This is a genomic window from Microbacterium sp. LMI12-1-1.1, assembly GCF_040676455.1.
Lineage (GTDB): Bacteria > Actinomycetota > Actinomycetes > Actinomycetales > Microbacteriaceae > Microbacterium.
The window spans coordinates 673,714-729,519 of the sequence record NZ_JBEGIA010000015.1 but is presented as its reverse complement, the minus strand read 5'-3'; the positions used below and the strand labels follow the sequence as shown (position 1 = coordinate 729,519).

General features: G+C 70.4%; 57 protein-coding genes and 1 pseudogene (2 of these 58 cut by a window edge). 43 read left to right on the top strand and 15 right to left on the bottom strand.

Going from position 1 to position 55,806, the window contains the following annotated elements; genetic code table 11:
* Nucleotides 1–337, top strand: partial view of a transcriptional regulator NrdR gene (gene nrdR / locus MRBLMI12_RS17490; protein WP_349427728.1) — the 3' portion only. The gene continues 155 nt to the left of window position 1, outside the view; 337 of the gene's 492 nt are visible here — the last part of the coding sequence; the start codon falls outside the window, past its left edge; the stop codon is at nt 335–337.
* A gap of 18 nt (nt 338–355) precedes the next feature.
* Complete coding sequence (locus tag MRBLMI12_RS17485) at nt 356–1,381, top strand: quinone-dependent dihydroorotate dehydrogenase (RefSeq protein WP_363357533.1); 1,026 nt, start codon at nt 356–358, stop codon at nt 1,379–1,381.
* Nucleotides 1,382–1,512: 131 nt separating this feature from the next.
* Here MRBLMI12_RS17485 and MRBLMI12_RS17480 read toward each other — a convergent pair whose 3' ends face one another.
* Nucleotides 1,513–2,109: a DUF3043 domain-containing protein gene (locus MRBLMI12_RS17480; RefSeq protein WP_363357532.1), complete on the bottom strand. Its 597-nt coding sequence runs from the start codon at nt 2,107–2,109 to the stop codon at nt 1,513–1,515.
* A gap of 47 nt (nt 2,110–2,156) precedes the next feature.
* On the opposite strand from MRBLMI12_RS17480, the gene MRBLMI12_RS17475 reads away from it, so the two are divergent.
* The 6 genes from MRBLMI12_RS17475 to MRBLMI12_RS17450 all read left to right on the top strand — a co-directional run bounded on the left by MRBLMI12_RS17475 (nt 2,157) and on the right by MRBLMI12_RS17450 (nt 8,188).
* Nucleotides 2,157–3,557, top strand: a complete 1,401-nt coding sequence (locus MRBLMI12_RS17475) for a dipeptidase (protein WP_363357531.1) — start codon at nt 2,157–2,159, stop codon at nt 3,555–3,557.
* Nucleotides 3,558–3,686: 129 nt separating this feature from the next.
* Nucleotides 3,687–4,052, top strand: coding sequence for a HesB/IscA family protein (locus tag MRBLMI12_RS17470; RefSeq protein WP_349427724.1), 366 nt, complete (start codon nt 3,687–3,689; stop codon nt 4,050–4,052).
* A gap of 169 nt (nt 4,053–4,221) precedes the next feature.
* Nucleotides 4,222–5,121 (top strand): cytochrome c oxidase subunit II, encoded by a 900-nt coding sequence (coxB, locus tag MRBLMI12_RS17465; protein WP_363357530.1) that lies wholly within the window; start codon nt 4,222–4,224, stop codon nt 5,119–5,121.
* Between the two features lie 2 nt (nt 5,122–5,123).
* A complete protein-coding gene (gene ctaD, locus MRBLMI12_RS17460) occupies nt 5,124–6,887 on the top strand; it encodes a cytochrome c oxidase subunit I (protein ID WP_363357529.1) in 1,764 nt (587 codons plus the stop codon).
* 1 nt (nt 6,888) lies between these two features.
* On the top strand, nt 6,889–7,323 hold the full coding sequence (locus MRBLMI12_RS17455; RefSeq protein ID WP_349427721.1) for a cytochrome c oxidase subunit 4: 435 nt from the start codon (nt 6,889–6,891) through the stop codon (nt 7,321–7,323).
* A gap of 55 nt (nt 7,324–7,378) precedes the next feature.
* Nucleotides 7,379–8,188 carry a PP2C family protein-serine/threonine phosphatase gene (locus tag MRBLMI12_RS17450; RefSeq protein ID WP_363357528.1) on the top strand — a complete coding sequence of 270 codons (810 nt, stop codon included), beginning with the start codon at nt 7,379–7,381 and terminating at the stop codon, nt 8,186–8,188.
* A 9-nt stretch (nt 8,189–8,197) separates the two neighbouring features.
* Here the strand turns inward: MRBLMI12_RS17450 and MRBLMI12_RS17445 are convergent, their stop codons facing one another.
* The 5 genes from MRBLMI12_RS17445 to MRBLMI12_RS17425 form a co-directional block, all read right to left on the bottom strand.
* A complete protein-coding gene (locus MRBLMI12_RS17445) occupies nt 8,198–8,617 on the bottom strand; it encodes a rhodanese-like domain-containing protein (RefSeq protein WP_363357527.1) in 420 nt (139 codons plus the stop codon).
* A gap of 195 nt (nt 8,618–8,812) precedes the next feature.
* Complete coding sequence (locus MRBLMI12_RS17440) at nt 8,813–10,669, bottom strand: cytochrome b (protein ID WP_414686227.1); 1,857 nt, start codon at nt 10,667–10,669, stop codon at nt 8,813–8,815.
* On the bottom strand, nt 10,666–11,745 hold the full coding sequence (locus MRBLMI12_RS17435) for a ubiquinol-cytochrome c reductase iron-sulfur subunit (protein WP_363357526.1): 1,080 nt from the start codon (nt 11,743–11,745) through the stop codon (nt 10,666–10,668). Before MRBLMI12_RS17435 ends, MRBLMI12_RS17440 begins: the two co-directional genes overlap by 4 nt.
* Nucleotides 11,746–11,782: 37 nt before the next feature.
* Nucleotides 11,783–12,586, bottom strand: coding sequence for a cytochrome c (locus MRBLMI12_RS17430; RefSeq protein WP_363357525.1), 804 nt, complete (start codon nt 12,584–12,586; stop codon nt 11,783–11,785).
* A 20-nt stretch (nt 12,587–12,606) separates the two neighbouring features.
* The gene (locus MRBLMI12_RS17425; protein ID WP_349427716.1) at nt 12,607–13,248 is read right to left on the bottom strand and encodes a cytochrome c oxidase subunit 3; all 642 of its coding nucleotides are present in this window, start codon (nt 13,246–13,248) and stop codon (nt 12,607–12,609) included.
* Nucleotides 13,249–13,435: 187 nt separating this feature from the next.
* Here MRBLMI12_RS17425 and trpD point away from each other — a divergent pair, with 187 nt between their 5' ends.
* The 3 genes from trpD (at nt 13,436) to MRBLMI12_RS17410 (ending at nt 16,103) form a co-directional block, all read left to right on the top strand.
* Entirely contained in the window at nt 13,436–14,497 is a 1,062-nt protein-coding gene (gene trpD, locus MRBLMI12_RS17420) for an anthranilate phosphoribosyltransferase (RefSeq protein ID WP_363357524.1), read from the top strand.
* 96 nt (nt 14,498–14,593) lie between these two features.
* A complete protein-coding gene (locus tag MRBLMI12_RS17415; protein WP_363357523.1) occupies nt 14,594–15,082 on the top strand; it encodes an aromatic ring-opening dioxygenase LigA in 489 nt (162 codons plus the stop codon).
* A 19-nt stretch (nt 15,083–15,101) separates the two neighbouring features.
* Nucleotides 15,102–16,103: a PHP domain-containing protein gene (locus tag MRBLMI12_RS17410; RefSeq protein ID WP_363357522.1), complete on the top strand. Its 1,002-nt coding sequence runs from the start codon at nt 15,102–15,104 to the stop codon at nt 16,101–16,103.
* 9 nt (nt 16,104–16,112) lie between these two features.
* Here the strand turns inward: MRBLMI12_RS17410 and MRBLMI12_RS17405 are convergent, their stop codons facing one another.
* Nucleotides 16,113–17,036, bottom strand: a complete 924-nt coding sequence (locus MRBLMI12_RS17405; RefSeq protein WP_363357521.1) for a 5'-3' exonuclease — start codon at nt 17,034–17,036, stop codon at nt 16,113–16,115.
* 175 nt (nt 17,037–17,211) lie between these two features.
* Here MRBLMI12_RS17405 and MRBLMI12_RS17400 point away from each other — a divergent pair, with 175 nt between their 5' ends.
* The 4 genes from MRBLMI12_RS17400 to MRBLMI12_RS17385 are packed head-to-tail and all read left to right on the top strand — an operon-like array spanning nt 17,212 to nt 21,615.
* A complete protein-coding gene (locus MRBLMI12_RS17400) occupies nt 17,212–18,141 on the top strand; it encodes a hypothetical protein (RefSeq protein ID WP_363357520.1) in 930 nt (309 codons plus the stop codon).
* Complete coding sequence (locus tag MRBLMI12_RS17395) at nt 18,138–19,394, top strand: acylneuraminate cytidylyltransferase (RefSeq protein WP_363357519.1); 1,257 nt, start codon at nt 18,138–18,140, stop codon at nt 19,392–19,394. Before MRBLMI12_RS17400 ends, MRBLMI12_RS17395 begins: the two co-directional genes overlap by 4 nt.
* On the top strand, nt 19,391–20,263 hold the full coding sequence (locus tag MRBLMI12_RS17390) for an N-acetylneuraminate synthase family protein (protein ID WP_349427709.1): 873 nt from the start codon (nt 19,391–19,393) through the stop codon (nt 20,261–20,263). The genes MRBLMI12_RS17395 and MRBLMI12_RS17390 overlap by 4 nt, the downstream gene beginning before the upstream one ends.
* Nucleotides 20,260–21,615 carry a DUF6716 putative glycosyltransferase gene (locus MRBLMI12_RS17385; protein ID WP_363357518.1) on the top strand — a complete coding sequence of 452 codons (1,356 nt, stop codon included), beginning with the start codon at nt 20,260–20,262 and terminating at the stop codon, nt 21,613–21,615. Before MRBLMI12_RS17390 ends, MRBLMI12_RS17385 begins: the two co-directional genes overlap by 4 nt.
* Here the strand turns inward: MRBLMI12_RS17385 and MRBLMI12_RS17380 are convergent.
* Nucleotides 21,534–22,010, bottom strand: a complete 477-nt coding sequence (locus MRBLMI12_RS17380; protein ID WP_363357517.1) for a hypothetical protein — start codon at nt 22,008–22,010, stop codon at nt 21,534–21,536. The genes MRBLMI12_RS17385 and MRBLMI12_RS17380 overlap by 82 nt on opposite strands.
* Before the next feature lie 284 nt (nt 22,011–22,294).
* Nucleotides 22,295–22,834 (bottom strand): hypothetical protein, encoded by a 540-nt coding sequence (locus MRBLMI12_RS17375; RefSeq protein ID WP_363357516.1) that lies wholly within the window; start codon nt 22,832–22,834, stop codon nt 22,295–22,297.
* 319 nt (nt 22,835–23,153) lie between these two features.
* On the opposite strand from MRBLMI12_RS17375, the gene MRBLMI12_RS17370 reads away from it, so the two are divergent.
* The 6 genes from MRBLMI12_RS17370 to MRBLMI12_RS17345 all read left to right on the top strand — a co-directional run bounded on the left by MRBLMI12_RS17370 (nt 23,154) and on the right by MRBLMI12_RS17345 (nt 27,243).
* Complete coding sequence (locus MRBLMI12_RS17370; protein WP_349427705.1) at nt 23,154–23,519, top strand: hypothetical protein; 366 nt, start codon at nt 23,154–23,156, stop codon at nt 23,517–23,519.
* A gap of 84 nt (nt 23,520–23,603) precedes the next feature.
* Entirely contained in the window at nt 23,604–23,969 is a 366-nt protein-coding gene (locus tag MRBLMI12_RS17365; RefSeq protein WP_363357515.1) for a TraR/DksA family transcriptional regulator, read from the top strand.
* A 1-nt stretch (nt 23,970) separates the two neighbouring features.
* Nucleotides 23,971–24,411, top strand: coding sequence for a YchJ family protein (locus tag MRBLMI12_RS17360; RefSeq protein ID WP_363357514.1), 441 nt, complete (start codon nt 23,971–23,973; stop codon nt 24,409–24,411).
* Nucleotides 24,412–24,451: 40 nt separating this feature from the next.
* A complete protein-coding gene (locus MRBLMI12_RS17355) occupies nt 24,452–25,228 on the top strand; it encodes an isocitrate lyase/PEP mutase family protein (protein ID WP_349427702.1) in 777 nt (258 codons plus the stop codon).
* 68 nt (nt 25,229–25,296) lie between these two features.
* The gene (locus MRBLMI12_RS17350; RefSeq protein WP_363357513.1) at nt 25,297–26,391 is read left to right on the top strand and encodes an NAD(P)-binding domain-containing protein; all 1,095 of its coding nucleotides are present in this window, start codon (nt 25,297–25,299) and stop codon (nt 26,389–26,391) included.
* A 207-nt stretch (nt 26,392–26,598) separates the two neighbouring features.
* A complete protein-coding gene (locus MRBLMI12_RS17345; protein WP_363357512.1) occupies nt 26,599–27,243 on the top strand; it encodes an SDR family oxidoreductase in 645 nt (214 codons plus the stop codon).
* 5 nt (nt 27,244–27,248) lie between these two features.
* Here MRBLMI12_RS17345 and MRBLMI12_RS17340 read toward each other — a convergent pair whose 3' ends face one another.
* The gene (locus MRBLMI12_RS17340; protein WP_363357511.1) at nt 27,249–27,542 is read right to left on the bottom strand and encodes a DUF503 domain-containing protein; all 294 of its coding nucleotides are present in this window, start codon (nt 27,540–27,542) and stop codon (nt 27,249–27,251) included.
* 54 nt (nt 27,543–27,596) lie between these two features.
* Between MRBLMI12_RS17340 and MRBLMI12_RS17335 the strand changes: the two are divergent.
* From MRBLMI12_RS17335 to MRBLMI12_RS17300, 8 genes and pseudogenes are all read left to right on the top strand, one after another.
* Nucleotides 27,597–28,645, top strand: a pseudogene (locus tag MRBLMI12_RS17335) (zinc-dependent alcohol dehydrogenase family protein).
* Between the two features lie 118 nt (nt 28,646–28,763).
* Complete coding sequence (locus MRBLMI12_RS17330; protein ID WP_204260153.1) at nt 28,764–28,931, top strand: hypothetical protein; 168 nt, start codon at nt 28,764–28,766, stop codon at nt 28,929–28,931.
* A 2-nt stretch (nt 28,932–28,933) separates the two neighbouring features.
* Nucleotides 28,934–29,707: a PH domain-containing protein gene (locus tag MRBLMI12_RS17325; protein ID WP_349427697.1), complete on the top strand. Its 774-nt coding sequence runs from the start codon at nt 28,934–28,936 to the stop codon at nt 29,705–29,707.
* A 285-nt stretch (nt 29,708–29,992) separates the two neighbouring features.
* On the top strand, nt 29,993–31,441 hold the full coding sequence (gene rpsA, locus MRBLMI12_RS17320; protein ID WP_331909034.1) for a 30S ribosomal protein S1: 1,449 nt from the start codon (nt 29,993–29,995) through the stop codon (nt 31,439–31,441).
* 152 nt (nt 31,442–31,593) lie between these two features.
* Entirely contained in the window at nt 31,594–32,163 is a 570-nt protein-coding gene (locus MRBLMI12_RS17315) for a GIY-YIG nuclease family protein (protein WP_363357510.1), read from the top strand.
* A 135-nt stretch (nt 32,164–32,298) separates the two neighbouring features.
* Nucleotides 32,299–33,006 carry a hypothetical protein gene (locus MRBLMI12_RS17310; protein ID WP_363357509.1) on the top strand — a complete coding sequence of 236 codons (708 nt, stop codon included), beginning with the start codon at nt 32,299–32,301 and terminating at the stop codon, nt 33,004–33,006.
* Between the two features lie 95 nt (nt 33,007–33,101).
* Complete coding sequence (locus MRBLMI12_RS17305; protein WP_363357508.1) at nt 33,102–34,775, top strand: sensor histidine kinase; 1,674 nt, start codon at nt 33,102–33,104, stop codon at nt 34,773–34,775.
* Nucleotides 34,772–35,938, top strand: a complete 1,167-nt coding sequence (locus tag MRBLMI12_RS17300; RefSeq protein WP_349427693.1) for a hypothetical protein — start codon at nt 34,772–34,774, stop codon at nt 35,936–35,938. Before MRBLMI12_RS17305 ends, MRBLMI12_RS17300 begins: the two co-directional genes overlap by 4 nt.
* Before the next feature lie 105 nt (nt 35,939–36,043).
* Here MRBLMI12_RS17300 and MRBLMI12_RS17295 read toward each other — a convergent pair whose 3' ends face one another.
* Nucleotides 36,044–36,838: a response regulator transcription factor gene (locus MRBLMI12_RS17295; protein WP_363357507.1), complete on the bottom strand. Its 795-nt coding sequence runs from the start codon at nt 36,836–36,838 to the stop codon at nt 36,044–36,046.
* Between the two features lie 453 nt (nt 36,839–37,291).
* Here MRBLMI12_RS17295 and coaE point away from each other — a divergent pair, with 453 nt between their 5' ends.
* The 3 genes from coaE (at nt 37,292) to uvrB (ending at nt 40,834) form a co-directional block, all read left to right on the top strand.
* Nucleotides 37,292–37,915, top strand: a complete 624-nt coding sequence (gene coaE / locus MRBLMI12_RS17290) for a dephospho-CoA kinase (protein ID WP_363357506.1) — start codon at nt 37,292–37,294, stop codon at nt 37,913–37,915.
* Between the two features lie 93 nt (nt 37,916–38,008).
* Nucleotides 38,009–38,674: a hypothetical protein gene (locus tag MRBLMI12_RS17285; RefSeq protein WP_363357505.1), complete on the top strand. Its 666-nt coding sequence runs from the start codon at nt 38,009–38,011 to the stop codon at nt 38,672–38,674.
* A gap of 78 nt (nt 38,675–38,752) precedes the next feature.
* Nucleotides 38,753–40,834, top strand: a complete 2,082-nt coding sequence (gene uvrB / locus MRBLMI12_RS17280; RefSeq protein WP_308867447.1) for an excinuclease ABC subunit UvrB — start codon at nt 38,753–38,755, stop codon at nt 40,832–40,834.
* A 34-nt stretch (nt 40,835–40,868) separates the two neighbouring features.
* On the opposite strand, the gene MRBLMI12_RS17275 is transcribed toward uvrB, so the two are convergent.
* Complete coding sequence (locus MRBLMI12_RS17275) at nt 40,869–41,123, bottom strand: hypothetical protein (RefSeq protein ID WP_349427688.1); 255 nt, start codon at nt 41,121–41,123, stop codon at nt 40,869–40,871.
* Between the two features lie 44 nt (nt 41,124–41,167).
* Between MRBLMI12_RS17275 and MRBLMI12_RS17270 the strand changes: the two genes are divergently transcribed.
* The 11 genes from MRBLMI12_RS17270 (at nt 41,168) to MRBLMI12_RS17220 (ending at nt 53,211) form a co-directional block, all read left to right on the top strand.
* The gene (locus tag MRBLMI12_RS17270; RefSeq protein WP_363357504.1) at nt 41,168–41,611 is read left to right on the top strand and encodes a MarR family winged helix-turn-helix transcriptional regulator; all 444 of its coding nucleotides are present in this window, start codon (nt 41,168–41,170) and stop codon (nt 41,609–41,611) included.
* Between the two features lie 87 nt (nt 41,612–41,698).
* Nucleotides 41,699–44,638 (top strand): excinuclease ABC subunit UvrA, encoded by a 2,940-nt coding sequence (gene uvrA, locus MRBLMI12_RS17265; protein WP_414686226.1) that lies wholly within the window; start codon nt 41,699–41,701, stop codon nt 44,636–44,638.
* A gap of 5 nt (nt 44,639–44,643) precedes the next feature.
* Nucleotides 44,644–46,572 carry an excinuclease ABC subunit UvrC gene (gene uvrC, locus MRBLMI12_RS17260; protein ID WP_349427686.1) on the top strand — a complete coding sequence of 643 codons (1,929 nt, stop codon included), beginning with the start codon at nt 44,644–44,646 and terminating at the stop codon, nt 46,570–46,572.
* Nucleotides 46,573–46,594: 22 nt separating this feature from the next.
* Nucleotides 46,595–47,476, top strand: coding sequence for an RNase adapter RapZ (gene rapZ / locus MRBLMI12_RS17255; protein WP_349427685.1), 882 nt, complete (start codon nt 46,595–46,597; stop codon nt 47,474–47,476).
* A gap of 61 nt (nt 47,477–47,537) precedes the next feature.
* A complete protein-coding gene (whiA, locus tag MRBLMI12_RS17250; RefSeq protein WP_308867440.1) occupies nt 47,538–48,515 on the top strand; it encodes a DNA-binding protein WhiA in 978 nt (325 codons plus the stop codon).
* Between the two features lie 211 nt (nt 48,516–48,726).
* Nucleotides 48,727–49,353 carry a superoxide dismutase gene (locus MRBLMI12_RS17245; protein WP_308867439.1) on the top strand — a complete coding sequence of 209 codons (627 nt, stop codon included), beginning with the start codon at nt 48,727–48,729 and terminating at the stop codon, nt 49,351–49,353.
* Nucleotides 49,354–49,455: 102 nt separating this feature from the next.
* The gene (gene gap / locus MRBLMI12_RS17240; protein WP_363357503.1) at nt 49,456–50,466 is read left to right on the top strand and encodes a type I glyceraldehyde-3-phosphate dehydrogenase; all 1,011 of its coding nucleotides are present in this window, start codon (nt 49,456–49,458) and stop codon (nt 50,464–50,466) included.
* An 8-nt stretch (nt 50,467–50,474) separates the two neighbouring features.
* Nucleotides 50,475–51,689 (top strand): phosphoglycerate kinase, encoded by a 1,215-nt coding sequence (locus tag MRBLMI12_RS17235; protein ID WP_363357502.1) that lies wholly within the window; start codon nt 50,475–50,477, stop codon nt 51,687–51,689.
* Nucleotides 51,680–52,501 carry a triose-phosphate isomerase gene (gene tpiA / locus MRBLMI12_RS17230; RefSeq protein WP_363357501.1) on the top strand — a complete coding sequence of 274 codons (822 nt, stop codon included), beginning with the start codon at nt 51,680–51,682 and terminating at the stop codon, nt 52,499–52,501. The genes MRBLMI12_RS17235 and tpiA overlap by 10 nt, the downstream gene beginning before the upstream one ends.
* Nucleotides 52,502–52,606: 105 nt before the next feature.
* Nucleotides 52,607–52,855 carry a preprotein translocase subunit SecG gene (secG, locus tag MRBLMI12_RS17225; protein ID WP_308867435.1) on the top strand — a complete coding sequence of 83 codons (249 nt, stop codon included), beginning with the start codon at nt 52,607–52,609 and terminating at the stop codon, nt 52,853–52,855.
* Entirely contained in the window at nt 52,855–53,211 is a 357-nt protein-coding gene (locus tag MRBLMI12_RS17220) for an RNA polymerase-binding protein RbpA (protein WP_349427681.1), read from the top strand. The genes secG and MRBLMI12_RS17220 overlap by 1 nt, the downstream gene beginning before the upstream one ends.
* Nucleotides 53,212–53,291: 80 nt before the next feature.
* Here MRBLMI12_RS17220 and pgl read toward each other — a convergent pair whose 3' ends face one another.
* The 3 genes in view from pgl to zwf are tightly spaced (at most 36 nt apart) and all read right to left on the bottom strand, a layout consistent with a single transcriptional unit that may run on beyond the window.
* A complete protein-coding gene (gene pgl, locus MRBLMI12_RS17215; protein ID WP_363357500.1) occupies nt 53,292–54,071 on the bottom strand; it encodes a 6-phosphogluconolactonase in 780 nt (259 codons plus the stop codon).
* A 36-nt stretch (nt 54,072–54,107) separates the two neighbouring features.
* Entirely contained in the window at nt 54,108–55,064 is a 957-nt protein-coding gene (locus tag MRBLMI12_RS17210) for a glucose-6-phosphate dehydrogenase assembly protein OpcA (protein ID WP_363357499.1), read from the bottom strand.
* Nucleotides 55,061–55,806, bottom strand: partial view of a glucose-6-phosphate dehydrogenase gene (gene zwf, locus MRBLMI12_RS17205; protein ID WP_349427678.1) — the end only. 805 nt of this gene lie beyond the right edge of the window; 746 of the gene's 1,551 nt are visible here — the last part of the coding sequence; its start codon lies off the right edge, out of view — the gene reads right to left on this strand; its stop codon occupies nt 55,061–55,063. The genes MRBLMI12_RS17210 and zwf overlap by 4 nt, the downstream gene beginning before the upstream one ends.

The window sequence follows — 55,806 nt, the reverse complement described above, 5'->3', positions numbered from 1 at the left end:
CGGCGTGATCGAGCCGTTCAGCCGCGAGAAGGTCATGTCGGGCGTGCGCAAGGCCTGTCAGGGGAGACCCGTGACGGATGCCGATCTCGCGGTGCTCGCGCAGACGGTGGAGGAGAGCATCCGCCAGACCGGCGCCTCGCAGCTCGACGCCAACGAGATCGGGCTGGCGATCCTCGGGCCGCTGCGCGATCTGGACGAGGTCGCGTACCTGCGGTTCGCGAGCGTCTACCAGGCCTTCGACTCGCTCGAGGACTTCGAGGCGGCGATCGAGCAGCTGCGCGTCGACCACGGGCGCGCGCCCGCACACGAGGACAGCGCGGCGGCCGCGGGGGAGTGACCGGATAGCCTAGGAGGGATGTATCCCCTCCTCTTCCGCACCGTGCTGTCGCGCATGGATCCCGAGTCCGCCCACCACGCCGCGATGGTCGTGATCCGCGTCCTGGGTGTGCCGCCCTTCTCGTGGGTCGCACGCGCGATCACCCGGCCGGCGCCCGAGCTCGCGACCACGGCGCTGGGGCTCACGTTCGACTCGCCGTTCGGCGTCGCCGCGGGATTCGACAAGGATGTCACCGGCGCCGCGGGCCTGCACGCGCTGGGATTCGGTCACGTCGAGGTCGGGACGGTGACGGCGATCCCGCAGGACGGGAACCCGCGCCCGAGGCTCTTCCGGCTCATCCCCGATCGCGCCGTCGTGAACCGCATGGGGTTCAACAACCACGGCGCCCAGGCGGCGGCGGCACGTCTGCGGCGCCTGCGCAAGCGCTCACGTCGTACGGTGCTCGGCGTCAACATCGGCAAGAGCCGGGTGGTCGACGTCGCCGATGCGACGGCGGACTACGTCCGAAGTGCGACCCTGCTGGCGCCGCTGGCCGATTACCTCGTCGTCAACGTCTCGTCGCCGAACACGCCCGGTCTGCGCGGCCTGCAGGCGGTCGAGACGCTGCGCCCGCTGCTGGACGCCGTGCACGCGGCAGCAGGCGTGACGCCGCTGCTGGTGAAGATCGCGCCCGATCTCTCTGACGACGAGGTCGTCGCGATCGCGCAGCTCGCCGTCGATGCGGGGCTCGCGGGCATCATCGCGACCAACACGACGATCTCTCGCGAGGGCCTCGTCACCGACCCGCCCACGATCGCCGCGGCCGGCGACGGCGGCCTGTCGGGGGCGCCGCTGAAGACGCGCGCGCTCGAGGTGCTGCGCCTCCTGCGCGAGACGGTGCCGGCCGACTTCGCGGTGATCTCCGTCGGCGGGGTCGAGACCGCCGCCGACGTGCAGGAGCGGTTGGATGCCGGCGCCACGCTGGTGCAGGGCTACACGGCCTTCCTCTACCGCGGGCCGCTGTGGGCACGGCAGATCAACCGCGGTTTGGCCGCGCGCCGCTGAGGCAGTCCGGCCCAGGACGTCCTGTGATCAGGCGGGCGGCCTTCCTCTACCGCGGGCCGCTGTGGGCCCGGCAGATCAACCGCGGTTTGGCCGCGCGCCGCTGAGGCAGTCCGGCCCAGGACTTCCTGTGATCAGGCGGGCTTCTGGCCGCGCTTGACCTGCGGCTTCGGCAGGCGCAGGAACCGCATCTGCACGGTCCGCATGGCGGCGTACCAGCCGAGACCCTTCTCCGCCTTGCCCTCGCCGAACTTCTTCTTCACCGCGCGCTTGACAGTGATCGACGTGATCACCATGTCTCCGATCACGAAGAAGATGAAGATCCAGAGGCCCACGAACGCGTAGTACTGCAGCGCCGGAATGGGAAGGAACGTCGCGAGGATCACGAGCACCATCGCGGGCATGACCGCCTCGCCCAGGTGCCAGCCGGCGTCGACCCAGTCACGCACGAACTTGCGCTGGGGGCCCTGGTCGCGCGCGGGGAGGTAGCGCTGGTCGCCGTTGGCCATGCCGATGCGGGCCTTCTCGCGCTGCGTGGCGAGGTCGGCCTTCGCGCGGGCCTTCGCCTCCTTCGTGTCGGCGACGAGGGGGCGCTTGCGCGCGGCCTCCTGCTCGGCGCGGGAAGGAGTGGGGCGTCCCTTGGGCGAGGGACCGCCGAGGGGGACGCCGTTCAGCGCGGTGCCCTCCGACGGTGCGTCGTTGGACGAAGGTGCTGCAGGTGTCTTGGCCACGGATGATCCTCGATGTGCGGAGTAGGGGTGCACTTAAGATTACCCGCATGAGCTCTGACCTCTCCCGACAGGATGCTGTGCGCGACGCCGCGGCATCCGGCATCCCTTCCGCACTCGCCGATCTCGGGACGCTGGTGCGCATTCCGTCCGTCGCATTCCCCGGGTTCGACCCCGCAGAGGTGCAGCGCAGCGCCGAGGCGGTCGCCGGGCTGGTGCGCGACACCGGACTGTTCGAGACCGTCGAGATCCGTTCGGCTGTCATCCCGGCCACGGGGGAGCAGGGCAGCCCTGCCGTCGTGGCCACGCGCGCCGCCCGCAACGGCCGGCCGACGATCCTGCTGTACGCGCACCACGATGTGCAGCCCGTCGGCGACGAGTCGTTGTGGGAGTCGTCGCCCTTCGAGCCGACTATCCGCGGCGGCCGGCTGTACGGCCGTGGCGCCGCCGACGACAAAGCCGGCATCATGGCGCACCTCGCCGCGCTCCGCGCGCTCAAGGAGGCCCTCGGCGAGGACTTCGACCTCGGTGTCGCCCTGTTCTTCGAGGGTGAGGAGGAGGCGGGATCGCGCTCGTTCGCGCACTTCCTCTCCGACAACGCGGACGCCCTCCGCGCCGACGTGATCGTCGTCGCGGACTCGGGCAACTGGGACGCGAAGACGCCCGCGCTGACGGTGTCGCTGCGCGGCAACTCCCGCTTCACGCTGCGGGTGCGCACGCTCGAGCACGCGTCGCACTCCGGCATGTTCGGGGGAGCCGTGCCCGACGCCATGATGGCGACCGTCAAGCTGCTCGCCACGCTCTGGGACGACGACGGAGCGGTCGCCGTGGCGGGCCTGACGGAACGGGATGCCGACACCCCGCCGTACAGCGAGGAGACGCTGCGCGACGAGGCCGGGCTTCCGGCGGGCGTCTCGCCGGTCGGCCGGGGCACGATCCTCAGCCGCATCTGGAACAAGCCGTCGATCACGGTGACCGGCATCGACGCGCCCACCGTGGTCAACGCGTCGAACACGCTGAGCCCCGAGATCTCGGTCGTCATCAGCGCCCGCATCGCCCCCGGTCAGGCCGCACGCGACGCGTACGCCGCCATCGAGGCGCACCTGCGCGCGCACGCGCCGTTCGGCGCCCAGCTGGAGTTCAGCGACCAGGACTTCGGCGACGCGTTCCTCGTGGACACCTCGGGCTGGGCCGTCGAGGCGGCGCGCGAGGCGCTGCACGAGGGATACGGCGTCGAGTCCGTGGACATCGGCGTCGGCGGGTCCATCCCCTTCATCGCCGACCTGGTGCGGGAGTTCCCGGGCGCGCAGATCCTCGTGACGGGTGTCGAGGACCCCCACGCGAAGGCGCACAGCCCGAACGAGTCGCTGCACCTGGAGACCTTCCGCAACGCCGTCCTGGCCGAGGCGCTGCTGCTCGAGAAGCTCGACGCGCGTACCGCGCAGGCGTAGGCCGTCTCCGAGATCGGCGTGGACACGCCGATCTCGGAGCCTCCTCCCGGCGGGCACGCGTAGAATCGACGCATCCCGCCGCCCGCAGTGGATGATGAACGATCCGGGCGGCCCTTCCGGAGGAGTGCCATGACCGACACCGCACTGACGACCGAGCTGACCGCCCGTGAGCATGGCGTGCTGCTGACCGACGCCGCCGCCGGCAAGGTCAGGAACCTGCTCGAGCAGGAAGGCCGCGACGACCTGCGCCTGCGCGTCGCCGTGCAGCCCGGCGGCTGCAGCGGCCTGATCTACCAGCTGTACTTCGACGAGCGCTACCTCGACGGCGACAAGACCGTCGATTTCAGCGGCGTCGAGGTGATCATCGACGACATGAGCGTTCCGTACCTCGACGGCGCCACGATCGACTTCAAGGACACCATCTCGGAGCAGGGGTTCACCATCGACAACCCCAACGCGGCGGGCTCGTGCGCCTGCGGCGACAGCTTCCACTGATCGGTCTCGGATCCGACACTTTTCCGGCGGGTCCGGCGCGCTTCGAATGGCGCCCGGGCCCGCCTTTTTTGATCCCTGGGACACGATCCAACCTGGGCGGATGGCCTGAATCCCCTGGACGCTTGCCCTAGACTGGCGGGAGTCCTGTTCGTGATCGGAAAGGTGCACCGTGCCTTCGAAACGCCGTATCCGCTGGGCCGTTCTCCCGCTCGGGATCGCAACGGCAGCAGTCCTCGCCGGATGCACCCCGACCGAGCTGCACGGCTTCCTCCCCGGGTTCACCGAAGACGGCCAGCCGGCCACGAATCACACCGACATGGTCGCGGGCCTCTGGGTCAACTCGTGGATCGTCCTGCTCGCCGTCGGCGTCGTCACGTGGGGCCTCATGGGCTGGGCGGCGATCGCCTACCGGCGTCGCAAGGGCCAGATGGGGCTTCCCGTCCAGCTGCGCTACAACATGCCGATCGAGATCTTCTACACGATCGTGCCGCTCATCCTCGTCATCGGCTTCTTCGCCTTCACGGCACGCGACCAGACGGTCCTCGAGACGCAGTACGACGACCCCGACGTGTCGATCACGGCGATCGGCAAGCAGTGGTCGTGGGACTTCCAGTACGACGGCGAGACCGACGACGACACCGTGTGGACCATGGGCGTCCAGGCCCAGACGGACGAGCGCGGCGACGTCATCAGCGAGCTCCCGACCCTGGTGCTGCCTGTCGGCGAGACGGTCAAGATCAAGCTGCAGTCGCGCGATGTCATCCACTCCTTCTGGATCATCGACTTCCTGTACAAGAAGGACATGTACATCGGCAAGGACAACTACTGGTCCTTCACGCCGACCCGCGAGGGCACGTACAACGGCAAGTGCGCCGAACTGTGCGGCGAGTACCACTCGATGATGCTGTTCAACGTGGATGTCGTGAGCCCGGAGGAGTACGAGGACTACCTCGACTCGCTGCGCGAAGCCGGCCAGACCGGTGACATCAACGACGCCTATGACCGCCTGCAGAACGCGCCCGGGACGGGCGCCACGGGCGAGGCGTCAGACGAAGAGGGAGACCACTGATCATGGCGACGACGCTTCCGCTCCAGGAGACGACGCAGGGTCGCCCGACCACCCTGCCGCCGCGTCAGGCCGCCCTGCTCAGCGCTTCGCGCGTCGAGCAGAAGGGCAACATCATCGTCAAGTGGATCACCTCCACCGACCACAAGACGATCGGCTACCTGTACCTCATCTCGTCCGTCATCTTCTTCCTCCTCGGCGGAGTGATGGCGCTGATCATCCGTGCGGAGCTCTTCGAGCCCGGCATGCAGATCATCCCGACGAAGGAGCAGTACAACCAGCTCTTCACGATGCACGGCACGATCATGCTGCTGATGTTCGCGACGCCGCTGTTCGCGGGCTTCGCGAACGCGATCCTGCCGCTGCAGATCGGTGCGCCGGATGTCGCGTTCCCGCGTCTCAACGCGTTCGCCTTCTGGCTGTTCCTGTTCGGATCGACGATCGCCGTCGCCGGATTCCTCACCCCGCAGGGCGCGGCGTCGTTCGGATGGTTCGCGTATCAGCCGCTCGCCAACGCCAGCTTCTCTCCGGGCGCGGGTGGAAACCTCTGGATGCTCGGCCTCGGCATGAGCGGCTTCGGCACGATCCTCGGCGCGGTCAACTTCATCACGACCATCATCACGATGCGCGCGCCGGGCATGACCATGTGGCGCATGCCGATCTTCTCGTGGAACACGCTGATCACCAGCATCCTGGTCCTGATGGCGTTCCCGGTGCTGGCCGCCGCCATCCTCGCCGCCGCGGCCGACCGCGTGCTCGGTGCTCACATCTACGACCCGGCCAACGGCGGCGTGCTGCTGTGGCAGCATCTGTTCTGGTTCTTCGGTCACCCCGAGGTGTACATCATCGCGCTGCCGTTCTTCGGCATCGTGTCGGAGATCTTCCCGGTCTTCAGCCGCAAGCCGATCTTCGGCTACAAGACGCTCGTCTACGCGACGATCGCGATCGCGGCGCTCTCGGTCGCCGTGTGGGCTCACCACATGTACGTGACCGGCGCGGTGCTGCTGCCGTTCTTCGCCCTCATGACGATGCTCATCGCGGTGCCCACCGGCGTGAAGATCTTCAACTGGATCGGCACGCTCTGGCGAGGCTCCGTGACGTTCGAGACCCCGATGGTCTTCGCACTCGGCTTCCTCGTCTCGTTCGTCTTCGGTGGTCTCACGGGCGTCATCCTCGCCTCGCCGCCGCTGGACTTCGCCCTGTCGGACTCGTACTTCGTCGTGGCGCACTTCCACTACGTGGTCTTCGGCACGGTCGTGTTCGCGATGTTCGCCGGCTTCTACTTCTGGTGGCCCAAGTGGACGGGGCGGATGCTCAACGAGCGCCTCGGCTACGTGCACTTCTGGATGCTGTTCATCGGCTTCCACATGACGTTCCTCATCCAGCACTGGCTGGGCGTCGACGGCATGGTGCGCCGCTACGCGGACTACTCGGAAGCGGACGGCTGGACCTGGCAGAACCAGGTGTCGACGATCGGCGCTGTCATCCTCGGCGCCTCGATGATCCCGTTCCTCTTCAACGTGTGGATCACCTCGCGCAAGGCGCCCCGGGTCACCGTCAACGATCCGTGGGGCTACGGCGCATCGCTCGAGTGGGCGACCTCGTGCCCGCCGCCGCGTCACAACTTCACGTCCATCCCGCGCATCCGCAGCGAGCGGCCCGCATTCGACCTGAACCACCCCGAGGCGGGCATCCCGGTCGGCGTCGGTCCGGCGAAGGACGCGCCCGAAGCCCCGGTTGCCGACCTCGCCGAGGGAGAGGTGAAGTAAGGTGCGCACCAACACCGGACTCTGGTGGCTGCTGTCCGCGTTCTTCCTGTTCGTGGGAGCCGTCTACACCGGCTGGAGCATCATCGCCCACCCCGACGTGCCGTGGTACCAGGGCATCGAATGGGTCGGCAGCGTGGCACTGCTGTTCACGGCGCTCATGGGCGCACTCATCGCGTTCTACATCGGTCGGGTGCACAACGCCCAGGGCGGCGAGCTGCCCGAGGACGTCCTCACCGCCGACATCGACGACGGTGACCCGGAGCTCGGCGAGTTCAGCCCGTGGTCGTGGTGGCCCATCGTGCTCGCCTTCTCGGCGGCGCTCGGCATGATCGGCCTGGCGGTGGGCGCGTGGCTCATGCCCATCGGCATCGGCGTCTTCGTCGTGGCGATCGTCGGCTGGGTGTACGAGTACTACCGCGGATACTTCGCCCGCTGATCGGCGAGCCGACGCTCCGCGTGACCTTCCGCACGACGTGCCCGGAGGCCCGTTCATGACGGGCCTCCGGGCACGTCTGCATGCCGCCGCCTGCTCCGACACCGGCCCGCACCGCGCGACCAACCAGGACGCCGCGTTCACGGCGCCGTGGGGTGCGGCGGTCGCAGACGGCGTCGGCGGCGGTCCCGCCGGCGACCTGGCCTCGGCCACCTTCGTCCATCGCCTCGCGGCGGGCCGGCTGGACGGACTCGAGCCGGTGCAGCTGGCCGACAGCGTGCGTTCGGCCAACTGGGATCTCCGCGCCCACGTCGAGCGCGATCCGTCGCTGAGCGGCATGGCGACGACGTTCACCGGCCTCTTCGCCGACCGCGACGGCGGGGTGCTGCTCGCACACACGGGCGACTCGCGCGCCTACCGGCTGCGCGGGAGCGAGCTCACCCAGATGAGCCGCGACGACTCGCTCGTGCAGGCGCTCGTCGACCAGGGACTGGTCTCGATCGCCGAGGCAGCCTCCCACCCGCGCCGCAACCTCATCACCGCGTCGCTCAGCGGCGCCGAGCGCGACGCCGCGGTGGTGACGGCCTTCGACGCGCCGGTCGGCGATCGCTGGATGCTGTGCAGCGACGGCCTCACCGACTACGTTCCGGATGCCGACATCCGCGCGATCCTGAACGGCATCGGCGATGCGGCGGCGGCCGCCGCGGCGTGCGTGGCCCTCGCGCTGGACGCCGGCAGCCGGGACAACGTCACCGTCGTGGTGTGCGACGTCGTCGATCCCGCGCTGGACAGCGCGGGCGCGTTCGCCCAGACGTCCTTCTACGGATCGGCCGCCACGCGGTACATGGAAGGGCTCGAGTCGGCCTGAGGCGGCCGGTCAGCTCTCCACCTTCGCGCGGACGACCATCACCTGTGGGTCGAACACGCGGGGGAGTTCGCCTTCGTCGTTCTCGGTCGGCTGCCCTTCACGCACCCAGTACTCGTAGCCGCCGATCATCTCCTTGACGGCATAGCCGAGCTTCGCGAACTCGAGCGCACCCTTCGCGCCGGCGTTGCAGCCAGGGCTCCAGCAGTACACGACCACCGGTGTCGCGGCGTCGATCTCGCGCGGCGCGCGCTCGGCGATCTCTCGATAGGGCATGTGAACGGCCCCACGGATGCGCCCTTGCGCCCATGCCTCGTCACCGCGGACGTCCACGAGGATGAACCGCTCCCCGTCCTTCTGCGCGGCGTACACATCGGATGCGTCCGTCTCGAGGGCGAGCTTGGCGGAGAAGTAGGAGAGCGCGTCGGTCATGAACCCACGGTACGACAGCGCTGTGCTGCGCGATCGGGGATGCGCGGTCAGAGGGCGTGCGATTCCTGCCGTTCCGGGAGACGGCCCGCGACGGGGGAGCGAGCAGCATGCGTCGTGCCGGCGACGACAATGCCGGATGCCCCGGCACGATCCTGGTGATCGTGCCGGGGCATCCGGCGGCGCAGCGGAGACGACCTACTGGTCGGACTCCTTCTCGCGGTTCTTCGGCGACTTCGTTCCCTGCTCCGGCTCGGGCACGATGACGTTCGAGGGGCGCACCGGCACCTCGCTGTTCCTGCCGTCGTCGATCGGCTTGTGCGGGGCGTCCGGGACACCGGCGCGCTCGTGCGCACCCTGGATCTCGAGGTCCTCCTCCTCGGCGATGTGGCCGAGCTCGTGGTGCTGATGTGCCAGCGCCGCGTCGAGCTCGCTCTGCGAGACCGGCGTGAGGCGGTCCTCGAAGAACCAGCGCGAGATGGACGCGCGGAGGTTCTCATGCCACGGGATGCGTCCCTGATCGTTCGGGCGGACCACCAGCGGCTCGTAGGTGTCGAAGTCGGCGAGCTTGAAGCGCTCGTAGTCGTCGACGGGCTGGTGCACCTCGATGTACTCGCCACCGGGCAGGCGGACGATGCGTCCCGACTCGTAGCCGTGCAGGGCGATCTCGCGATCCTTCTTCTGCAGCGCGACGCAGATGCGCTTCGTCACGAAGTACGCGATCACCGGTCCGATGATCAGCAGCGCCTGCAGCGTGTGGATGACTCCCTCCATCGTCAGCCAGAAGTGCGTGGCGATGATGTCGGAGGCCGCCGCGGCCCAGAGCACTGCGTAGAACGTGACACCGGCGGCACCGATGGCGGTGCGCGTCGCGGCGTTGCGGGGACGCTGTGCGATGTGGTGCTCGCGCTTGTCGCCGGTGACCCACGACTCGATGAAGGGGTAGATCAGCACGAGGACGATGAACAGACCGAGGACGGCCAGCGGCACGAGGATGTTGAACGACCACGTGCGGTCGAGGAAGACGAACTCCCAGCCCGGCGGCACCAGTCGCAGCGCGCCGTCCGCGAAGCCGATGTACCAGTCGGGCTGGGTTCCGGCGGAGACGGGGGACGGGTCGTAGGGGCCGTAGTTCCAGATCGGGTTGATCGTGAACAGCGAGGCGATGAGCACGATCACGCCGAACGTGATGAACAGGAACCCGCCCATCTTGGACATGTACACCGGCATCATCGGGTAGCCCACGACGACGCTGTTGGTGCGCCCGGCGCCCGCGAACTGCGTGTGCTTGTTGATCACCATCAGCATGAGGTGGACGACGAGCAGGCCGACCAGGATCGCAGGCAGCAGCAGGATGTGCAGGGTGTACAGGCGCCCGACGATCGCGTCGCCCGGGAACTGCCCGCCGAACAGCAGGAACGAGGTCCACGTGCCGATGATCGGGATGCCCTTGACCATGCCGTCGATGATGCGCAGGCCGTTGCCCGACAGCACGTCGTCGGGGAGCGAGTAGCCCGTGAAGCCCTCGCCCAACGCCAGGATGAAGAGGATGAAGCCGATCACCCAGTTGAGCTCGCGCGGCTTGCGGAACGCACCGGTGAAGAAGACGCGCAGCATGTGCACGCCGATCCCGGCGATGAACACGAGGGCGGCCCAGTGGTGCATCTGGCGAACCAGGAGACCGCCGCGGAGGTCGAACGAGATCTCGAGGGTCGATGCCATGGCGGCCGACATCTCGATGCCGCGCATCGGGATGTACGCGCCGTTGTAGTGCGTCTCGACCATCGACGCCTGGAAGAAGAACGTCAGGAACGTGCCGGAGAGCAGCACGACGACGAACGCCCACAGAGCGATCTCGCCGAGCATGAACGACCAGTGGTCGGGGAAGATCTTGCGGCCGAGCTCCTTGACGAAGCCCGAGAGGCTCGTGCGCTCGTCGATGTAGTTCGCGGTGGCGCCGATGAAGCGGCCGCCGAGGGGCTTGTCGCGCCCGTTCGGCGACACGGGCGCCGCGGGAGGAGCCTCAGGCTGCTCGGTGACGGTTGAGGTGCTCAATGACGCTCCCAGAAGCTCGGGCCGACGGGCTCGTTGAAGTCGCTCCTCGCGATGAGGTAGCCCTCGTCGTCGACGGTGATGGGCAGCTGCGGCAGAGGACGCGCGGCCGGTCCGAAGAGGACCTTCGCGTGGTCGGTGACGTCGAACTGCGACTGGTGGCAGGGGCACAGGAGGTGGTGCGTCTGCTGCTCGTACAGGGCCACCGGGCAGCCGACGTGCGTGCACACCTTGGAGTACGCGACGATGCCGTTGTACGACCACTCCTTGCGCTCCTCGGACTCGACCAGCTGCTCGGGGAGCAGACGGACCAGGAGGACGATCGCCTTGGCCTTCTCGTCGAGGTAGCCCTCGCTGTGCGACACCTCGGCCAGAGCCTCGGGGATCACGTGCACGGCGGAGCCGAGGGTGAGGTCCGCAGCGCGGATGGGCTCGCCCGAAGGGTCGTGCGCCAGGCGCATGCCCTCCTTCCACATGGTGTGCTCGAGGAGGTACACCGGGTCGCCCGCGTGCGGCTTCTCGGGCGAGTTGAACGGTGCGAGTCCGCGGAACAGCACCACGCCCGGGACGACCGAGGCGACGAGTGCGGCGATCAGCGAGTTGCGGATCATCACGCGACGGCCGAAGCCGGACTCGGCATCCGCGTCGGCGAAGGCCTTGATCGCGGCCTCACGCGTGGTGTCGCGACCACGCGTGGCGTGACGGGGCTCGACGAACTCCCGGTCGGACATGACGGCCTTGGACCAGTGGATCGCGCCGACGCCGATCGCCAGCAGGGCGAAGGCGATGCCGAGACCGATGAAGAGGTTGTTGTTGCGGATGTCGACGATCCGCCCGCTCTCGATCGGGAACAGCATGTACGCCGCGATGGCCCAGATGCTGCCGGCGATCGACAGGTAGAAGAGCGTGTAGACGCCCCGGACCGCCCGCTTCATCGAAGCGGGATCCTTGTCTGTCATCCGCTCGCGATGCGGCGGGAGGCCAGGGTTGTGCACCGGGTCGGGGACCGCGACGGCGAGCCCGGGGGAGGGCTTCCAGGAAGCCCTCTCGTGCTCGAGCGGGTCGTCCTCGTGGGCCATGCTGCTCCTCGTCAGTGTTGCGTGTGTCGTACGTAGATCAGTTGGACTTCGCCGTGATCCACACGGTGATGGCGATCAGCGAACCGATCCCGAAGATCCAGATGAAGAGGCCCTCGGAGACGGGGCCGAGCGAGCCGAGCGTGAATCCGCCGGCCGACTCGTTGTCCTGCAGATAGAGCAGGTAGGTGATGACGTCGCGCTTCTCTTCGGTGGTCAGCGTCATGTCGTTGAACACCGGCATGTTCTGCGGTCCGGTGACCATCGCCGCGTACATGTTGAGCGGAGTCGTCGTGTGCAGGTTCGGTGCGTACTTGCCCTCGGTGAGCGCACCGCCGGCGCCGGCGACGTTATGGCACATCGCGCAGTTGATGCGGAAGAGCTCGCCGCCCTCCGACGCGTTGCCCTCGCCGTCCAGCACCTCGTCGTCCGGGTAGGTGGGACCGGGGGCGATGGACTGGATGTAGGCGCCCACCGCGGCGATCTGCTCGTCGGTGAACTGAGCCGGCTTCTGCGGAGCCTGGGGCCCCTGCATCTGCAGCGGCATACGACCGGTGCTCATCTGGAAGTGCACCGCGAGCTCGCCGACGCCGTACAGCGACGGACCATCTTCGGTGCCCTGCACGTCCAGGCCGTGGCAGGTGGCGCAGTTCGCCTGGAACAGCTTCTTGCCGTCCTCGGCGGTGAGCGCGGAGTTGGTCACCGTCTCAGGTGTCGTCGCCGCCATCGCGGCGGATGCCCCGGCGTAGACGCCGCCGGTGATGAGCAGGCCGATGCCGATCAGTGCGGCTGCGGCCCAGGGGCTGCGGCGGCCTTTCGAGCGGCGCGTGGACTCTCGTGCCATTTCGGGTTACAGCTCCGCTCTCACTTGAGGAAGTAGATGACGAGGAACAGGGCGATCCAGACGACGTCGACGAAGTGCCAGTAGTACGACACGACGATCGAGGACGTCATCTCTTTGCGCCCGAAGTTCTTGACGGCGTACGCGCGGCCGATCACGAGCAGGAAGGCGATGAGGCCGCCCGTGACGTGGAGGGCGTGGAAGCCGGTGGTGAGGTAGAACGCCGAGGCGTACGAGTTCGCGCTGATGGGCATGCCCTCGGCGACGAGCTGGGCGTACTCCCACACCTGGCCCGAGACGAAGATCGCGCCGAGCGCGAAGGTGAGCCAGAACCACTCGACCATGCCCCAGCCGAGCCAGCCGCGCTTCTTCAGCGAATACGGCTGGAAGCGCTCGGCGGCGAACACGCCCATCTGGCACGTCACGGAGGACAGCACCAGGATGATCGTGTTGACGGTCGCGTAGGGGATGTTCAGCAGCTGCGTCTCCTGCGCCCACAGTTCGGGCGAGGTGCTGCGCAGGGTGAAGTAGATCGCGAACAGGCCGGCGAAGAACATCACCTCGCTGCCGAGCCACACGATGGTTCCGACAGCGACCGGATCCGGCCGCTTGACGGACCGCATGGCCTGGGAGTAGGTCGCTGTGGAGGTCGTCACGCTCCCCATTATGGCCGATTCAGGGCCGTGATTTTCGCATCGGAGGGCATGTCTTCACCCGTGCTGGAACTTAGGGGAGCCTAAGAGGACCCTGCGACTCTGCCGTGAACACGTGGTGAAGACGCAGAATCGCACGAGGCGGGACGCCGTGTCACGAAAAGGTTCCGATTCGCGTGCCCGGCTAGGCTTCTCGGTTATGGCGGAGCTGTACACCTGGCCGGGAATCCTCACCACGCTGCTGGAGCGGCGCGACCTCAGCGTCTCGGAGTCGACGTGGGCGATGCGCCAGATCATGTCGGGCAGCGCCACGCCTTCCCAGCTGGGCGGATTCCTGGTCGCGCTGCGCGCCAAGGGCGAGACCGTCGACGAGATCGTCGGCTTCCGCGACGCGATCCTCGAGGCGGCGCTGCCGCTGCCCGTCGACGCCGCGGTGCTCGACATCGTCGGCACCGGAGGCGACCGCTTCGGCACCGTCAACGTCTCCACGATGGCGGCGCTCGTGGCCGCGGCATCCGGAATCCCCGTCGTCAAGCACGGCAACCGGGCGGCCAGCTCGTCGTCGGGCTCGTCGGACGTGCTCGGCGCGCTCGGCATCGACCTCACGCTCTCACCGGACGCCGTCGCCGAGACGCTCTCGCGGGCCGGCATCACATTCGCGTTCGCGGCCGCATTCCACCCGGGTTTCAAGCACGCCGGCGCGACGCGCAGCGAGCTCGGCGTGCCGACCGTGTTCAACTTCCTCGGGCCGCTGTGCAACCCTGCGCGGGCCGAGGCGAACGCCGTCGGCGTCGCGCACCTCGACCGGGTGCCGCTCATCACCGGCGTGTTCCAGACCCGCGGCGCGACGGCGCTCGTCTTCCGCGGCGACGACGGCCTGGACGAGCTCACCACGACCGGGCACAGCCGGCTGTGGGAGGTCAGCCGCGGCGACATCCACGAGCACGACCTCGACCCGCGCGACCTCGGGATCCCGCTGGCGGACATCGACGACCTTCTCGGCGGCGATCCCGCGCACAACGCCGCAGTCGTGCACCGCGTGCTCGGCGGCGAGCAAGGGCCGGTGCGCGACATCGTCCTGCTCAACGCGGCGGCCGGCATCGTCGCGTATCGGCTGTTCCGTGACGCCGCTCAGGTGCAGCGACCGATCCTCGAGCGGCTCGCAGAGGCTCGCGACGACGCCGCGGCCGCGGTCGACTCGGGCGCGGCCACGGCGACGCTCGAGCGCTGGGTCGAGGCCACGAAGGCGCTCGCGCGCTGACGCCGACACGCCGCTTCTGCACGGCGCGCGGTCTTCCTTCGCGCCGGGGGGCGCCGATAGCGTGTGCCACAACGCACCCGTGATCGAGGAGGACGCATGAGTCAGGAAGAGCCCCGCACCGCCGACGTGATCGAGCCTCCCGAGAAGAAGGTCGGGCTGGTGAAGGCGATCGGGATCCTCGGCATCGTGGGCGGCGTCCTGCTGATCGTGGTGGGTGTGATCGCATGGATCGGCGTCACCAACCAGCTGATGGCGGAGAACATCACGATTCCCGACGACGCTGCGGCGTTCCAGGGCCAGCAGGTGACCGGGCCCTTCACCGCGTACGTCCAGGCCGACATCATCAACCACCACGCGCTGGAGGCGTCGGACGGCAAGACGTACGCCGAGCTCGACCAGGACGATCCGGTGCGCGCGACGGTGATGCAGGCGTCGTTCCTGCGCGCCTCGCTGTTCACCTCGGTCGTCGCGTACGGCGTCGCGCTGTTCGCCGCCGGCATGGGCGTGCTGGCGATCCTGTTCGGCTGGGCGATCCACCGGCTGGCGAGCGTGCCGGTGGTGATCAAGCGGGCGAACGTCGTCTGACCAGGCCGCCGTACACGACGTGAACCCCCACGACGCGCTCACCGAGATCGCGACGCTGCTCGAACGGGAGCGGTCGTCGCGGTACAAGTCGAAGGCGTTCCGGGCGGCGGCCGACGCCATCGAGGGTGTGACCGACGCGGAGCTGCGGGACTCCGCAGCCCTGCGCCGGCGCAAGGGCATCGGCGAATCCACCTTCGCGGTGATCCAGCAGGCGCTGGGCGGCGAGGTGCCCGGCTACCTCGTCGATCTGCGCGAGCGGGCCGGCGTGCAGCGCGCCTCGACGCTGCGACCGCTGCTGCGCGGCGATCTGCACGCGCACAGCGACTGGTCGGACGGTCTCACCTCCATCGACCTGATGGTCGAGGCCGCGCGGGCGCTCGGCCATGAGTACCTCGCGCTCACCGACCACTCGCCGCGGCTGCGGGTGGCGAACGGTCTCTCCTCGGAGCGCCTGCGCGCGCAGCTCGAGGTGGTCGCGGGGATGAGCGGCGACGGCTTCACGCTCCTGTCGGGCATCGAGGTCGACATCCTCGAGGACGGCTCGCTGGACCAGGAGAGCGAGATGCTCGAGCGGCTCGACATCGTCGTGGCCTCGGCCCATTCGAAGCTGCGGATGGAGCGCGGGCCGATGACGAGGCGGCTGGTCACCGCGGTGTCGGATCCGCACACCGACGTGCTCGGCCACGTCACGGGCCGGCTCGTCGAGGGCGCCCGGGGGACGAGACCGCCCTCGACGTTCGATGCGCGTGCGGTGTTCGAGGCGTGCGAGGCGCACGGCGTCGCGGTCGAGATCAACTCCCGGCCCGAGCGCCAGGACCCGCCCGATGAGCTGATGACCCTGGCGCTGGAGATCGGATGCCTCTTCTCGATCGACTCGGACGCGCACGCGCCCGGGCAGCTCTCGCTGCTCGACTACGGCGCCGAGCGCGCCGAGCGGCTGGGCGTGCCGCCGGAGCGCATCGTCACGACGTGGCCGCTGTCGCGGCTCCGCGAGTGGACGGGACGCGATCGCGGCGCCTGACCCGCCTGATCAGACGGCGTCGAGCGCGTCGACGATGCGCTTCATCGCGGTGCCGAGCGCCCAGCGTTCGGCGAGGGCCGCGGCATCCGTCTTCGCCCGCTCGTCGAGCGGACGCAGCCGAGAATCGGGCACATCGAGCGGCAGGTCGCGGACGACGGCCACGACCTGCGGGGCGACGGCGAGGTACGGCAGGCCCGCGAGCACCTTCGATCGCACGCCGGCGGACATCCCCTCGCCGAGCTCGGCGGCGGCGACGATCCCCTCGAGATCGCCGAAGGTCGCCAGCAGCCCGGCCGCGGTCTTCTCGCCGATGCCGGCGACACCGGGCAGGCCGTCCGAGGAGTCGCCGCGGAGGGTGGCGAAGTCGGCGTACTGCGACGGCAGCACGCCGTACTTGGCGACGACCGCGGCGTCGGTGAGCACCTCGAGGTTGCTCATGCCGCGGGCGGTGTACACGACGCGGACGTCGCGCGCGTCGTCGACGAGCTGGAAGAGATCACGGTCGCCGGTCACGATGTCGACGGGCATGGTGGCGGTCGTCGCGAGCGTGCCGATGACGTCGTCGGCCTCGTGGGCCGCCGCTCCGACGATGCGGATGCCGAGGGCGTCGAGCGCCTCGCGGATCACGGGCACCTGCACCTCGAGGGGATCGGGCACCTCTTCGACGTCGGGGCCGCCGGCGACGACCTCGGCGACGCGATGCGTCTTGTACGTCGGGATCAGGTCCACGCGCCACTGCGGCCGCCAGTCGTCGTCCCAGCACGCCACGAGGTGCGTCGGACGGTAGGTCGTCACCAGCCGCGTGATGATGTCGAGGAATCCGCGCACCGCGTTGACGGGCCGGCCGTCCGGGGCGCGCACCGTGTCGGGCACCCCGTAGAACGCGCGGAAGTAGAGGGATGCGGAATCGAGCAGCATCAGGCGGTCGGTCACGCGTTCATCCTGGCATGCGGCTCCGACGCCCGCACGAGCGCGCGGCGACACCTGTCGTTCATCTGCCGGACCGGCGAGCGTCGCCCGTCGGCACCCGTCGCGTTCACGTCTCGCACCCACCGTGGGGAGACAGCCGTGAGCCCCTTGCGAGGGCACGGCCGCGAGAGGAGACGCCATGGGTCGCGAGGATGTGCTGGCCTGGGTCGAGTCGCCCCTGCAGCTGATCGGCGCCGCCGAGTGGGCCGCGTCGCACCGCACGACCGTGCCCGTCGCCGGACGGCTGACCCCGCAGATCTCCGCCACCGCGGACGAGCTGCTCGCGCGCGGCGCACGTTTCGGCGAGCTGGCGCCGTACCTCGGCATCCCGTGGAGCCTGCTCTCCCGTCACCGCCACTGGCTCGTCGGCGACGGCTTCTCGGGGCAGTTCCGGCTCGCCGCCGCCGTGCTCCGCCCGCACCGCATCACGTTCCTCGACGACGGCGCGTACGCCATCGCCTACGCCGACGCCCTGCTGGGCCGCCGTCCCTACGCGCGTCCGAACGTCGCAGAGCGGGGGCTCACCACCGCCGTCGCCCCGTTCGCCGCCGAGCTCGTGCATCGCCGGGCGGTATCGCGACGCGCCGGCATGTTCACGGCGTTCGACCTCGGCGAGGATCGCCTCGACGCCCTCGCCGACCGCGGATTCGGCATCCGGCGCCATGACTTCTCGTGGACGCGGGCCGCCGCGCCCGCCGCACCGGCGCTCGGCCGCCGCATCGTGCTCGGCAGTGCGCTCCCGGTCGACGGACGCATGATGCTGATCGACTACGTGCGGTGGGTGCGGGATGCCGCGGCCGGCGGCGCCGTGTACCTCCCGCACCGCAGGGAGTCGCCCGAGCAGCTCGACGCCGTCGCGACGGTGCCCGAGCTGCGTATCCATCAGACCGGACTGCCGGTGGAGCTCGTGCTGGCCGGAGCCCGGCAGCCGCTCGACGTGCACACGCTGCCGTCGAGCACGACCACGACGCTTCCCCTCGTGCTCGCGGGAACCGGGTCGACGGTGTTCACCGATGTGATCGGACGCAGCGGACGCGCGCGCCGCTCAGCGCGGACGGCAGCCGCATGAGCGAGACGGTGGCGATCATCCCCGCGCGCGGCGGCTCGAAGGGCATCCCGCGAAAGAACCTGGAGCGCGTCGGCGGCGTGCCGCTCGTGGCGCGCGCGGTCGAGGCGGCGCGGAGGTGCCCGGCGATCGACCGGGTCGTCGTGACGACCGACGACGCCGACATCGCCGCGGTCGCCGCGGAATGGGGCGCCGAGATCGTCGAGCGGCCCGTCGACCTGTCGGGCGACGAGGCGCGGAGCGAGACGGCCCTGCTCCACGCCCTCGACACCCTCGAGGAGCGCAAGGTCGACGTGGGCGTGGTCGCGTTCCTGCAGGCCACGTCGCCGTTCATCGACGTCGAGGCGCTCACCGCGGCGGTGCAGCTCGTGCGATCGCGGCGTCGCGACAGCGTGTTCTCGGCGGTCGAGACCTACGGCTTCCTGTGGGAGAAGGGCATCGGCGACGCGGCCGAGCCGGTCAACCACGAGATCGACGTGCGCCCGCGCCGGCAGGATCGGGAACCCCACTACCTCGAGACCGGCGGGTTCTACGTGGTGCGCGCCGCCGGATTCCGGGTGGCGCAGCACCGGTTCTTCGGCAGCGTCGGCATCGCCGAGGTCGATCCGCGCACAGCGATCGAGATCGACACCGTCCACGAGCTGGAGCTCGCGCGGCGGCTCGCAGCCGTCGTCGACCGGAACGCCCGGGGCGATCGGGCGATCTCGGTCGACGCCGTCGTGACGGACTTCGACGGGGTCCATACCGACGACACCGTGCGCGTCGACCAGAACGGCCTCGAATCGGTGACCGTGAGCCGATCGGACGGCATGGGCGTCTCGCTGCTGCGTGCCGCCGGCATCCCCGTCCTGATCCTGTCCACCGAGGCGAATCCCGTCGTCGCGGCCCGCGCGCGCAAGCTCGGCGTCGAGGTGCGCCAGGCCGCGGCCGACAAGGCGGCCGTGCTGCGGGAGTGGGCCGACGACCAGCACATCGCGCTGTCGCGGATCGCATACCTCGGCAACGACGTCAACGACCTCGCCTGCCTCGAGCTCGTCGGATGGCCGGTGGCGGTGCCCGACGCCCACCCTCTTGTCCTCTCCGCCGCGCGCGCAGTCCTCGACCGCCGAGGCGGCGACGGCGCCGTGCGCGATCTCGCCGAGCGCGTGCTCGCGGGCGCGTCGTCGACCGCCGGGGCCGCCCTTCGTGCGGCCGCAGGCCCGGCCGGGCGAGGCGAAGCATCCGATCACCCCACTGCACCACTGGAGGCCTCATGACCGTCACCATCGGATCCCGCGTCGTCGGAGGCGGGCGTCCCGCCTACGTCATCGCCGAGATCGGTCTCAACCACAACGGCGACGTCGAACTCGCCAAGCGGCTCATCGATGTCGCCGCCGATGCCGGCGCGGACGCCGTGAAGTTCCAGAAGCGCACGCCGGAGATCGCCACCCCCGAGCACATGCGCGACATCCCGCGCGACACGCCATGGGGTCGGATGACGTACCTCGAGTACCGTCGCCGCGTCGAGTTCGACCGCGAGCAGTACATCGAGATCTCGGACCATGCGCTGCTGCGCGGCCTCGAGTGGTTCGCGTCGCCGTGGGACGTGCCGAGCGTCGCCTTCCTCGAAGACCTTGGCGTCGTCGCGCACAAGGTGGCCTCGGCGTCGCTCACCGACGTGGAGCTGCTCCAGGCGCTGCGCGACACCGGCAAGCCCGTCATCCTGTCGACCGGCATGTCGACGAGCGAGCAGATCGACGCGGCGATAGAGGTGCTCGGCACCGACCGCCTCGTCCTCATGCACGCGACCTCGACCTATCCGATGGAGCCCGAAGAGGCGAACATCCGCATGATCCCAGCCCTGCGCGATCGCTACCCGGGTGTACCCGTCGGCTATTCGGGACACGAGCGCGGGCTTCAGATCTCGCTCGCCGCGGTCGCGCTGGGCGCGGTCGCGGTCGAGCGGCACATCACCCTCGACCGCACGATGTGGGGCTCCGACCATGCGGCGTCGCTCGAGCCGGCGGGCCTGCAGCACCTGGTGCGCGACATCCGCGTCATCGAGGCAGCGCTCGGCGACGGCGTCAAGCGCGTGTACCCCGGTGAGCTCGCGCCCATGGCGAAGCTGCGCCGCGTCCCCGCGTGAGTCCGCACGCGCCGGGCGACGGCAGGCCACGCGTCGTCGCGATCGCCGACACCGACTCCTACGTGAAGTGGGCGGCGGCGCTCCTCGGCGGCGTCGCGAAGCGATGGGATGCCGCGCTGCTGGTGCTCGAGACGCCCCTGGTCGTCAGCGACGGGCAGCTCGCCTCGGCCCTCAGCGGCAGCCGTCTTCCGCGCGAGCGTGTGGAGCGCGTCTCGTACGGCCGGCTGGGCGCTCGTCTCGCCGAGCTGGGGGCAGACGTGGTCGTACTGGGAGGGCGCGGTCCGCTGGTGCGCGTGCTGGCCCGTGAGATCGCAGCGCTGCCGCAGCGACCGGTCGTCGTGACGGGTCTGCCGGGGATCTCGATCCCGGCCACGCGCCGGGCCGTCGTCTACCGGCTGCAGTGCGACCTCTTCGTGGTGCACTCACGGCGCGAGGTGCGGGAGTTCGGCGCGCTGTCGGCGCGCACCGGGTACGCGCACCGCTACGCCCTCGCCACGCTGCCGTTCGCCCGCGGCGCGCGCGTGTCGGGGTCGGCCACCGGTGCGAGCAGGGGAGCAGGCGGCGACCTCGTCTTCGCCGCGCAGGCCAAGGTGCCCGCCGAACGCGCTGAGCGTCTGGGGATCGCCCGGATGCTCGTGCGTGCGGCCGAGGCCGACCCGTCGCGGCGGGTGGTGCTGAAGCTGCGCGCCGCGACCGGTGAGCATCAGACGCACGCCGAGCAGGACGGCTACCCCGAGCTTCTCGCCGCCCTCGGTCCGCTGCCGCCGAACCTCGTCACCTCGACGGCCCCGATGCGGAAGGCCCTCGCGACCGCGGAGGGCCTCGTCACCGTGAGCTCGACCGCCGCGATCGAGGCGATCGCGCGCGGCATCCCCGTCATCGCCCTCGACACGTACGGCGTCTCGCCGCAGCTGATCAACGAGACGCTCGCCGACGCCGACCTGCTCGCGAGCGAGGAGGACGTCGTCGCGCGCCGGTTCCGGCATCCGGATCCGGAATGGCTCGACGAGAACTACTTCCATCCACCGGACGCCGACGACTGGACCGACCACGTGGAGGCTCTGCTGGCGCAGCGGTCGGCCGGCCGCCTGCCCCCGCGCGCCGGATTCGTGCGGCGCGGCGGCGCGCTGCGCGACGCCTGGGAGCGCAGGATCGCGCTGGGGCGCGGCGACACGTCGGCTGCCGGCACCCTCGCGTACGCCGTCGGCCTGCCGCTTCGTTCCGCCGTGCGCCTCGCACACGGCGCACGCCGGCTCGTCGTGGGCGGGGCTCAGCAGCCGGGACCGGTGGGGTCCTCTGCGCACGTGCGGTCGACGAGCGCCGTCCGCACCTCGACGACGCGCACGCCGTAGCCGCCGGCCTCGGCGCGGACCACGCCCGGCACCTGTCGCCAGCCGGTTCCGAAATCGACGGATGCCGCATACTCGACGGTCACCGACACCGCGTACGTTCCGCGGGCACGGTAGGCGTGACTGGTCGCGGTGGGCGTGAACTGCCCCTGCCCGAGGCTGGCCCAGGCCGAGCCGCCCGTGGCGGCGCGGGTGGTGGTGCCGTCGCCGTTGTCGAACACGTACGCGGTGGGCACGAACCGCACCGTCACGTCCCAGCCGAGCACGGTGCCCGGGATGCGCTCCTCGGATGCCGAGGCCAGCAGGTTCGTCGGCATGCCGACGACGCCGAACCCCGCGGGCTCGCCGCCGAGGGCCGGAGCGGCCGGCCGGAACGACGCGAGGTCGGCGAGCGTCACCTCAGGGAGGCCGACGACGGTGTAGTCGATGCAGCGGTTGAGTGGGCCGCAGTCCTCGGGAGGGGGAGGGGTGGAGGGCGGCTCCTGTTCGCGCTCGCGAACGGGGACGTTTGGAGCTGCCCCTGCGTTCTTCTCGCTCTCACTCAGCGATACGTCGACGTGGGTGTCCTGGTTCGAAACCTCGCAGTTTCCCGCCCAACCGCCGGCATCGCACTCAGCAGCGGCCGCCGCAATCGCTCCGGTTGACGCGATGAGGAAACCGGCGCAGACGGCGCCAACGAGCACTAGCCTGCGCATGCCGGACCGTCCTCCCGTCCGTCGATCCTTGAGATCGCGAATCCGGTCGGGTTCGTCGGGGAAGGTTCCAGAGCGACTCGCATCGACTGCACGTCTCGGCGATCGCTTGCCACGACCGACTCGCCGTCGCTGTCTACGAGGGTGACTTGCGAAACATCCAGGCAGACATCGATCTCCACATACCCAGATGTGGGTTGTGTCTGGCTCGGCTCCAACAGATCCACGACTGTAGGGCCATCCACTACCCATCTGTCTGCGTGCATTTGGGAGAAGGTTTCGCGGGCGCCCGAGTTCGCCTCCCCAGTGGTCAGCTCGTACACGGCCTCGAACGTCTCCGGGTCGCTCAGATCCACCTGGTTCAGCGCGTCCACGTACGCCCGGTATGTCGCCTCGGCTGCGGCGAACACCTCCGCTTCGGAGGAGAACGCGGGCGTCGGCGTCGGCTCCGGGGACTCCGGGGTCGAGCAGCCGGCGAGCGCCAGCACGAGGATGGCGCCGAGCGCTGCGGCCGTGACCCGAGTCCTCACGCCCCCACGTTAACCGGTGGCACCGGCGCGCTTCCCGAGTTATCCACAGCGCGGATCGAAGAAGCCGGCGATCGCGTCCGGGGGGTGGCGGATCGCCGGCTCCGGGGCGGGTCGATGAGACCGCCCCTCGTGCCCTTCGGGTTGGGCACGAGGAGCGGTCCCCGGCGACACAGCGCCGTTCGGGGGTTCGCGCAGCAGGCAGGGGGCACTCGCTGCGCGATGCTTCCAGCGTCCGCGTCCGACCTGGGAGATCCCTATCGCCTGACCGCGTGAACGCCTCACGCTGGCCGTGCAGGCGCTGTGCTGCCATCATGACGCCATGAGCATCGCCAGACCTGTCGCTGCGGTCCTCGTCGTCGTCGCCCTCGCCGCGCTCGCCGGGTGCGCCGCACCGGAGCCGGTCATCACGCCCGTGGTCCGCGACGTGGGCGATCTGCAGGGAACGACCGTGGAGCTCGAGGTCGGCCAGGTGCTCGACATCGACACCGGCGACCTCGCGGTCGACAGCTACAGCGGCGTCGTCTCCGATCCCTCCGTCGCGACCTTCACGCCCGGACGCGAGGAGGATGGCACGACCTTCAACCCGGGGGTCGAGGCGCTCGCCGAGGGGACGACCGAGGTCGTGCTGTCGAATGAGGACGGCGGCATCCAGGACGTCACCTTCGCCGTCGAGGTGTCGGACTGACCGCCACCGAAGCGCGCTGACCCCCTTCACCCTGATCCGGCACGGCTCCTGCCGGGCGGAGACCAGCGGGCGTATCCTCGTGCGATGACCACCGCCGCGAGCCGGACCGAGCTGCGAGCGCTCCTGGACGAGCTGCACGACGCGGCGACGGCGCGCATCGCGGCGATGGATGAGAACCTGGCCGAACTGCGCGCCGACCGCCGCGGCGACGTCGCCGACGACGAGCACGACCCCGAGGGTGTGACGCTGTCGGGCGAATGGTCCCGCGCCGTCGCATTGGAAGAGGCCGCCCGCCGCGAGGTGGCCGAGATCGATGAGGCCGTCCGGCGCTGGGAGGGCGGCACGTACGGCGTGTGCGTCGACTGCGGCCGCGGCATCCCGATCGCCCGCCTCCGTGCCCGCCCGTTCGCCACCCGCTGCGTGACGTGCGCGGAGAAGGCCGGCGTCTGACGTGTCGTTCGGCGCTGCGGCCTCGCGTGCCGCCCCGCAGGGCTTCCCGCGCGTGGCGGACGGCGATCCGTGCCCGTGCGGCAGCGGGGATCGCTTCGCCGGATGCTGCGCCCCGGCGCTCCGAGGAACCCCGCCGTCGACGGCCGAGGCGTTGATGCGCTCGCGCTACACGGCGTTCGTGGTCGGCGATGCGCGGTATCTGGCGGAGACGTGGCATCCCGGCACGCGTCCGGACGAGCTCGCCCTCGACGCCGCCCAGCGGTGGACCGGGCTCGAGATCGTGGATGTCGACGCCGGGGCCGAGGGCGACACGCGCGGGGTCGTCGAGTTCCGCGCGACGTGGCGCCACGGTCGCGAACGAGGTTCGCTGCACGAACGCAGCCGGTTCCTCCGGCGCAGCGGACGCTGGTGGTACCTGGACGGCGAGATCCGGCCGTCCTGACCGGCCCTCGACCGGGCGGGTCGCCGATAGCGTGACATGCATGACCACTCAGGCTGAGAAAGCACAGACCCTTGCGCGGCTCCACGCCGCGCCCGAGATCCTGCGCGTCGTCAACGTATGGGACGCCGTGTCGGCCCGCGCCGTCGCCGCCCTTCCCGAGACCCGCGCCATCGCGACGGCCGGCCACGCGATCGCCGCGACGTTCGGCTACCCAGACGGCCAGATCCCGCTCGACATCACCCTCGACATGGTCGGCCGGATCGTGGATGCCGTGGGCGACCTGCCCGTCACCACCGACCTCGACGACGGTTACGGCGACGCGGGCGAGACCGTGCGCCGCGTCATCGGCAAGGGCGTCGTGGGCGCGAACGTCGAAGACCGCCTGCGCCCGCTGGACGAGGCCGTCGCCGCGGTCGAGGCGATCGTCGCGGCCGGCGCCGCGGAGGGCGTTCCGTTCGTCCTCAATGCGCGCACCGATGCGTTCGTGCGCGCCGGCAAGCGCCCCGTCGAGGAGTCGGTCGCGGATGCGATCGAGCGCGGCCGCGCGTACCTGGCTGCGGGCGCCGACCTGGTGTTCGTGCCGGGCATCCTCGATGCCGACATCACCCGGCGGCTGGTCGAGGGCATCGGCGAGCGCAAGGTCAGCGTCATCGGCCTGCCGGGCGCGCTCTCGGCGGGGGAGTACGAGGCCCTCGGCGTCGCGCGCATCTCCTACGGCCCGCTGCCGCAGCGCGTCGCGTTGACCGCTCTGCAGGACGTCGCCGCCGATCTCTACCGCGACGGCGTCATCCCGGCGTCCACGCGAGCCCTGAACTGAGGCGATCCGCGCGATTGCCGCGTCCGGCCCGCGGGAATCCCCGCGGGCCGGACGCTGTTGAGGCCGGCATGGAACCCGCAGTCGTCGATGTCATCGTGATCGGCGGGGGACAGGCGGGTCTCTCGGCGGCGTACCACCTGCACCGCCGCGGGTTCGTGCCGCTGCAGCGGGCGACCGGCGCGGAGCCGACGTTCCTCGTCGTCGACGCCAACCCCGCCCCGGGCGGCGCGTGGCAGCACCGCTGGCCGTCCCTCCGCATGGCGACGGTCAACGGCATCCATGAACTGCCGGGCTTCGCGGTGCCGCCGGCGGACCCGGTGGCGGCGAGCCGCGACATCCTCCCGTCGTACTTCGCGGAGTACGAGGAGCGCTTCGCCCTCGATGTCCTGCGGGCGGTGCGCGTGAAAGCCGTGCGGCGCGCCGATGAGGATCCGGCCGGCCGGCTGGTGGTCGAGACCGACCGCGGCAGCTGGTCGGCACGGTACGTCATCAACGCGACCGGAACGTGGACCCGGCCGTTCCGGCCGCACTACCCGGGCCAGGAGCGCTTCCGCGGCCGGCAGCTGCACGTGGCGGATTACGCGTCGGCGGAGGACCTCCGCGGGAAGCGCGTGGTGGTCGTCGGGGCCGGCGTCTCGGCGGTCCAGCTGCTGGACGAGATCTCGCACGTGGCGGACACGTTCTGGGTGACGCGCCGTGAGCCCGAATGGGTGGAGGCGGACTTCGACATCCCGGCGCGCGTCGCCGCCATCGCCGGCGTCGAGGACCGCGTGCGCCGCGGCCTGCCGCCCGGGAGCGTGATCTCGGTCACCGGCATGCACTGGACGCCGTGGGCTCGTGCCGCGCAGGCGCGGGGCGTGCTGGTGCGGCATCCGATGTTCGCCTCGATCGAGGAGGATGGGGTGCGGATGCCGGACGGCTCGTTCGAGCCGGCCGACGTGATCCTCTGGGCCACGGGGTTCCGCCCGGCGCTCGACCATCTCGCCCCGCTGCGGCTGCGCACCCCCGCGGGCGGCTTCCGGGTCGAGAACGGCCGCTCCCTCGATGAGCCGCGGCTCTTCCTGATCGGCTACGGCCCCTCGCAGTCGACCGTGGGCGCCAACCGTGCCGGCCGCGACGCGGTCCGCGCCATCATGGCCGAGCGGGTGCCTGTCGCGGCCTGAGCCCGCCGCGGCCGCGCCGGTCGCCGGGCGGAACGCGCCAAAGCTGTGGGGCCGCCGGCACAGCCTGCTCGCGCAGGCGGAGCCGGAGACGGATGCCGCCACCGCCGCCGGTTCGCCTGCCGCCGGCGTCGACCCGGGCGCGGGCGGCTCCGGCACCTGACCCGGAGCGGCTCGGGCGTATCGTGGCGTACGACGGAGGGAGACCCAATGGCCCGCATCCTGATCTTCGGCGGACACGGCAAGGTCGCGCTGCTCCTCGAGCCGCTGCTCGTGGCGCAGGAGCACACCGTGACGGCCGTCATCCGCGATCCCGCGCACGAGGCGGAGGTCGCCGCGACCGGCGCGCAGCCGGTCGTCGCGGATGTCGAGATCCTCGACGGCGACCAGCTGACGAACCTGATCGCCGGCAACGACGTCGTCGTCTGGTCGGCGGGCGCAGGCGGCGGCGACCCGGCGCGCACGTACGCGGTGGACCGCGACGCGGCTGTGCGCTCCATGGACGCCGCCGTGGCTGCCGGAGTGCTCCGCTACGTCATGGTGTCGTGGATCGGCTCGCGCGCCGACCACGGCGTCGGCAGGGAGTCCTCGTTCTTCCCCTACGCCGACGCCAAGTGGGCGGCAGACGCCCACCTCGCCGGAAGCGCGCTCGACTGGACGATCCTCGCACCGGGCACCCTCACGCTCGATGCGCCGACCGGGCGCATCGAGCTCGATCCGGAGGGCTCAGGGTCCGTGCCGCGTGCGGACGTGGCCGCCGTCATCGCCGCGACCATCGCAGACGACAGCACGATCGGGCGGACCATCCGGTTCGGCGCCGGCGGTGAGGTCATCGGCCACGCCATCGCGGGCTGAGGGCCTCAGTCCTCGCTGGAGTGCAGTCCGCGCCTGACCGACAGCAGGGTGACCTCGGGACGGTCGGCGACGAGGCGCTCGGCGTGATCGAGCACGTCCCGCACGTGCGACGAGCCCGACGCGACGATCGACACGCCGATGCTCGCCCGCCGGTGAAGGTCGTGCTCGCCCACCTCGGCCGCGGCCGCCTCGGTGCGGCGACTGAGCTCGGCGATGAGGGGCCGCAGCACGCTGCGCTTCTCTTTCAGCGAGCGGATGTCGCCGAGCAGCAGGTCGAACTCGATCCACCCGATCCACATGCGTCCATGGTGCCAGCGGCGCCGCCCGGGCGCTCGCGGTCCTAGGCTCGATCCATGCTCGCCACCGTCATCCACGCCGCGCGCGACATCCGCGTCGAGACCGTCCCCGACCCCGTGCTGTCCACCGGCGCCGACGCGATCGTGCGCGTCGTCGCGGCGTGCGTGTGCGGCTCCGCCTCTGGCCCTACCGCGGCGTCACACCCACGAACGAGCCCCACCGCATCGGCCACGAGTTCGTCGGCATCGTCGAGGAGGTCGGCGCCGACGTGCGGGTCATCCGCCCGGGCGACTTCGTCATCGCCCCGTTCTACGTGTGCGACGGCACATGCGCGAACTGCCGGAACGGCGTCAGCACCTCGTGCCTGCACGGCGGCTGGTGGGGCAGCGACGACCGCTTCGGCGGCTTCGCCGACGGCGGCCAGGGCGAGCGGGTGCGGGTTCCGCTCGCGGACGGCACCCTCGCCGTCGTTCCCGCGCCAGTGGTCGACGACGAGATCCCGGGCCTGCTGACCCTCAGCGACGTCATGGGCACGGGACATCACGCCGCGGTGTCGGCGGGTGTGGGTCCCGGCGACGCGGTGGCCGTCGTGGGCGACGGCGCCGTGGGCCTGTGCGCCGTCATCGCGGCGAAACGGCTCGGCGCCACCACCATCATCGCGATGTCGCGGCATCCGCAGCGCCAGGCGCTCGCCCGCGAGTTCGGCGCCACCCACATCGTCGAGGAGCGGGGGGATGCCGGCATCGAGGCGGTGCGCGCACTCACCGGCGGCATCGGCGCCGACCGTGTCCTCGAGTGCGTCGGCACGAAGGAGTCGATGGACCAGGCGCTGCGCTCGACCCGCCCCGGCGGGATGGTCGGCTACGTCGGCGTGCCCAACGGCGGGCCCGAGCTGCCCGTGCGTCAGATGTTCAACCGCAATGTGGGCGTCAACGGCGGCGTCGCTCCCGTGCGCGGCTACATCGAGGAGCTGCTCCCGGACGTCCGCTCCGGCGCGATCCGGCCGGGCCGCGTGTTCGATCTCGAGCTTCCCCTCGCCGAGGCGGCAGAGGCGTACGCCGCGATGGACGAGCGCCGCGCCACGAAGGTGCTGCTGCGACCGTGAACGCCGGCGCCGCGGAACGCGGATCGCACCTCCCACCGAATGGCGACGCGCCCGCGCGCCTGCGCACGCAGCGGCCGTCGTGCGGTAGAACAGCAGAAGTCGAAGGGAACCCCGGACCGTGAAGCTCGTCAAGCGCATCGTCGTGGTGCTCGTCATCGCGTTCGCGGCGTTCTACCTCATCACCCGGCCGCAGGACGCGGCGAATGCGGTTCAGGGCGCCATCGGCGCGGTCTGGGGCGCCGGTGCCGCCGTAGTCGACTTCTTCATGGCTCTCGCCGCGGGCTGAGCATGTTCGATCCGCGGATCGAGAAGCACCTGATCACGGATCAGGGGGAGCACGTCGTCGACGAGGTGCGCAAGCACTGGGCGGCCACGGTCTCCGCCGTCCTGGAGCTGTTCGGTGGCATCGTCGTGCTCCTCCTGTCGTTCTTCGTGCCGGCGCAGGCCTGGTGGGTACCCGCGCTCCTCGGCGTCGCGATCACCGGCCACGCCATCTGGCGGTGCTTCGAGCAGCACACCGACCGCTTCGTCATCACCAACATGCGCGTCTTCCGCGTGCACGGCATCCTGTCGCAGCGCATCGCGACGATGCCGCTCGCGCGCATCCTCGACATCTCGGTCTACAAACCGGTCGTGGGACGTGTCTTCGGCTACGGCCACTTCGTCTTCGAGTCGGCGGCGCAGGAGCAGGGTCTCCGCGAGATCCGCTACGTCGGGGATCCCGACGAGCGCGGCCTCACGATCCAGCGCGTCATCCAGCAGGCGGGTCTGCGCGGCGCGGCAGGCCGGGCCGAGCAGTTCGGAGGCGCCCACATCATGCCGCCCCCGCCGCCCGCACCCGTGGCATCCGTCACCACGGCGGACGCTGCGCACGACGACAATCCCACCGCGCCGGTGCCCGATGTGCGCCCCGCCACGAACCCGTCGGGGTGGGACTGGCTCGCCGACGCGCAGCGGCGTGAGGACGAGCGGCTGGCGCAGCTGCGCGGCGAGCCGGCGCCGGCACCCGCGCCGTTCGACCCCGATCGCACGAACACCGCGCCGATCCAGCTGCCCCGCTGAGTCGACGCCTCATCAGGCCCGCCGAGGCCTCCGTGACGCCGGATTTCGAGGTGTGCGGGAACATCGCGGGCGACCCGGCCGTTCTGTTACCCTGGAGTGTCACTCGTGTGGCTGTTTCGCCACGCTCGGGTACCGGTTCGCGCCGGTGTCCCACATCCCGCAAGGGTCCGGGCGACATCGCTGGAAATCCGCTTCGCCTCGGCTCGAGGCATCCGTTCGCCCTTGCGCGAAGATGCCGCTGAAAGCCGGAGCCCGACACCAAACCCAACAAGGACAACCCACTACATGACTACCGCAACGACCGCCCCGGCCACCAAGCAGGTCGCGATCAACGACATCGGATCTGCCGAGGACTTCCTGGCCGCGGTCGAGAAGACCCTGAAGTTCTTCAACGACGGCGACCTCATCGAGGGCACCGTCGTGAAGATCGACCGCGACGAGGTGCTCCTCGACGTCGGTTACAAGACCGAGGGTGTCATCCCCTCGCGCGAGCTCTCCATCAAGCACGACGTCGACCCCAACGAGGTCGTCAAGGTCGGCGACGAGGTCGAAGCCCTCGTTCTCCAGAAGGAGGACAAGGAAGGCCGCCTCATCCTCTCCAAGAAGCGCGCGCAGTACGAGCGTGCCTGGGGCGACGTCGAGAAGATCAAGGAGAACGACGGTGTGGTCACCGGCTCCGTGATCGAGGTCGTCAAGGGTGGTCTGATCGTCGACATCGGCCTGCGCGGCTTCCTGCCCGCTTCGCTGATCGAGCTCCGCCGCGTCCGCGACCTCACGCCGTACCTCGGCCAGGAGATCGAGGCGAAGATCCTCGAGCTCGACAAGAACCGCAACAACGTCGTGCTCTCGCGCCGCGCCCTGCTCGAGCAGACGCAGTCCGAGTCGCGCACCACGTTCCTCAACAACCTGCACAAGGGCCAGGTCCGCAAGGGCACGGTCTCGTCGATCGTCAACTTCGGTGCGTTCGTCGACCTGGGTGGCGTGGACGGTCTCGTGCACGTCTCCGAGCTCTCGTGGAAGCACATCGAGCACGCGTCCGAGGTCGTCGAGGTCGGCCAGGAGGTCACCGTCGAGATCCTCGAGGTCGACCTGGACCGCGAGCGCGTCTCGCTGTCGCTCAAGGCGACGCAGGAGGACCCGTGGCAGGTCTTCGCCCGCACGCACGCGATCGGTCAGGTCGCTCCGGGCAAGGTCACCAAGCTCGTTCCGTTCGGTGCGTTCGTGCGCGTCGCGGACGGCATCGAGGGCCTCGTGCACATCTCGGAGCTGTCGGGCAAGCACGTCGAGCTCGCCGAGCAGGTCGTGTCGGTCGGCGAAGAGGTCTTCGTCAAGATCATCGACATCGACCTCGAGCGTCGCCGCATCTCGCTCTCGCTGAAGCAGGCGAACGAGTCGGTCGACCCCAACGGCACCGAGTTCGACCCGGCGCTGTACGGCATGGTCACGGAGTACGACGAGAACGGGGAGTACAAGTACCCCGAGGGCTTCGACCCCGAGACCAACGCGTGGCTCGAAGGCTTCGACGAGCAGCGCGAGAAGTGGGAGCAGGAGTACGCCGCTGCCCACGCTCGCTGGGAGGCCCACAAGGCCGCCGTCACGAAGGCTCTCGAGGCCGAGGCTGCCGCCCCGGTCGAGACCGGCTCGTCGACCTTCTCGTCCGACAGCAGCCCGGTGGGCACGCTGGCCGACGACGAGGCGCTCGCCGCTCTGCGCGAGAAGCTCTCGGGTCGCTGATCCTGAGCTGAGCCGCCTGGTTCTCTGAACCGCTGGTTCCGGAAGGGCCGTCACCTCCGACCGCAAGGTCGGTGGGGGCGGCCCTTTCGCCTTCCTGGAACACGAGCCCACGGCTCGATGAGCACGTCGGTGGGGGCGGGTACTGTCGCGGTGTGCCTGCGAACCGAGTCTCCGCCCGCTGCCTGGTGGACGACGACGGATGCCGGGGCCCGGTGCCCCTCGATGCTCCCATTCCGCTCTGCGAGCGGCATCTCGCCGTGGCGGCGGAGTGGGGTGGGGCGCATGACGGGCTCACCGACGTCCTGCCGTCACCCTGCGGGCTGTGCGGATCGCGCCTCGGCGTCCGCTATCCGTCGGGATGGCTGTGCGCGGTGTGCGAGTGGCGCCACGGCGAGATCCCCGATGCCGAGATCCCGCCGCCGCGCGTCGACGTGGTCTACTACCTGCGCTACGCCGATCGGGTGAAGATCGGCACGAGTGCGAATCCGCGCCAGCGCTTCGGGGCGATCTGGCACGACGAGCTGCTGGCGTTCGAGCGCGGCGGGCGCGCGCTCGAACAGCGACGGCACGTGCAGTTCACGGCCGACCGCTATCCCGGCACGGAGTGGTTCCGTCGCTCGGAAGCGCTCACCGCGCACATCGCGGTGCTCGCGGCCGGCGTCGACGATCCGTGGCAGCTCCACGCCCGGTGGCTGAGCGAGGCGCTCGCGGCACAGGGGTGAGCCGTACGCCCTCGGTGAACCGCGGCGGATCCTCCAGCCCTCTCCGAGGAACCGCGCCTAGCGTGGTGGTCCACCCCGCCTCGGGATCCGCGCAATCGGCCCACGGACGGGCCCGGCTGAGAGAAGGAGCGCCACATGGGATTCCTCGATCGACTGTTCGGAGACTCGGATGCCGAGCGTCAGGCGCCCCCCGTGCCGCCGAACCGCTACGGCACGCCGGCACCCGGTGCGCCGGCGCCCGGTGCACCGGCACCCGGTGTGCAGCCCCCGCGGAGCGAGGACGAGATCGCCATCGAGCGCTACCGCTACCTGCTGAGGACGGCGCCGCCCGAGACCATCGAGCAGGTGCACGCCGAGGCGTTCGGCAGGCTCACCGAGCCGCAGCGTCAGCAGGTGCTCGCCGAGCTCTCCGCCGGACTTCCGCCCGCCGAGCGGCCGCGCTCGGGCGACCCGCAGACGATGGCCCGCGCGGCGACGCGCGCCGAGTACCTCAACCCCGGCTTCATGGAGCGCACCCTCGGGCCGCAGCGTCAGGGGCCGTCGTTCGGCTCCATGCTGGGCTCGTCGATCCTCGGCACCGTCGTCGGGTACGTCATCGGCTCGGCGCTGGTGAGCTCGTTCCTGGCGCCGACGTTCGCCTCCGACCCGGGCTCCCAGGACGGCTCTGCGACGGATGGCGGCGGCGACGCCGGCGCCGATGCGGGCACGGACGCCGGCGGGGAGTCGGCGACGGCCGACGCCGGCTGGGGCGACAGCGGGTCGGGCTGGGGCGGTGACACGAGCGGCGACGCGGCCGGCTCCGACGTCGGCGGATTCGGCGATTTCGGCGACTTCGGGTTCTGACGACGCGCTCGCCGGGCGCGCCGTGGACGCCCGGCGAGCGTGACATCGAGCGCGCCCTTCCCGCACAGGGGCGCGGCATCCGTTACCGTCGCGGTATGACCGCCGCGACGCCGGGCGACACGGGGGCGCCCGCGGTGCGCTCCCGCCCCCGCGTGACCGCGCCCGAGGCCGCAGACCGCACGCGCGGCCGCACCGCGATGCTCAACCAGCTGCTGCTGGCCGCCGTCGTGTTCGTGCTCGGCGTGCTGGTGGCGGTCGGCCCCTTCGGCGGCGAGCCCGTGCTGTTCTTCAGTGGGGTCGTGGTGGTGGTCGCGGTGACAGCGGCGACGCTCGTGATCCCGTGGAATCGCCTGCCGTACGGGTGGGTCGCCGTGGTGCCCGCGGTCGACATCCTCGCCATCACGCTCATGCAGATCGCGGCACCCGACACGGTGCTCGGCCTGCTCTGGATCTTCCCGACGATGTGGCTCGCCGCCGGCTTCGGGCTGCTGGGCCTGTTCGGCGTGATCGTCGCGATCGCCGGCATCGTCAGCGTGCTGACGGCGCTCAGCGCCACCGAGGTGACCTACCGCACGTTCCTGCTGCCTCTCGTGCTCTTCGCCGTCGCCGCGACGAGCCACCTCAACGCCCGCCGGTCGGACGCGCAGCGCATGCTGCTGGCGAAGCAGTCGCAGCTGCTGCAGAGCGTCCTGGCGCGCACGCGCCGGCAGGAGCAGGTCGTGACGGAGGTGCTCGACGCCGTGGACTTCGGCGTCGTGCGCATCGGTCCCGCCGGACGGGTCGCCGTCCGCAACGAGGCGCACGGCCGACTACAGCAGGGCCACGAGCCCGACGACGATCGGGCTGAGGTGCTCGCCTTCCGCGACGACGGCAGCTCACCGCTGCCGCCCGACGAGCTCCCGCTCGAGCGCGCGCGCCGCGGCGAGGCGTTCGACGACCAGGTCGTGTGGTTCGGGGCGGAGCCCGGTCCCCGCCGGGCTCTGACGATCACCGCGCGCCGCCTCACCGACCCCGACGGGGGCGACGCGGGAGCCGTCGTCGTCTCGCGGGACGTGACGGCGGAGCTGACCGCCCTCCGCGCACGCGACGACCTGGTCGCCTCGGTGTCGCACGAGCTGCGCACCCCACTGACCTCGATCCTCGGCTACCTCGACCTCGCGATCGAGGACCCCGACACCCCCGACGCGGTGCGCGCGAGCCTCGACGTCGCCGAGCGCAACGCCGAGCGCCTGCTGCGCATCGTCGCCGACATCCTCGCCGCCTCGAGCTCGTCGCCGTCATCGGTGGAGGCATCGCTCGCTCCGCAGCTCGTCGACGCGCGCGAACTCGTGGCCGCCGCCGTCGACGATGCCCTGCCGCGCGCCGCCGCGCGGGCCATCACGATCGATGCGACGGGTCTGGAGCCGGCGATGGCGTGGGCGGATCCGCTGCGGCTGCGGCAGGTCGTCGACAACCTCGTGTCGAATGCCATCGCCTACAACAAGGACGGCGGCACGGTCTTCGTCGGCACGACGACGGACGGCGACTCGAGCTGGATCCTGGTGCGCGACACCGGCGTGGGCATCTCGGACGCCGACCGCTCGCGGCTCTTCCAGCGCTACTACAAGGCGGGCGGCGATCGGCGGACGGGCACCGGTCTCGGCCTCGCGATCACGCGCGACATCGTGCGCGCGCACGGGGGCGAGCTCGCCCTGCACAGCGCGCCCGGAATCGGCTCGACCTTCATCGTGAAGCTGCCCGCGATCGCCCCCGAGGGAGATGCACCATGACCCTGGATCTGGCGAGCGTGCTGATCATGACCGCCCTGGTGGTCAACGTCAGCGGCGTGCTGTTCATTCTCGAGACGCTGCTGCGCCGCGACGAGGGTGCGGGGCGCATCTGGTCGGTCGGCTTCCTCGCGGCCATGCTCACCACCCTCGCCTACACCGTCTGGGTGCAGTCCGACGGCGCATGGTGGGCCATCGCGGTCGGCAACGCCGCCTTCGTCGCCGGCACCGGCTGCATGTGGCTGGGATGCCGCCGCTTCAACGGGCGCCGCATGCGCTGGTCGTCGATCCTCGTGGCCGCCGCCGTCGTCGCGGCCGCGCTCGGCGTGGCCCTCGAAGGGGCCGACGGCGGCGACTGGGCCGGCGTCCTGTGGATGTTCGTGCCCCTGGTGGGCTTCGCCGGGGCCGGCGCCGTGGAGTGCCTCCGCGGCGACATGCGGGAGTCGCGCACGGCGTGGGTGCTCGGAGCGGTGCTGGGGTTCCAGTCGCTGTACTACGTGTCGCGGACGACCGCCTTCCTCACGTCCGGTCCCGACAGCGCCCTGTTCCAGGCAGCGTTCGGCACCGTCAGCACCAGCTACCTCACGGTTACGCTGACCATCGTCGCCGTGGTCGTGACCTCGGTGCTGCGGGCGAGCCGCGCGCCGATGCGCGGCTACCTGCGCGACGCCCGGACGGTCGACGAGGAGCAGGGGATCGTCAGCGACGAGTCCTTCGCGCTCCTGCTGGACGGCATCTGCCGGCGGGCCGAGCGCGGCCACGAATCGGTGGCCGTGACGGCCGTGCGCCTCGACGACCTCGATCCCATCTCCACCGCCTTCGGCAGCGACGTGGCCGGATCGGTGGCGGCGACGTGGCGGACCGGCGTGCGCCATCACGCGCCGACCAACGCCGTCGTCGGCCAGGACGGGCCGACCGGGCTCGTCGTGGGGATGGCTGTGGCGTCCGAGCAGGAGGCGCGTCGTCAGGCGGGCGCGATCTACCGCGGCCTCTTCGACGATCTCGGCAAGGTCGGCGGGGGAGTGATCCCCGTCGTCGGCGTCGGCGTCGCGCTGAGCGACACCGCCGGGTACGACCCGGCCGAGCTCGTCCGCGCGGCCCGCGAGGCCGCGAGCCGGGCGGCCGCGAACGTCGAGACGTCCGTGCTCATCGACGACGGCGAGTAGCGGCTTCGCCCGCGACGGAGGCTCCACGCGAGGCCACGCGACGCGACGCGACGCACGCGCGCGCACCGCTCCCGCGGCGCGAGGGCGCACTGCCCTGCCGAGGGCTCAGGCGGTGAGCCGGTAGCCGACTCCGCGCACGGTCTCGATCCATCGCGGCTGGGCCGGCGACTCGCCGAGCTTGCGCCGCAGATTGGCCATGTGCACCTCGATGGCGCGTGCGTCGCTGTCGGAGACGAAGTCGCTCACCGCGTACTGGTCGCCGCGCAGCATGAGGGCGAGGTCGGACTTCGCCCGCACACGCCGGCCCGCGACCAGCAGATCGGCGAGGATGTCGAACTCGCTGCGCGTCAGCTCGACATCCTGCTCGTCGACCGTGACGAGGTGGGTGGCGGCGTTCAGCCGGAGTCCGTGGTGCTCGAGCCAGACGCCGTCGGAGGAGACGGGCGTCGCGCCGCCGTCCGGATCGGGAGGCGTGACCTGCCGCGGTCGCCGGAGCATCGCGTCGATGCGCGCGCGCAGCTCACGAGGGCGGAACGGCTTCGCGACGTAGTCGTCGGCGCCCGCCTCGAGCCCCTGCAGCGCGTCAATCTCCTCGCTGCGGGCGCTCAGCATCACGATGTACGTCGAGCTGATGGCCCGGATGCGCTTGGCGGTCTCGAAGCCGTCGATGCCGGGCATGTTGACATCGAGCGTCGTGACCAGGGGGCGATGCTCGCGGACCAGCTCGACGCCGTCGGCGCCGTTCGCCGCGCCGTGCACTTCGAAGCCCGCCTGGGCGAGGACCGTCGACAGGAGAGAACGGATGTCCTCTTCGTCTTCGATCACGACGGCGACGCGCGCTTCTTCCACCGATGCACCCTCCGGATCCGGGAGTGTCGACGGATCCTGGACGTCGGTCATGATATCCCAGAACGCGCTCCGGAACGCGTGTGACGACGCGCTGGTCACGTGCGGCGTCCGCATATGTGCGGCTCCGCAGAGCCCGCCGCGCGCCGGGACGACCCTCCCGGGAGGGCACGGGCCGCGCGTAGGGCGGGAGATTTCCCCACATCCCGCCCTGCGCGCGTCCTCGGTGCACGGACCTCGGCCGCCTTGGTCCCCACGCGGGCGGCCCGCCCGCACCTCAGAACCGTCCGTCTGCCCCCGTCGTCGCGAAGACGTCGGGTGCGTCGCATACAGCAGTACGCGTTGTCGTCGAACGCAACGGTGTCGCGTCCAACGTTCACTTGCGCCATCCCCAGCTGTACGGGTGGACCTGTCCTTCGGGTGCCCCGAGGCTACCGCCGCCTCCTCAGCGCCCGCTCAGGCCCGCCTCAGGAACAGGTCAAGGAGTCGGCATGGCATGCTCGACACATGCCGCTCGTCGCGCTCACCGGAGGCATCGCCTCGGGAAAGTCCACCATCGCCCGTCGCCTCGCCGAGCACGGCGCCGTGATCGTCGACGCGGATCAGCTCGTGCGCGAGGTGCAGGCGCCGGGTGGGCCGGTGCTGGCGGCGATCGCCGACTCCTTCGGCGAGGGGATGCTGCGCCCCGACGGATCCCTGGATCGTGCGGCCCTCGGCACACGGGTGTTCGGTGACGCGCCGGCGATCGCCCAGCTCAACGCGATCGTCCATCCCGCCGTACGCGCCGAGTCCGCCCGCCGCTTCGCCGCGGCGTTCGCGGCCGACCCGGATGCCGTCGTCGTCTACGACGTGCCGCTGCTGGTCGAAGCGCGCGTGGACGACCCCTGGCAGCTCGTCATCGTGGCGCACGCGCCGGCAGATGTGCGAGCGGACCGCCTCGTCGGGCTGCGTGGTCTCAGCCACGCGGATGCCGCGGCGCGCATCGCCTCGCAGGTGCCGGACGAGGCGCGTCTGCGGATCGCCGACGTGGTGATCGACACGGCGGGCGCCCTCGACGACACGCTGCGCCAGGTGGACGAGCTGTGGGAGAGACTCGACGAGCACGTGGCGCGGCGCGCGGGGGCCTCCTAGCCGTCACCGAGGCGGTCGCCGGAACCGGCGCTATGGCCGTACCGCGACGTCGCTCTGCGGACTAGCCTGGGATCAGACCCGAGGAGGTGTCGCATGGGTATGCTCTCCAAGTTCCGGCGGCGTCGTGCCCCCTATCGTGCGGCGAGCGAAGAGGAGCGCATCTCGCGCTACGTCTACCTGCTCGGGACGCTCCCGGCCTCGGTGATCGAGAGCGCGCACGCGTCTGCGTTCGCCGACGTTCCGCCGCAGCGTCGCCGCGAGATGTTCGAGCAGCTGCGCCCGTTCCTCGCGGAGTCCGAGCGCGACGCGGCGGCCGAGGATCCCACCGTGATCGCCCGTCTCGTCCGTCGTGCAGAAGAGCACCGCGCCGCCCGGCGCGCGGCGGACGACGGCACGGATGCCGCGACGCGAAGCGCTGCGGATCCGGCGCGCACGGCGGTCGGCGTCGACGAGTCGGACCCGCGCGACCAGGTCGATGTGCGGAACATGCTCACGAGCGTCGGGATCATGGCGATCGTCGCGAACCAGTTCCTGCTGTCGACCTCGGTGACCATGTACTACACGATGGGTGCGGGGTCGCTTCTGCTCGGCTCCGAGCCGGCCTGGGTGGGCGAGACGTACGATCCCGGCTTCACGGGGTTCGACGGCGGCGGCTCGGGAGGGTTCGACGGGGGCGGCGGAGCGTTCGACGGCGGAGGATTCGACGCCGGAGGGTTCGGCGGCGGTGGCTTCGACGGCGGCGGGGGATTCGGCGGCTGACCCGCAGGACGCCCGACCGCGGCATCCGCTCGTCGCGAACGCCGCCCCGATGTCGGAGGCGCCGCCTACGCTGGACAGGTGCAGACCACTCGATCCGTGCGGCCGTTCGAGGTCGTGAGCGAATTCGCCCCGTCGGGCGACCAGCCGCAGGCGATCGCCGAGCTGGCGGCGCGCATCAACGCCGGTGAGACCGACGTCGTGCTGCTCGGCGCGACCGGCACCGGAAAGTCGGCGACGACGGCATGGCTCGTCGAAGCCGTGCAGCGGCCGACCCTCGTGCTGGCGCACAACAAGACGCTCGCGGCGCAGCTGGCCAACGAGTTCCGCGAGCTCATGCCCCACAACGCGGTCGAGTACTTCGTCAGCTACTACGACTACTACCAGCCCGAGGCGTACGTCCCGCAGACCGACACCTTCATCGAGAAGGACTCCTCGGTCAATGCCGAGGTCGAGCGGCTGCGGCACTCGACGACCAACTCGCTGCTGAGCCGCCGCGACGTCATCGTGGTCAGCACCGTCTCGTGCATCTACGGACTCGGTGCGCCCGACGAGTACCTGCGGGCGATGGTCGCGCTGCAGGTGGGTGAGGTGTACGACCGCGACGCGCTCATCCGCAAGTTCATCGCCATGCAGTACAACCGCAACGACGTCGACTTCTCGCGCGGCAACTTCCGCGTGCGCGGCGACACCATCGAGATCATCCCGGTGTACGAGGAGTACGCCATCCGCATCGAGATGTTCGGCGACGAGATCGAGGCGCTCTTCATGCTGCATCCGCTCACCGGCGATGTGGTGCAGCGGCTCGACAGCGTGCCCATCTTCCCGGCGTCGCACTACGTCGCCGGCACCGAGACGGTGCAGCGCGCGATCGGCACCATCGAAGACGAGCTGGCCGAGCGGCTGAAAGAGCTCGAGTCGCAGAACAAGCTGCTCGAGGCCCAGCGCCTGCGCATGCGCACGACGTTCGACCTCGAGATGCTGCAGCAGCTCGGCTTCTGCTCGGGCATCGAGAACTACTCGCGGCACATGGACGGCAGGGCGCCCGGTGAGCCGCCGCACACGCTGCTGGACTTCTTCCCCGACGACTTCCTCATGGTGATCGACGAGTCGCACGTCACCGTTCCCCAGATCGGGGCGATGTACGAGGGGGATGCCTCGCGCAAGCGCACCCTCGTCGAGCACGGCTTCCGCCTGCCGAGTGCGCTCGACAACCGGCCGCTGCGGTGGGACGAGTTCAAGAACCGTGTAGGCCAGACCGTCTATCTCTCGGCGACGCCGGGACGCTATGAGATGGGCATCGCCGATGGCGTCGTCGAGCAGATCATCCGCCCGACCGGCCTCATCGACCCCGAGATCGTGGTGAAGCCCTCCAAGGGGCAGATCGACGACCTCCTCGAAGAGATCCGCCTCCGGGTCGAGCGCGACGAGCGCGTGCTCGTCACCACGCTCACGAAGAAGATGGCGGAGGAGCTCACCGACTTCCTCGGCGAGCACGGGGTGCGGGTGCGCTACCTCCACTCCGACGTCGACACGCTGCGCCGGGTCGAGCTGCTCAGCGAGCTGCGCGCCGGCGTGTACGACGTGCTCGTCGGCATCAACCTCCTCCGAGAGGGCCTCGACCTCCCCGAGGTGTCGCTGGTGTCGATCCTCGATGCCGACAAGGAGGGCTTCCTCCGCAGCGGCACCTCGCTGATCCAGACGATCGGCCGTGCGGCGCGCAACGTCTCGGGCCAGGTTCACATGTACGCCGACACGATGACCGACTCGATGGCCAAGGCGATCGAAGAGACCGACCGGCGCCGCGAGAAGCAGATCGCCTACAACACGGCCCACGGGATCGACCCGCAGCCGCTGCGCAAGCGCATCGCCGACATCACCGAGGTGCTGGCACGAGAGGCGTCCGATACGGATCGGATGCTGCGGGGCAAGGCCGCGGCGAAGACCAAGTCCGGCATGGGCAAGAGCCCGACGCCGCAGCTGCGACGCGAGGGCATCGCGGCCGAGGGGGCCGAACAGCTCGAGGCGACCATCGCCGACCTCAGTCAGCAGATGCTCGCGGCCGCCGGCGAACTCAAGTTCGAGCTCGCCGCGCGCCTGCGCGACGAGGTGCAGGATCTCAAGAAGGAACTGCGCGCCATGGAGCGCGCGGGGCACGCGTAGTCGCACCTCCTCGAGCCGGGCGGCCGGTGCCGGCTCAGGGGCAGTGCATCAGGGGCTTCGGTCCCGAGCGGTCGAAGGTGTGCTGTGCGATGGGCGCGCCGCACAGCGGGCACGCGCGTTCGGCGCGCTCGGCCGGCGTGGGCGGGGGAGCCGTCTCGTACGGCCCGACCGCCGCAGGTCCAGCCACGCGGATCAGGTTCGCGTTGAGGAACGCGTACCACCCGCCGGCCTCCCGCACACGTTCGCGGAGCGGGCGGCGGGCGGCGGGAGCGGCATCCGGTTCAGGCATGGTTCTTAGTGTACTAACGATTCGTGCACGATAGGATGGCGGACGTGAACGATGCCGACCTCAGCCCCGATGACCTGCTCGCACTCGACAACCAGGTGTGCTTCGCCCTGGTGACCGCCGCGCGCAACGTCGTCGGCCTGTACCGGCCGATCCTGGAGCCGCTCGGGCTCACGCACCCGCAGTACCTGGTCATGCTCGCGCTCTGGGAGCGATCGCCCCGGTCGCTGCGCGAACTCGCCGTCGAGCTGGCCCTGGAGCCTGCGACGCTGTCGCCGCTGGTGAAGCGACTCGAGGCTCAGGGGCTCGTGACGCGTTCGCGGCGGGACGACGACGAGCGCGTGCTCGACGTGCGGCTCACCGACGCGGGGCGGAGACTGCGCGAGCAGGCTCTCGAGGTGCCCGGCAAGGTGATGGCGAGCGTCGGAACGGACGCCCAGGCGCTCCTGTCCCTCCGCGACGCGCTGCGCCCGTTCGCCGGCGCGCGCTGACCTCGGCCGCCGCGCCGGACGCGCTGTCTTCGCCCACGGCGAACGGCTCCCAGGCCTCATGTCGGAGGCCCCGCCTACACTTGACTGGTGCCCATCGTCCCTGTCGCCCTGCCCGCGAACATGCCCGCAAAGACCGTCGGCGGCACCAGCGGAATGCTGAGCGTCCGCGGTGCTCGCGTGCACAATCTGAAGGATGTCGATCTCGACATCCCGCGCGATTCGCTCGTCGTCTTCACGGGGCTGTCCGGCTCCGGCAAGTCCAGCCTCGCGTTCGACACGATCTTCGCCGAGGGGCAGCGCCGGTACGTCGAGTCGCTGAGCGCGTACGCGCGCCAGTTCCTGGGACAGGTCGATCGTCCCGACGTCGACTTCATCGAGGGCCTGAGCCCTGCCGTGTCGATCGACCAGAAGTCGACCAACCGCAACCCGCGGTCGACCGTCGGCACGATCACCGAGATCCACGACTACATGCGCCTGCTGTGGGCGCGCATCGGCGTGCCGCACTGTCCCGAGTGCGGCGAGGTCATCCAGCGCCAGACGGTCCAGCAGATCGCCGACCAGCTCATCGAGCTGCCCGAGCGCACGCGGTACCAGATCGTCGCCCCGATCGTCACCCAGAAGAAGGGCGAGTTCGTCGACCTCTTCAAGGAGCTCGGCGCCAAGGGCTATGCGCGCGCCATCGTCGACGGCGAGCTGATCCAGCTGGCCGAGCCGCCCGTGCTCAAGAAGAGCTACAAGCACGACATCGCCGTCGTGGTCGACCGCCTCGTCGCGGCGCCCGCCATCCTGGATCGCGTCACCGACTCGGTCGAGACCGCGCTGTCGCTTGCCGGCGGCGTCATGCAGATCAACTTCGTCGACGAAGAGGGCGACGCCGCCTGGCAGTCCTTCTCCGAGAAGCTCGCGTGCCCGAACGGCCACCCGCTGCAGCTCACCGAGATCGAGCCGAGGACGTTCTCGTTCAACGCCCCGTTCGGCGCGTGCCCGGCCTGCTCGGGGCTCGGCACCCGCATGTCGGTGGACGTCGAGCTCATGCTGGGCGACGAGGACCTGTCGATCCGCGAGGGCGTCCTCATCCCGTGGACGACCCAGGGCAAGGGGCTCTTCCAGTACTACGAGCGCCTGCTCGAAGGCCTCGCGAACGATCTCGGCTTCTCGCTCGACACTCCGTGGAAGAAGCTGCCGTCGGACATCCGCGAGGCCGTGCTGCGGGGCGAGAACTACAAGGTCACGGTGCGGTGGAAGAACCGCTACGGCCGCGAGATGCGCTACTCGTCGGGTTTCGAGGGCGTCGTGCCGTACATCGAGCGGCAGTACACGCAGGCCGAGTCCGACACGCAGCGGCAGCGCTGGTCGGAGTACCTGCGCGAGGTGCCGTGCCCCGTGTGCGACGGCGCGCGCCTGAAGCCCGAGGTGCTGGCCGTGCAGGTGCACGGCCATTCGATCGCGGATGCCTCGCGCCTGAGCCTCGGCGAGGCGCGCGAGTACTTCGCGAAGCTGACGCTCACCGAGCGCGAGGCGACGATCGCCGCGCAGGTGCTGCGCGAGATCCGCCTGCGACTGGACTTCCTCATCCGCGTGGGTCTCGACTACCTCAGCCTCAGCCGCGCAGCCGCGACCCTGTCCGGCGGCGAGGCGCAGCGCATCCGGCTGGCCACGCAGATCGGCTCGGGCCTGACGGGTGTCCTCTACGTGCTCGACGAGCCGTCGATCGGCCTGCACCAGCGCGACAACCGCCGCCTCATCGAGACGCTCGTCGCGCTGCGCGACCTCGGCAACACGCTCATCGTCGTCGAGCACGACGAGGAGACGATCCACGCCGCCGACTGGGTCGTCGACATCGGCCCGGGCGCCGGCGTCAATGGGGGAGAGGTCGTGCACTCCGGTCCGATCGAGGAACTCCTCGCCGACCGCGACTCGATCACCGGCGACTACCTGTCGGGGCGTCGGGCGATCCCGACGCCGAAGAAGCGCCGCAAGATCGACAAGAAGCGTCAGGTCGGCGTGGTGGGCGCGCGTGAGAACAACCTGAAGAACGTCTCCGTCGACTTCCCGCTCGGCGTGCTCACCTCGGTGACCGGCGTGAGCGGCTCCGGCAAGTCGTCGCTGGTCAACGGCATCCTCTACCAGGTCCTGGCGACGCGCCTCAACGGCGCCCGCCGGGTGGCCGGCAAGCACACGCGCGTGACCGGGCTCGAGAACCTCGACAAGGTGGTCCACGTCGACCAGGCGCCGATCGGACGCACCCCGCGGTCCAACCCGGCGACGTACACCGGCGTGTTCGACCGCATCCGCACGCTGTTCAGCGAGACGCCCGAGGCGAAGGTCCGCGGCTACCAGCCCGGTCGCTTCAGCTTCAACGTCAAGGGCGGCCGCTGCGAGGCGTGCTCGGGCGACGGCACGATCAAGATCGAGATGAACTTCCTGCCCGACGTGTACGTCGACTGCGAGGTCTGCCACGGCAAGCGGTACAACCGCGACACCCTGGCCGTGCACTACAAGGGCAAGAACATCGCCGAGGTGCTGGAGATGCCGATCGCCGAGGCGGCGGAGTTCTTCGAGCCGATCCAGGCGATCCACCGCTACCTGAGGACGCTCGTCGACGTCGGTCTCGGCTACGTCCGGCTGGGGCAGTCCGCCACGACGCTGTCGGGCGGCGAGGCACAGCGCGTCAAGCTCGCCACCGAGCTGCAGCGCCGCACCAACGGCCGCTCCATCTACGTCCTCGACGAGCCGACGACCGGCCTGCACTTCGAGGACGTCCGCAAGCTCCTCGAGGTGCTGAACGGCCTCGTCGACAAGGGCAACACCGTCATCGTGATCGAGCACAACCTCGACGTGATCAAGTCCTCCGACTGGGTCATCGATCTCGGCCCCGAGGGGGGTGCCGGTGGCGGTGAGGTCATCGCGACGGGCACACCCGAGCAGGTCGCGCGCGTCGAAGCCAGCCACACCGGCGTCTTCCTCGCCGAGGTGCTGGGCGTCGGCGGCCAGGCGGAGCTCGTCGAGGCCCGCAAGGCCGGCTGAGCGGCATGGCGCGCTCCGCTCCCACCGTCCCGTACAAGCCGAACCCGGGCGAGATCCCCACCAATCCGGGGGTGTACCGGTTCCGCGACCGGGACGGGCGCGTGCTGTACGTCGGCAAGGCGAAGAACCTCCGCGCGCGCCTGTCGAACTACTTCGCTCCGCTGCACACGCTGCACGAGCGCACCCGTCGCATGGTGACGACGGCGGCGTCCGTGGAGTGGACCGTGGTCGCGACCGACGTCGACTCGCTGCAGCTCGAGTACCAGTGGATCAAGGAGTTCGATCCGCCGTTCAACGTCCGCTACAAGGACGACAAATCGTACCCGTTCATGGCGATCACGCTCGCCGACGAGGCGCCGCGGGTGATCGTGACGCGCAACCGCCGCATCCCGGGCGCCAAGTACTTCGGCCCGTACCCCAAGGTGTGGGCGGTGCACGACACGATCGACCTGATGATCAAGGTCTTCCCGATCCGCACCTGCAGCGACTCGTCGTACAAGAAGGCCATGGCGAGCGGCCGTCCGTGCTTCCCGGGCCAGATCGGGCGCTGCGGCGGACCGTGCTCGATGAAGGTCACGATCGAGGAGCACCGCGCGATCGTCGACGACTTCATCGCCTTCATGTCCGGCGGCGACCAGCGCTTCACGAAGCAGCTGACGGCGCGCATGCGCGAGGCCTCGGCGGCCATGGACTACGAGGCCGCCGCCGTCTACCGCGACCGCCTGCACTCCATCGACGCGGTGCTGAACAAGAGCGCGCTCGTGCTCGCCGCCGACACCGACGCCGACCTGTTCGGCATCGCCGAGGACGAGCTGGCCGCCACGGTGCAGCACTTCGTGATCCGCGGTGGCCGCGTGCGCGGTGTGCGCGCGACGACGATCGAGAAGGAGATCGACATCTCCGACGGCGATCTCGTCGACCAGGTCATCCAGCGCACCTACGGCAACGCGGCGGGTGCCGACATCCCGAAGCAGGTGCTCGTGCCCTCGATGCCGGACGACGCGGCCGACCTCGAGGAGTGGCTGCGCGCCCGGCGGGGCAAGGGCGTGACGATCCAGGTGGCGCAGCGCGGCCGCAAGGCCGATCTCATGCGCACCGCCACGCTGAACGCCCAGCAGGCGCTGATGCTCCACAAGACCCGGCGCACCAGCGACTACGTCGCCCGCAGCCAGGCGCTCACCGACCTGCAGGAAGCGCTCGACCTCGCCGAGGCGCCGCTGCGCATCGAGTGCTTCGACGTGTCGCACCTGAGCGGCACCAACGTGGTGGCCTCGATGGTCGTCTTCGAGGACGGACTGCCGCGCAAGGATCAGTACCGCTCGTTCGGCGTCGCCGAGACCACGGACGACACCGACTCGCTCTACCAGGTGCTCACACGGCGCCTCGCCTACCTGGACCGCCCGGAGGAGAACGACACGCCGCTCGTGCCCGACGTGACCTCCGACGAGACCGTCGTCACCGAGCGGCGGCGCCCGCGCTTCGCCTACCGGCCGCAGCTGCTGGTGGTCGACGGCGGCAAGCCGCAGGTGGAAGCGGCGGCCCGCGCACTCCGTGATGCGGGCCACGAGGAGATCGCGTTGTGCGGCATCGCCAAGCGCCTCGAAGAGGTGTGGCTGCCGGGGGAGGAGTACCCGGTCATCCTGCCCCGCACCTCCGAGGCGCTCTACCTGCTGCAGCGTCTGCGCGACGAGGCCCACCGCTTCGCGATCACCCACCAGCGCAAGCGGCGGCGCCGCGACATCCAGAGCGTGCTGGCCGAGGTGCCGGGTCTCGGCGAGGCCCGCATCAAGGCGCTGCTGCGTCACTTCGGATCGGTGTCGGCGCTGCGCAAGGCGACCCCCGAAGAGATCGCCGAGCTCCCGGGCGTCGGCCCGAAGCTCGCCGCGGCGATTCACTCGCACCTCGCGGAGCCCGCGCCCGTCACCAGTGGGTAGGCTGGGCTCGACGGGGGTGGTCATGGGCGAGGCGACGCGTCACGACGTCGGAGAAGTGCTGATCGTCACGGGCATGTCGGGCGCCGGAAGATCTACCGCGGCGAACTCGCTGGAGGACCTCGACTGGTACGTGGTCGACAATCTGCCGCCGCAGATGCTGAAGCCGCTCCTCGACCTCACCGAGCTCGCCGGGGGAGTGCTGCCGAGGGTCGCCGTCGTCGTCGACGTGCGTGGCCGCGACCTCTTCTCCGACCTTCCCGATGCGATGCGGGCGCTTCGCGAGCGCCGGCAGATCCGGGTCATGTTCCTCGACGCCTCCGACGATGTGCTCGTGCGCCGGTTCGAGGCGGTGCGGCGCCCGCACCCGCTGCAGGGCGAGGGGACCATCCTCGACGGCATCCGCCGGGAGCGTGCGCGTCTCGCGGCCGTCCGCGAGGGTGCCGACGTCATCATCGACACGTCGTCGTACAACATCCACCAGCTCGCCACCAAGGTCGCCGATCTCTTCACCGAGGAGGGGTCCGCGCGGCACACGCTCACCCTGCAGAGCTTCGGCTTCAAGTACGGGCTGCCGCCCGACGCCGACCTCGTGGCCGACATGCGATTCCTGCCGAACCCGTTCTGGGACGAGCGGCTCCGCCCGTTCACCGGCGAGGACGCCGAGGTGCGCGAGTACGTGCTGGCCCAGACCGGCGCGGCCGAGTTCCTGGAGGCGTACAGCGCGGCGCTGCGCCCGGTGCTCGAGGGGTATCAGCGCGAGAACAAGAGCCACTCGGTCGTCGCCGTGGGCTGCACCGGCGGCAAGCACCGCTCGGTGGTGATGGTCCGCGAGCTCGCGGAGCGCCTCGCGGCGGTGCCCGGCGTGGCGGTCCGTGTGACGCATCGCGACCTCGGTCGGGAGTGATGAGGCGCGTCCCGGCCGGTAGGGTGGAGGGTCGTTCCCGAAAGACCCGCGAAGGAGTCCCGTGTCGCTGACCGCTGACGTGAAGGCCGAGCTGATCACCGTGCGAGACCCGCGCCCGACCGCACGGGTCGCCGAGCTCACGTCGCTGCTGCGATTCTCGGGCGGCCTGCACTCGATCGCGAACCGCGTCGCGGTCGAGGCCGAACTCGATTCCGACATCCTCGCCCGGCGCACCGCGCGCGACCTCGTCGAGCTGTACGGCGTGCGCCCGGAACTCGTGCACGTGCAGGGCTCCGGTGCCCGCACGGGCAGCCACTACGCGGTGCGCGTGATCGAGGGCGGCGAGACCCTCGCCCGCCAGACCGGCCTCCTCGACCAGCGGCGCCGTCCCGTGCGCGGGCTTCCCAACAAGCTCACGACGGGCTCACGCGGGGATCTCGCCGCGATCTGGCGCGGCGCGTTCCTGGCGGCCGGAACGCTCACCGACCCGGGTCGCTCCGCCGCGCTGGAGATCACCTGCCCGTCCTCCGAGGCCGCGATGGCCCTGGTGGGCGCCGCGCACCGTCTCGGCATCGCCGGCAAGGCCCGCGAGGTGCGCGGCATCCCGCGCGTCGTCGTGCGCGAGGGTGAGGCGATCCGCGCGGCCCTGGCCGCGATGGGCGCCATGCGCGCGGCGGCCGACTGGGACCAGATGCGTCAGCGCCGCGAGGTGCGTGCGGGCGTCAACCGGCTCGTGAACTTCGACGACGCGAACCTCCGTCGCTCGGCGCAGGCCGCCGTCGCCGCCTGCGCGCGCGTCGAGCGTGCGCTCGCGATCCTCGGCGACGAGGTGCCCGAGCACCTCCGCCAGGCCGGTGACCTGCGTCTCGCGCACCGCGATGCCAGCCTCGACGAACTGGGCCACCACGCGGACCCGCCGCTGACCAAGGACGCGGTCGCCGGCCGCATCCGTCGCCTCCTCGCGATGGCCGACAAGAAGGCCGAGGCCGAGGGTCTGCCCGGCACCGAGTCGGCGGTCCCCGCCGGCATCGAGGACTGATCCTGCGCGGCTGATGCCGCGGGCCACGGCCCTGCCGCGCACGTCCGAGCCTCCGTGGGGCGTGAAGCGATGCGTGAGGAGACCAGGGACCGTCTTCCACACGTCACAGTGGGAAGCAACCCCGTCGCCCGTGCGTTGCCGCTCAGTAGGATGATTCCGTCACCCTCGCTGCGCCGGGGATTTCGGCGCGCGCCGACAGGAAGAAGAGAACATGGCGAAGTACACCTTGCCCGACCTCCCTTACGACTACGCCGCCCTCGAGCCGCACATCAGCGGCAAGATCATGGAGCTGCATCACAGCAAGCACCACCAGGCGTACGTCACCGGCGCGAACACCGCGCTGGAGCAGCTGGCCGAGGCGCGTGAGACCGGCAATCTGGCCAACGTGAACAAGCTCGAGAAGGACCTCGCGTTCAACCTCGGCGGTCACGTCAACCACTCGATCTTCTGGACCAACCTGTCGCCCGAGGGCGGCGGAGAGCCCGAGGGCGAGCTGCGCGCCGCGATCGACGAGTTCTTCGGCGGCTTCGACAAGTTCCAGGCGCACTTCACCGCCGCCGCGACCGGCATCCAGGGCTCCGGCTGGGCCGTCCTCAGCTGGGACCCGATCGGCGAGCAGCTCATCATCCAGCAGCTGTTCGACCAGCAGAGCAACACCGCGCAGGGCACGATCCCGGTGTTCCAGCTCGACATGTGGGAGCACGCCTTCTACCTCGACTACCTCAACGTCAAGGCCGACTATGTGAAGGCTGTCTGGAACATCGCGAACTGGCAGAACGTGGCGCAGCGCCTCGACGCCGCCCGCCAGAAGACCTCGGGCCTGCTGGTACTGTCATAAAAGGCGCGGCTGTCCCGGCGGGACGCCCGCCGGGACGCCGTTGTCCTCGTTCGCACCGCACCAACCGCGCACTCGCGCACGACACATCTCAGGAGAAACTCCGTGACTGTCAAGATCGGCATCAACGGCTTCGGCCGAATCGGACGCAACTACCTCCGCGCGGCACTCGCGCAGGGTGCGGACCTCGACATCGTGGCGGTGAACGACCTCACCGACAACAAGACGCTCGCTCACCTGCTCAAGTACGACTCGGTCGGCGGCCCGCTGGACGCCGAGGTGTCCTACGACGAGGACTCGATCACCGTCGGCGGCAAGAAGATCAAGGTCTTCGAAGAGCGTGACCCCGCCAACCTCCCCTGGGGCGAGCTGGGCGTCGACATCGTCATCGAGTCGACCGGTCGCTTCACCAAGGCCGACGACGCCAAGAAGCACGTCTCGGGCGGCGCCAAGAAGGTGCTCATCTCCGCTCCCGCCACCGGTGACGACGTGACCGTCGTCATGGGCGTCAACGAGGGCGACTACGACCCCGAGAACCACGTCATCATCTCGAACGCGTCGTGCACCACGAACTGCCTCGCCCCGCTGGCCAAGGTCTTCAACGACGCCTTCGGCATCGAGCGCGGCTTCATGATGACCGCCCACGCCTACACGGCCGACCAGAACCTCCAGGACGGCCCGCACAGCGACCTCCGCCGTGCCCGCGCCGCGGCGATCAACATCGTCCCGGCCTCGACCGGTGCCGCGAAGGCCATCGGACACGTGCTCCCCGAGCTCAACGGCAAGCTCAGCGGCTCGTCGTACCGCGTGCCGGTTCCCACCGGCTCGATCGTCGACCTCACGATCGTCACCCCGACCGAGGGCCTCACGGTCGACCAGGTCAACGCCGCCTACCAGGCCGCCGCGGCCGACGGTCGCCTCGCGGGCTACCTGCAGTACACCGAGGACCCGATCGTCTCCAGCGACATCCAGGGCAACCCGCACTCGTCGATCTTCGACTCGGAGCTGACCAACGTCAGCGGCAACCTGGTCAAGGTGTCGGCCTGGTACGACAACGAGTGGGGCTACTCCAACCGCCTCGTCGACCTCACCGAGTACGTCGCCGAGAGCCTGTAACCACCGCCATGGCTCTGCGCACCCTCGATTCGCTGGGTTCGCTGGCCGGCAAGCGCGTCATCGTCCGTGCTGATCTCAACGTTCCTCTCAAGGACGGGATCATCACGGACGATGGCCGTGTGCGGGCCACGCTCCCCACGCTCAACGCCCTGATCAATCAGGGCGCACGCCTCGTCGTCTGCTCGCACCTCGGTCGCCCCGACGGGGCTCCCGATGCGAAGTACAGCCTCGCGCCGGTCGCGCAGCGCCTGTCGGAGCTGCTCGGCAAGCCCGTCGCTTTCGCCCGCGACACCGTCGGCGAGTCCGCTCAGGAGGCCGTCCTGGCCCTCGAGGACGGCGACGTCGCGGTGATCGAGAACCTCCGGTTCAACCCGGGGGAGACCGCGAAGGACGAGGGGGAGCGCCGGGCGTTCGCCGAACAGGTCGCCGCACTCGGCGACGCACTCGTCTCGGACGGCTTCGGCGTCGTGCACCGCAAGCAGGCGTCCGTGTACGAGCTCGCCGAGATCCTGCCGTCCGCGGCGGGTCTGCTCATCGCGACCGAGCTGGACGTCCTGGATCGCCTCACCGAGAGCCCGGAGCGGCCCTACACGGTCGTCCTCGGCGGCTCGAAGGTCAGCGACAAGCTGGGTGTCATCTCGCACCTGCTGCCGCGCGTCGACCGGCTGCTCATCGGCGGCGGGATGCTCTTCACGTTCCTCGCCGCCCAGGGTCACAAGGTCGGCTCGAGCCTGCTCGAGGCGGACCAGCTCGACACCGTCCGCGAGTACATGCGCCGCGCGGAGGAGTCGGGCGTCGAGCTCGTGCTGCCGACCGACGTGGTCGTCGCCTCGAAGTTCGGCGCCGACGCGGAGCACGTGGTGACGCGCGCGGATCAGATCGAGGAGACGCCGTTCGGCGCCTCCGGGCTGGGCCTGGACATCGGGCCCGACACTGCAGTGCGGTTCGCCGAGCTCGTCCGCGGCTCGAAGACGGTGTTCTGGAACGGCCCGATGGGCGTGTTCGAGCTCGCGCCGTTCGCGGCCGGGACCAAGGCCGTCGCGCAGGCGCTCACCGAGGTCGACGGTCTGTCGGTCGTCGGCGGAGGCGACTCCGCCGCGGCGGTCCGCCAGCTCGGGTTCGCCGACGACGCCTTCGGTCACATCTCGACCGGCGGCGGCGCCAGCCTCGAGTTCCTCGAGGGCAAGAAGCTCCCCGGACTGGAGGTCCTCGGATGGCAGTAGACAGCGCTGGTTCAACGGCTGCTGCGCAGACCAGGCGTACCCCGCTCATCGCCGGCAACTGGAAGATGAACCTCGACCACCTGCAGGCGGTCGCGTTCGTCCAGAAGCTGCACTGGACGCTCAAGGACGCGAAGCACGAGGACGGCTCGGTCGAGGTGGCGGTCTTCCCGCCCTTCACCGATCTCCGCACGGTGCAGACCCTTCTCGACGCCGACAAGATCCCGTTCGCCCTCGGTGCACAGGACATCTCGTCGCACGACTCCGGCGCGTACACGGGCGAGGTCTCGGGCGCGTTCCTCGCGAAGCTCGACAACCGCTACGTGATCATCGGCCACTCCGAGCGTCGCGAATATCACCACGAAGGCGACGACATCGTCGCCGCGAAGGTGCAGGCGGCGCTGAAGCATGGGCTGGTTCCCGTGATCTGCGTGGGCGAGACCGCCGACGACCTCGAGAAGCACGGTGCGAGCGCCGTACCGGTCGGTCAGCTCCGGGCCGCACTCGAAGGCGTGAAGGCGGATGCCGACATCGTCGTGGCCTACGAGCCCGTGTGGGCGATCGGATCCGGCCAGGCGGCGACGCCCGAGCAGGCCCAGGAGGTGTGCGCCAAGCTTCGCGAGGTCATCGCCGACAAGCTCGGAGCGGATGCCGCAGCCCGCACGCGGGTTCTCTACGGCGGCTCGGTGAAGGCCGCGAACATCGCCAGCTTCATGCGCGAGCCCGATGTCGACGGTGCGCTGGTCGGCGGTGCGAGCCTCGTCGTCGACGAGTTCGCCGCGATCATCCGCTACCAGAAGCACGTCGGCGTCTGAGCGCTGACCGGCGGGCGGCGAGGATTCCTCGCCGCCCGCCGGTGTACACGTATACTTGACCCTTGTGCGATCGGCGAACGATCGCAGCGAAAGGCTTCTACGACTGTGCAGATCCTCGAGTTCGTCCTGCAGGTGCTTCTCGGCATCACGAGTCTCCTGCTGACCCTCCTCATCCTGCTCCACAAGGGGCGCGGTGGCGGCCTGTCCGACATGTTCGGCGGCGGCATGACCTCAGCCATGGGCTCCTCGGGCCTCGCCGAGCGCAACCTCAACCGATTCACGGTGGTCCTCGCCCTGGTGTGGTTCGCATCGATCGTGGCGCTCGGCCTGATCACGAAGTTCCAGGCCATCTGATGGCCACCGGAGGCAACGCGATCCGCGGCACCCGCGTCGGTGCCGGTCCGATGGGCGAGCAGGACCACGGCTTCCACGCCGACCGCATCGCCATCTCGTACTGGGACGCCCTGGGCAACGAGACGGTGCGCTACTTCGCAGCGGGCATCCCCGAGGAGGAGATCCCCGAGACGATCGACTCGCCCCACTCGGGTCTGCCGGCCGGGCGCGACAAGGAGAACCCTCCCGCCGTCGCGAAGACCGAGCCGTACAAGACCCACCTCGCGTACGTGAAGGAGCGCCGCACCGAAGAGGAAGCCGAGACGCTCCTCGACGACGCGCTGAAGCAGCTCCGCGAGCGCCGCGGACAGGGCTGACGCGACGCATACAGCACAGAAGAGAAGAGCGGATGCCGAGGCATCCGCTCTTCTCTTCTGTCCGCGTGCAGCAGCCGGGGTCAATACTCGCGGTCGATGAGCTCCGGCGGCACCTGCGCGGCGGCCGCCTGGTCGACGAAGAACGTCGTGCGCTTGCGGCCCTTGGCGCCGGCGGCGGGAACACTCGCGTAGCTGGCTCCGGCCAGCGCGAGGCCCAGCGCGGCCGCCTTGTCGGCGCCCGACAGTACGAGCCACACGCGCTTCGAGCTGTTGATGACGGGACGGGTCATCGTGATCCGCTCCGGCGGGGGCTTGGGGGAGTCGCGCACCGCGACCACCGAGCGATCCGTGATCTGGATCTCGGCGCGGTCGGGGAAGAGCGACGCGATGTGCCCGTCCGGCCCGACCCCGAGGAAGCACACGTCGAACGAGGGCCACGCGCCTTCCGCTCCGGGGAAGCGGGCGAGCTCGTCGGCGTACGCGGCGGCGGCGGCATCCAGATCCACGCCGTCATCGCTGCCGAGCGTGGCGTGGATGTTCTCGGCCGGGATGTCGAAGCCGTCGAGGAACGCCTCCCGCGCCTGGCGGTCGTTGCGGTCGGAGTGGCCGAGGGGGACGAACCGCTCGTCGCTCCACCAGAAGTGGACGCGCGACCAGTCGATGCGGGCCGCGCGCGGACTGCGTCCTGCGGCGGCGAGCACTGCCGCACCCATCGATCCGCCCGTGAGCGAGATGTGGGCGAGCTTGCCCTCGTCGACCCGTTTGGCGACGCGGCTCAGGAAGCGCGGAGCGACGGAATCGACGAGCGCAGCGGGATCGGGACTGATGATGACGCGTTTCTCGGCCCAGCCTTCAGGCATTCGTCTTCGTCCTGTCCGTCACCCGTGCACTGTCCATCAGGCCTGCGTCCCCTTCGTCGCCGGAGGGTCGAGCAGCTCCCAGCCCTCGGTGATGACTCGACCATACAGGACGTCCGGGTCGAGGCGACGGAGCTCCTCTGCCAGGCACTCGCGCAGCGTCCGGCGCGGGAACGCCAGGTCGTGCGTGGGCTGTCCGGGCTGGGTGAGGATCGCCACACCGGGCGTCGGGCGCTCCAGGAGCACCTCACCGCTGGGACGCACCAGCGCCACGGACTTGATGCCGTGCGGCCACTCCTCGGCGTCGAGATACGCCCAGTCGACGGGCACGTCGAGCGTGAGGCGCAGCCACGCCGCGAGGAGCGCAGTGGAGGGCGAATCCGACGCACCGCGCACCCGCACGCCGACCACGGGCTCGTACGGCGGCTGGTCGAGGATGGCGGCCAGCTGCTCGCGCCAGCGCGTCAGACGCGTCCACGCGAGGTCGGTGTCGCCGGGCGCGTACTGCTCGCCCAGGCCCGCGACCCATGCCGACGGGTCGGACTTGGTCGCGGCATCCGTGATCCGGCGCTGGGCGATGCGACCGATCGAGGTCTTCGAGATGTTGTCGGGCGTGCGGTTGGGCCACCACACCACGACGGGAGCGTCGGGCAGCAGCAGGCCCGTCACGAGGCTCTCGAGGTTCGAGTGACCGGCGTCGCCGAATGCCCGCAGGGTGACGACCTCGCTCGCACCGGCGTCGCCGCCCACGCGGATCTGCGCGTCCAGGCGCGGTTCGGCGTCGTAGCCGTCGGGGATCAGCAGCACGATGACGCGCATCGGGTGCTCGCGCGACGCGTCGTTGGCGGCTTCGATGACCTCTTCGACCGCGGCCTCACGCGTGAGGATGACGAGGGTCAGCACGCGGCCGAGCGCGACCGCGCCGCCCTCCTCGCGCACGTTGACGAGCGCACGCGAGATCTTGCTGACAGTGGTGTCGGGAAGATCGACGATCACGGGCGCCTCCAGGTCCGTCCGTCGCGGGCGAGCATCTCGTCCGCGGAGTCCGGGCCCCACGACCCGGGTGAGTACTGTTCGAGCGGACCGCCCTGGGCATCCCAGAACTGCTCGATCGGGTCGAGGATCTTCCACGACAGCTCGACCTCTTCGTGCCGCGGGAACAGCGGCGGGTCGCCGAGCAGCACGTCGAGGATGAGACGCTCGTAGGCCTCGGGGCTCGCCTCGGTGAAGGCATGGCCGTAGCCGAAGTCCATCGTGACGTCGCGCACCTGGGCACCGGCACCCGGGACCTTCGAGCCGAACCGGATCGTGACGCCCTCGTCGGGCTGCACACGGATCACCAGGGCGTTCTGGCCCTGACCCGACGTCTGGCTGCGCGAGAACAGCAGCTCGGGGGCGCGCTTGAAGACCACGGCGATCTCGGTGACACGGCGGCCGAGACGCTTGCCGGTGCGGAGGTAGAACGGCACGCCTGCCCAGCGACGGGTATTCACCTCGAGGGTCACGGCGGCGTACGTCTCGGTCGTCGAGTGAGGGTTCATGCCGTCCTCCTCGAGGAAGCCGAGCACCTTCTCACCGCCCTGCCAGCCGCCCGCGTACTGGCCGCGCGCGGTCGAGCGGGCGAGGTCCTCCGGCAGGGTGACGGCGGCGAGCACCTTCTCCTTCTCGGCGCGGAGGTCCTTCGCATCGAACGAGATGGGCTCCTCCATGGCGGTCAGCGCCATCAGCTGCAGCAGGT

What these genes read in the sequence shown, in the direction of transcription:
- MRBLMI12_RS17430 (WP_363357525.1), bottom strand. Translation starts at nt 12,586, where the DNA reads ATGGCACGAGAGTCCACGCGCCGCTCGAAAGGCCGCCGCAGCCCCTGG.
- MRBLMI12_RS17365 (WP_363357515.1), top strand. Translation starts at nt 23,604, where the DNA reads ATGACCACCGCCGCGAGCCGGACCGAGCTGCGAGCGCTCCTGGACGAG.
- tpiA (WP_363357501.1), top strand. Translation starts at nt 51,680, where the DNA reads ATGGCAGTAGACAGCGCTGGTTCAACGGCTGCTGCGCAGACCAGGCGT.
- MRBLMI12_RS17450 (WP_363357528.1), top strand. Translation starts at nt 7,379, where the DNA reads ATGACGGGCCTCCGGGCACGTCTGCATGCCGCCGCCTGCTCCGACACC.
- MRBLMI12_RS17485 (WP_363357533.1), top strand. Translation starts at nt 356, where the DNA reads ATGTATCCCCTCCTCTTCCGCACCGTGCTGTCGCGCATGGATCCCGAG.
- MRBLMI12_RS17300 (WP_349427693.1), top strand. Translation starts at nt 34,772, where the DNA reads ATGACCCTGGATCTGGCGAGCGTGCTGATCATGACCGCCCTGGTGGTC.
- MRBLMI12_RS17400 (WP_363357520.1), top strand. Translation starts at nt 17,212, where the DNA reads ATGGGTCGCGAGGATGTGCTGGCCTGGGTCGAGTCGCCCCTGCAGCTG.
- MRBLMI12_RS17425 (WP_349427716.1), bottom strand. Translation starts at nt 13,248, where the DNA reads ATGGGGAGCGTGACGACCTCCACAGCGACCTACTCCCAGGCCATGCGG.
- MRBLMI12_RS17235 (WP_363357502.1), top strand. Translation starts at nt 50,475, where the DNA reads ATGGCTCTGCGCACCCTCGATTCGCTGGGTTCGCTGGCCGGCAAGCGC.
- MRBLMI12_RS17355 (WP_349427702.1), top strand. Translation starts at nt 24,452, where the DNA reads ATGACCACTCAGGCTGAGAAAGCACAGACCCTTGCGCGGCTCCACGCC.
- MRBLMI12_RS17435 (WP_363357526.1), bottom strand. Translation starts at nt 11,745, where the DNA reads ATGGCCCACGAGGACGACCCGCTCGAGCACGAGAGGGCTTCCTGGAAG.
- ctaD (WP_363357529.1), top strand. Translation starts at nt 5,124, where the DNA reads ATGGCGACGACGCTTCCGCTCCAGGAGACGACGCAGGGTCGCCCGACC.
- MRBLMI12_RS17245 (WP_308867439.1), top strand. Translation starts at nt 48,727, where the DNA reads ATGGCGAAGTACACCTTGCCCGACCTCCCTTACGACTACGCCGCCCTC.
- pgl (WP_363357500.1), bottom strand. Translation starts at nt 54,071, where the DNA reads ATGCCTGAAGGCTGGGCCGAGAAACGCGTCATCATCAGTCCCGATCCC.
- MRBLMI12_RS17350 (WP_363357513.1), top strand. Translation starts at nt 25,297, where the DNA reads ATGGAACCCGCAGTCGTCGATGTCATCGTGATCGGCGGGGGACAGGCG.
- uvrC (WP_349427686.1), top strand. Translation starts at nt 44,644, where the DNA reads ATGGCGCGCTCCGCTCCCACCGTCCCGTACAAGCCGAACCCGGGCGAG.
- coaE (WP_363357506.1), top strand. Translation starts at nt 37,292, where the DNA reads ATGCCGCTCGTCGCGCTCACCGGAGGCATCGCCTCGGGAAAGTCCACC.
- MRBLMI12_RS17325 (WP_349427697.1), top strand. Translation starts at nt 28,934, where the DNA reads ATGTTCGATCCGCGGATCGAGAAGCACCTGATCACGGATCAGGGGGAG.
- MRBLMI12_RS17370 (WP_349427705.1), top strand. Translation starts at nt 23,154, where the DNA reads ATGAGCATCGCCAGACCTGTCGCTGCGGTCCTCGTCGTCGTCGCCCTC.
- MRBLMI12_RS17310 (WP_363357509.1), top strand. Translation starts at nt 32,299, where the DNA reads ATGGGATTCCTCGATCGACTGTTCGGAGACTCGGATGCCGAGCGTCAG.
- MRBLMI12_RS17445 (WP_363357527.1), bottom strand. Translation starts at nt 8,617, where the DNA reads ATGACCGACGCGCTCTCCTACTTCTCCGCCAAGCTCGCCCTCGAGACG.
- MRBLMI12_RS17340 (WP_363357511.1), bottom strand. Translation starts at nt 27,542, where the DNA reads ATGTGGATCGGGTGGATCGAGTTCGACCTGCTGCTCGGCGACATCCGC.
- MRBLMI12_RS17415 (WP_363357523.1), top strand. Translation starts at nt 14,594, where the DNA reads ATGAGTCAGGAAGAGCCCCGCACCGCCGACGTGATCGAGCCTCCCGAG.
- MRBLMI12_RS17390 (WP_349427709.1), top strand. Translation starts at nt 19,391, where the DNA reads ATGACCGTCACCATCGGATCCCGCGTCGTCGGAGGCGGGCGTCCCGCC.
- MRBLMI12_RS17305 (WP_363357508.1), top strand. Translation starts at nt 33,102, where the DNA reads ATGACCGCCGCGACGCCGGGCGACACGGGGGCGCCCGCGGTGCGCTCC.
- trpD (WP_363357524.1), top strand. Translation starts at nt 13,436, where the DNA reads ATGGCGGAGCTGTACACCTGGCCGGGAATCCTCACCACGCTGCTGGAG.
- MRBLMI12_RS17475 (WP_363357531.1), top strand. Translation starts at nt 2,157, where the DNA reads ATGAGCTCTGACCTCTCCCGACAGGATGCTGTGCGCGACGCCGCGGCA.
- MRBLMI12_RS17470 (WP_349427724.1), top strand. Translation starts at nt 3,687, where the DNA reads ATGACCGACACCGCACTGACGACCGAGCTGACCGCCCGTGAGCATGGC.
- MRBLMI12_RS17275 (WP_349427688.1), bottom strand. Translation starts at nt 41,123, where the DNA reads ATGCCTGAACCGGATGCCGCTCCCGCCGCCCGCCGCCCGCTCCGCGAA.
- MRBLMI12_RS17345 (WP_363357512.1), top strand. Translation starts at nt 26,599, where the DNA reads ATGGCCCGCATCCTGATCTTCGGCGGACACGGCAAGGTCGCGCTGCTC.
- rapZ (WP_349427685.1), top strand. Translation starts at nt 46,595, where the DNA reads ATGGGCGAGGCGACGCGTCACGACGTCGGAGAAGTGCTGATCGTCACG.
- MRBLMI12_RS17220 (WP_349427681.1), top strand. Translation starts at nt 52,855, where the DNA reads ATGGCCACCGGAGGCAACGCGATCCGCGGCACCCGCGTCGGTGCCGGT.
- rpsA (WP_331909034.1), top strand. Translation starts at nt 29,993, where the DNA reads ATGACTACCGCAACGACCGCCCCGGCCACCAAGCAGGTCGCGATCAAC.
- MRBLMI12_RS17295 (WP_363357507.1), bottom strand. Translation starts at nt 36,838, where the DNA reads ATGACCGACGTCCAGGATCCGTCGACACTCCCGGATCCGGAGGGTGCA.
- MRBLMI12_RS17285 (WP_363357505.1), top strand. Translation starts at nt 38,009, where the DNA reads ATGGGTATGCTCTCCAAGTTCCGGCGGCGTCGTGCCCCCTATCGTGCG.
- MRBLMI12_RS17395 (WP_363357519.1), top strand. Translation starts at nt 18,138, where the DNA reads ATGAGCGAGACGGTGGCGATCATCCCCGCGCGCGGCGGCTCGAAGGGC.